Annotated in this window: 50 protein-coding genes and 1 tRNA gene (1 of these 51 running past the window's edge); 20 read left to right on the plus strand and 31 right to left on the minus strand. The window is 65.4% G+C overall.

The genetic code is table 11. From position 1 onward, the window contains the following. Positions 1-247: 247 nt before the first annotated feature. From GY791_00005 to GY791_00025, 5 genes are all read right to left on the minus strand, one after another. On the minus strand, positions 248-1141 hold the full coding sequence (locus tag GY791_00005) for a class I SAM-dependent methyltransferase (GenBank protein MCP4326810.1): 894 nt from the start codon (positions 1139-1141) through the stop codon (positions 248-250). A gap of 408 nt (positions 1142-1549) precedes the next feature. Next, positions 1550-3142: a methyltransferase domain-containing protein gene (locus GY791_00010; GenBank protein ID MCP4326811.1), complete on the minus strand. Its 1593-nt coding sequence runs from the start codon at positions 3140-3142 to the stop codon at positions 1550-1552. Then, entirely contained in the window at positions 3139-4743 is a 1605-nt protein-coding gene (locus GY791_00015; protein ID MCP4326812.1) for a methyltransferase domain-containing protein, read from the minus strand. The genes GY791_00010 and GY791_00015 overlap by 4 nt, the downstream gene beginning before the upstream one ends. Before the next feature lie 52 nt (positions 4744-4795). After that, the gene (locus GY791_00020) at positions 4796-5314 is read right to left on the minus strand and encodes a L,D-transpeptidase family protein (GenBank protein ID MCP4326813.1); all 519 of its coding nucleotides are present in this window, start codon (positions 5312-5314) and stop codon (positions 4796-4798) included. 1 nt (position 5315) lies between these two features. After that, positions 5316-7682 carry an AAA family ATPase gene (locus tag GY791_00025; GenBank protein MCP4326814.1) on the minus strand — a complete coding sequence of 789 codons (2367 nt, stop codon included), beginning with the start codon at positions 7680-7682 and terminating at the stop codon, positions 5316-5318. A 140-nt stretch (positions 7683-7822) separates the two neighbouring features. On the opposite strand from GY791_00025, the gene GY791_00030 reads away from it, so the two are divergent. From GY791_00030 to GY791_00050, 5 genes are all read left to right on the plus strand, one after another. Beyond that, a complete protein-coding gene (locus GY791_00030; protein MCP4326815.1) occupies positions 7823-8692 on the plus strand; it encodes an alpha/beta hydrolase in 870 nt (289 codons plus the stop codon). 92 nt (positions 8693-8784) lie between these two features. Further along, the gene (locus tag GY791_00035) at positions 8785-9477 is read left to right on the plus strand and encodes a response regulator transcription factor (GenBank protein MCP4326816.1); all 693 of its coding nucleotides are present in this window, start codon (positions 8785-8787) and stop codon (positions 9475-9477) included. A gap of 106 nt (positions 9478-9583) precedes the next feature. Next, on the plus strand, positions 9584-10432 hold the full coding sequence (locus GY791_00040; GenBank protein MCP4326817.1) for an MBL fold metallo-hydrolase: 849 nt from the start codon (positions 9584-9586) through the stop codon (positions 10430-10432). 112 nt (positions 10433-10544) lie between these two features. After that, positions 10545-11903, plus strand: a complete 1359-nt coding sequence (locus GY791_00045; GenBank protein ID MCP4326818.1) for an adenylate/guanylate cyclase domain-containing protein — start codon at positions 10545-10547, stop codon at positions 11901-11903. A 105-nt stretch (positions 11904-12008) separates the two neighbouring features. Beyond that, on the plus strand, positions 12009-13409 hold the full coding sequence (locus tag GY791_00050) for an amidase (GenBank protein ID MCP4326819.1): 1401 nt from the start codon (positions 12009-12011) through the stop codon (positions 13407-13409). Positions 13410-13499: 90 nt separating this feature from the next. Here GY791_00050 and GY791_00055 read toward each other — a convergent pair whose 3' ends face one another. The 11 genes from GY791_00055 to GY791_00105 all read right to left on the minus strand — a co-directional run bounded on the left by GY791_00055 (position 13500) and on the right by GY791_00105 (position 26100). Beyond that, a complete protein-coding gene (locus GY791_00055; protein ID MCP4326820.1) occupies positions 13500-14666 on the minus strand; it encodes an ABC transporter permease in 1167 nt (388 codons plus the stop codon). Then, entirely contained in the window at positions 14666-15661 is a 996-nt protein-coding gene (locus GY791_00060) for an ABC transporter permease (protein MCP4326821.1), read from the minus strand. The genes GY791_00055 and GY791_00060 overlap by 1 nt, the downstream gene beginning before the upstream one ends. 3 nt (positions 15662-15664) lie before the next feature. Further along, complete coding sequence (locus GY791_00065) at positions 15665-17599, minus strand: ABC transporter substrate-binding protein (protein MCP4326822.1); 1935 nt, start codon at positions 17597-17599, stop codon at positions 15665-15667. Further along, positions 17596-19485 carry an ABC transporter ATP-binding protein gene (locus GY791_00070; protein MCP4326823.1) on the minus strand — a complete coding sequence of 630 codons (1890 nt, stop codon included), beginning with the start codon at positions 19483-19485 and terminating at the stop codon, positions 17596-17598. The genes GY791_00065 and GY791_00070 overlap by 4 nt, the downstream gene beginning before the upstream one ends. Then, the gene (locus GY791_00075) at positions 19482-19886 is read right to left on the minus strand and encodes a hypothetical protein (GenBank protein ID MCP4326824.1); all 405 of its coding nucleotides are present in this window, start codon (positions 19884-19886) and stop codon (positions 19482-19484) included. The genes GY791_00070 and GY791_00075 overlap by 4 nt, the downstream gene beginning before the upstream one ends. An 86-nt stretch (positions 19887-19972) precedes the next feature. Continuing rightward, positions 19973-20767 (minus strand): hypothetical protein, encoded by a 795-nt coding sequence (locus GY791_00080; GenBank protein MCP4326825.1) that lies wholly within the window; start codon positions 20765-20767, stop codon positions 19973-19975. After that, complete coding sequence (locus tag GY791_00085) at positions 20764-21891, minus strand: glycosyl transferase family 28 (GenBank protein ID MCP4326826.1); 1128 nt, start codon at positions 21889-21891, stop codon at positions 20764-20766. Before GY791_00085 ends, GY791_00080 begins: the two co-directional genes overlap by 4 nt. Before the next feature lie 14 nt (positions 21892-21905). Continuing rightward, on the minus strand, positions 21906-22499 hold the full coding sequence (locus tag GY791_00090) for a histidine phosphatase family protein (protein MCP4326827.1): 594 nt from the start codon (positions 22497-22499) through the stop codon (positions 21906-21908). Next, a complete protein-coding gene (locus GY791_00095) occupies positions 22496-23641 on the minus strand; it encodes a glycosyltransferase family 4 protein (protein ID MCP4326828.1) in 1146 nt (381 codons plus the stop codon). Before GY791_00095 ends, GY791_00090 begins: the two co-directional genes overlap by 4 nt. Beyond that, positions 23614-24879 (minus strand): glycosyltransferase family 4 protein, encoded by a 1266-nt coding sequence (locus GY791_00100; GenBank protein MCP4326829.1) that lies wholly within the window; start codon positions 24877-24879, stop codon positions 23614-23616. The genes GY791_00095 and GY791_00100 overlap by 28 nt, the downstream gene beginning before the upstream one ends. A 9-nt stretch (positions 24880-24888) precedes the next feature. Next, positions 24889-26100, minus strand: coding sequence for a hypothetical protein (locus tag GY791_00105; GenBank protein ID MCP4326830.1), 1212 nt, complete (start codon positions 26098-26100; stop codon positions 24889-24891). Between the two features lie 161 nt (positions 26101-26261). Between GY791_00105 and GY791_00110 the strand changes: the two genes are divergently transcribed. From GY791_00110 to GY791_00125, 4 genes are read left to right on the plus strand one after another with little or no spacing between them, the layout of a single operon-like run. Further along, on the plus strand, positions 26262-28922 hold the full coding sequence (locus GY791_00110) for an ABC transporter ATP-binding protein (protein ID MCP4326831.1): 2661 nt from the start codon (positions 26262-26264) through the stop codon (positions 28920-28922). Positions 28923-28944: 22 nt separating this feature from the next. Next, on the plus strand, positions 28945-29400 hold the full coding sequence (locus GY791_00115) for a Crp/Fnr family transcriptional regulator (protein ID MCP4326832.1): 456 nt from the start codon (positions 28945-28947) through the stop codon (positions 29398-29400). Between the two features lie 12 nt (positions 29401-29412). Continuing rightward, positions 29413-29907, plus strand: a complete 495-nt coding sequence (locus GY791_00120) for a hypothetical protein (GenBank protein MCP4326833.1) — start codon at positions 29413-29415, stop codon at positions 29905-29907. Positions 29908-29921: 14 nt separating this feature from the next. After that, positions 29922-30395, plus strand: a complete 474-nt coding sequence (locus tag GY791_00125; GenBank protein MCP4326834.1) for a hypothetical protein — start codon at positions 29922-29924, stop codon at positions 30393-30395. A gap of 15 nt (positions 30396-30410) precedes the next feature. Here the strand turns inward: GY791_00125 and GY791_00130 are convergent, their stop codons facing one another. From GY791_00130 to GY791_00140, 3 genes are all read right to left on the minus strand, one after another. Beyond that, positions 30411-32195, minus strand: a complete 1785-nt coding sequence (locus tag GY791_00130) for a glycosyltransferase (protein ID MCP4326835.1) — start codon at positions 32193-32195, stop codon at positions 30411-30413. 478 nt (positions 32196-32673) lie between these two features. After that, complete coding sequence (xth, locus tag GY791_00135) at positions 32674-33465, minus strand: exodeoxyribonuclease III (protein ID MCP4326836.1); 792 nt, start codon at positions 33463-33465, stop codon at positions 32674-32676. Between the two features lie 10 nt (positions 33466-33475). Continuing rightward, positions 33476-34162: a fumarylacetoacetate hydrolase family protein gene (locus GY791_00140; GenBank protein ID MCP4326837.1), complete on the minus strand. Its 687-nt coding sequence runs from the start codon at positions 34160-34162 to the stop codon at positions 33476-33478. Between the two features lie 436 nt (positions 34163-34598). On the opposite strand from GY791_00140, the gene GY791_00145 reads away from it, so the two are divergent. Further along, a complete protein-coding gene (locus tag GY791_00145) occupies positions 34599-35780 on the plus strand; it encodes an aminotransferase class V-fold PLP-dependent enzyme (GenBank protein ID MCP4326838.1) in 1182 nt (393 codons plus the stop codon). 226 nt (positions 35781-36006) lie between these two features. On the opposite strand, the gene GY791_00150 is transcribed toward GY791_00145, so the two are convergent. Next, a complete protein-coding gene (locus GY791_00150) occupies positions 36007-36795 on the minus strand; it encodes a gamma-glutamyl-gamma-aminobutyrate hydrolase family protein (GenBank protein ID MCP4326839.1) in 789 nt (262 codons plus the stop codon). Positions 36796-36905: 110 nt separating this feature from the next. On the opposite strand from GY791_00150, the gene GY791_00155 reads away from it, so the two are divergent. After that, entirely contained in the window at positions 36906-37697 is a 792-nt protein-coding gene (locus GY791_00155) for a sterol desaturase family protein (protein MCP4326840.1), read from the plus strand. A 31-nt stretch (positions 37698-37728) separates the two neighbouring features. Here the strand turns inward: GY791_00155 and GY791_00160 are convergent, their stop codons facing one another. From GY791_00160 to GY791_00170, 3 genes are all read right to left on the minus strand, one after another. Then, entirely contained in the window at positions 37729-39375 is a 1647-nt protein-coding gene (locus tag GY791_00160) for a glycosyltransferase family 39 protein (GenBank protein MCP4326841.1), read from the minus strand. Positions 39376-39470: 95 nt separating this feature from the next. Then, positions 39471-40115 (minus strand): outer membrane lipoprotein carrier protein LolA, encoded by a 645-nt coding sequence (locus GY791_00165; protein ID MCP4326842.1) that lies wholly within the window; start codon positions 40113-40115, stop codon positions 39471-39473. A 64-nt stretch (positions 40116-40179) separates the two neighbouring features. Continuing rightward, complete coding sequence (locus GY791_00170; protein ID MCP4326843.1) at positions 40180-42519, minus strand: cell division protein FtsK; 2340 nt, start codon at positions 42517-42519, stop codon at positions 40180-40182. A gap of 316 nt (positions 42520-42835) precedes the next feature. Between GY791_00170 and GY791_00175 the strand changes: the two genes are divergently transcribed. Continuing rightward, positions 42836-44095: an MFS transporter gene (locus GY791_00175; GenBank protein ID MCP4326844.1), complete on the plus strand. Its 1260-nt coding sequence runs from the start codon at positions 42836-42838 to the stop codon at positions 44093-44095. Between the two features lie 269 nt (positions 44096-44364). On the opposite strand, the gene GY791_00180 is transcribed toward GY791_00175, so the two are convergent. The 3 genes from GY791_00180 to GY791_00190 form a co-directional block, all read right to left on the minus strand. Further along, a complete protein-coding gene (locus tag GY791_00180; GenBank protein ID MCP4326845.1) occupies positions 44365-45699 on the minus strand; it encodes an ammonium transporter in 1335 nt (444 codons plus the stop codon). A 13-nt stretch (positions 45700-45712) separates the two neighbouring features. Beyond that, positions 45713-46051 carry a P-II family nitrogen regulator gene (locus tag GY791_00185; GenBank protein ID MCP4326846.1) on the minus strand — a complete coding sequence of 113 codons (339 nt, stop codon included), beginning with the start codon at positions 46049-46051 and terminating at the stop codon, positions 45713-45715. Positions 46052-46355: 304 nt separating this feature from the next. Beyond that, positions 46356-46922 carry a hypothetical protein gene (locus GY791_00190; GenBank protein ID MCP4326847.1) on the minus strand — a complete coding sequence of 189 codons (567 nt, stop codon included), beginning with the start codon at positions 46920-46922 and terminating at the stop codon, positions 46356-46358. Between the two features lie 194 nt (positions 46923-47116). Between GY791_00190 and GY791_00195 the strand changes: the two genes are divergently transcribed. The 5 genes from GY791_00195 to GY791_00215 are packed head-to-tail and all read left to right on the plus strand — an operon-like array spanning position 47117 to position 50939. Beyond that, positions 47117-47836, plus strand: a complete 720-nt coding sequence (locus tag GY791_00195; protein MCP4326848.1) for a response regulator — start codon at positions 47117-47119, stop codon at positions 47834-47836. Further along, on the plus strand, positions 47833-49248 hold the full coding sequence (locus tag GY791_00200) for a HAMP domain-containing protein (protein ID MCP4326849.1): 1416 nt from the start codon (positions 47833-47835) through the stop codon (positions 49246-49248). The genes GY791_00195 and GY791_00200 overlap by 4 nt, the downstream gene beginning before the upstream one ends. Positions 49249-49289: 41 nt before the next feature. Next, positions 49290-50522: a UbiH/UbiF/VisC/COQ6 family ubiquinone biosynthesis hydroxylase gene (locus GY791_00205; protein ID MCP4326850.1), complete on the plus strand. Its 1233-nt coding sequence runs from the start codon at positions 49290-49292 to the stop codon at positions 50520-50522. 5 nt (positions 50523-50527) lie between these two features. Next, positions 50528-50746, plus strand: coding sequence for a mercury resistance system transport protein MerF (gene merF / locus GY791_00210; GenBank protein ID MCP4326851.1), 219 nt, complete (start codon positions 50528-50530; stop codon positions 50744-50746). After that, entirely contained in the window at positions 50739-50939 is a 201-nt protein-coding gene (locus tag GY791_00215; GenBank protein MCP4326852.1) for a hypothetical protein, read from the plus strand. Before merF ends, GY791_00215 begins: the two co-directional genes overlap by 8 nt. Here the strand turns inward: GY791_00215 and GY791_00220 are convergent. From GY791_00220 to GY791_00240, 5 genes are all read right to left on the minus strand, one after another. After that, positions 50936-51310 (minus strand): DUF971 domain-containing protein, encoded by a 375-nt coding sequence (locus tag GY791_00220; GenBank protein MCP4326853.1) that lies wholly within the window; start codon positions 51308-51310, stop codon positions 50936-50938. The two genes, GY791_00215 and GY791_00220, sit on opposite strands and share 4 nt — an antisense overlap. A gap of 1 nt (position 51311) precedes the next feature. Further along, entirely contained in the window at positions 51312-51527 is a 216-nt protein-coding gene (locus tag GY791_00225) for a Trm112 family protein (GenBank protein ID MCP4326854.1), read from the minus strand. 6 nt (positions 51528-51533) lie between these two features. Then, on the minus strand, positions 51534-52199 hold the full coding sequence (locus tag GY791_00230) for a peptidase S16 (protein MCP4326855.1): 666 nt from the start codon (positions 52197-52199) through the stop codon (positions 51534-51536). After that, entirely contained in the window at positions 52199-53113 is a 915-nt protein-coding gene (gene trxA, locus GY791_00235) for a thioredoxin (GenBank protein ID MCP4326856.1), read from the minus strand. Before trxA ends, GY791_00230 begins: the two co-directional genes overlap by 1 nt. 80 nt (positions 53114-53193) lie before the next feature. Further along, positions 53194-53697 carry a prolyl-tRNA synthetase associated domain-containing protein gene (locus tag GY791_00240; GenBank protein MCP4326857.1) on the minus strand — a complete coding sequence of 168 codons (504 nt, stop codon included), beginning with the start codon at positions 53695-53697 and terminating at the stop codon, positions 53194-53196. Between the two features lie 128 nt (positions 53698-53825). Between GY791_00240 and GY791_00245 the strand changes: the two genes are divergently transcribed. The 3 genes from GY791_00245 to GY791_00255 all read left to right on the plus strand — a co-directional run. After that, positions 53826-55112 (plus strand): colanic acid biosynthesis glycosyltransferase WcaL, encoded by a 1287-nt coding sequence (locus GY791_00245; GenBank protein MCP4326858.1) that lies wholly within the window; start codon positions 53826-53828, stop codon positions 55110-55112. Between the two features lie 64 nt (positions 55113-55176). Further along, positions 55177-55251: transfer RNA gene (locus GY791_00250), tRNA-Gly, on the plus strand. A gap of 198 nt (positions 55252-55449) precedes the next feature. Then, positions 55450-57671, plus strand: the beginning of a protein-coding gene (locus tag GY791_00255) for an NAD-glutamate dehydrogenase (protein MCP4326859.1). The gene runs 2620 nt beyond the window's last position; only the first 2222 of its 4842 coding nucleotides appear in the window; it begins with the start codon at positions 55450-55452; its stop codon lies off the right edge, out of view.

Genomic DNA, 57671 nt, shown 5'->3' on the forward strand with positions numbered 1-57671 from the left:
ACTATTTCCGGCACGGATTTGAGCAAGAATGATTCCTAAATGACCCGGGGGCGATTCTTTCTTTTCGCTAGTGGCACCGTGTCGATTCTTTTATTGCGAGCCCTGCCCATCTCACCGACTTTTTCAGCACCCTGCTAGAGCAGGTTCGGTTGTGTTTGAACTGGAGGGGATTCCCAAATCGGAGCATGCGATGCCGCAGCCGCCGTCGCGGCGTCACATCAATGGCTGGAAGTAGGGCCGGAGCGCGTCAAATCCGGCGGGCCAGAAAACTCAGATTGTAGTCGAAGGCGTGGCACAGGCGCTGATAGTCCGACAGCAGCCGTTCGCGGAACGCCGCTTCCGAACGGAAGCGGTGCACCAAGTGCGCCGGATCGCTCAGCATCTCGGTCTCTTCCGCCGACAGGATCGCCGAGCGGCCCGGGTCGAGGTCGAAGAAACGCTCGACGCGGAAGCCATGGCCGCCCATGATCGCGTCGATCTCGTCGACGGTGCCGAAATTCGGCGGGCCGGCCGCCGCCGCCCCGGTCTGCAGGGCGCGCGCGGCAAACGCGAAATCCGGGTCCTGCCAACCGCCGTCCTCGAACGCGTAGCACAGCAGCGCGATCATGCGCCCGACGGCGAAATACAGGCCGACGAACAGTCGCCCGTCCGCCCGCAGCACGCGCCGCAGTTCTTCCAGAGTCTGGCTGCGGTCGACGAAATGCAGGGCGCTGAAACACCAGGCGCCATCGAACTGCGCTTCGGTGAACGGCAACTCGTTGCTGGTGCCGCCGGCGAAGACCGTATTGTCGAAGGCCAGCCGCGCCGACAGATTGCGGGCGATGGTGAGGCGGCCGCCCATCGGATCGATCCCGGTGACCGACCGGTTGACCTCGGCCAGAAACACCGACCATCGGCCGAAGCCGCAGCCCAAATCGAGAATATCCTCGTCGTGATCGAAATTCGCGCCGGCGACGATGTCGCGGTAGAACGTGGCCTCATTGGTAAAGCCGCGTTCGACATAACCCGAATGGCCATAATTATGGCCCTCGGCGAGCGAGGAGAGGTCGAGGCCGGTGAGATCGGGTACCGCATCGATGGCGCCGCGGCGCGGGCGCTCAGAGCCCGGCCTCGACGGAACCGCGGTAAGACTTGCGGACACGGACAATTTTCGTCCGTTCGCTAGATGATCGAACATGAAGACCCCGCCACCCCTTTCAGCACGTAACGACCGTTCATTTTTTTGTTCTCCTGCCGCCTGCGATACAGCCCAACAGATCGAGCGGGTCGAAAAGCGGCCCAATCGAGGCATTGGAATGTGGCGATTCCGAGGAGACCCCGCATCTACGCCGTGCCTGCTCGGCATTCCAACCCGTCATTCGCCGCGCGTCAACCAACTTCGCAGCGCTGTTCCCGGCACAGATTCCGGTGGCAACGAGCCGTTATGGCCGATTTTGGCCATCTCTCCGCCTCTTCTCCGATGATCTGTCTTCGGATATGGCGGCGGTTGGCGACAATTCAACGAATAGTGAAGGATCGCCCGGTGGCGATTCGGCCCGATCCAGGAGCGTCATGCCGGTTTGAGGCTGTCGAGCGCGACAAGCAACGGAACAACGCCAGTGCGGACGTTTCGATAGGCCCCGACGATGTCGCTACGGCCAAGGGATGCGCCGGCGACCGGACCCTGACGGGATTGGAACGGCCCCGGCAGGCTTCGGATTCGGTCGACGATTTCGCGCGCCGATGAATCGTGGACCGCGCCGTCGGCGAGGAACGACAGGATACAGCCCTCGAGTGCCGGATGATGGGTGCAGCCGCCGATTACCGGCGATGCGAGATAGATGCCGGCGCCGCCTCGCGCGGCGGTCTCGAGGCTCAGCGCGTTGAATTCGCTGGTGGCGGTGAGCGGCGCATGTTCGCCGATCTCGCCGCCGCTCGGGCGGCGTTTGCAGACCGCCGCCAAATCCTCGGCCAACAGCCAGGTTACCGCCGTTGGCACGGCGTAGTCGCCGCCGCCCGGGCTGCCCGCATTCAGCTCCGCGATCGTCGCCGGACCCCCGATCAACTGGGCGATGACGCGTTCGGTGTCGGCCGCCATCGCGTCACTCGGCGGCCGCGCCAGCGCCCGCAGCCGCCGCCGGCATCGATCGCCATCGGCGATCAACGCGATCGGCAGCCGTTCGGTTACAAACGCCGTCGCGGTGGCGGCATCGAATACCGGCGCCTTGACATAGACGTCCATGCGCTGACGCCGGTTATGGTGGAAATCCTTGACCAGTTCGATAAGCGCGGGATCGTTCAGTTCACCGGCCATGGCCAGAAGATCGGGCGGCAGCGAGAGCGTGGGATCGTTGCTATCGACGGCAAGGTTGCCGGCATAGTGGAGGCCCATGGCGCGAAACCGGTCGCGCATGTCGGGAAAAAATTCCGCCTGCCGATACGGCGACAGGGCATTGTGGGCGATCCGTCGGACCCAGCTATCCTGGGTCTTGATCTGCTCCCGAAACGTCGTCAGGAGCTTATCGGCCGCCGGATTGCGCACCAGGTAACCGGCCTTCGCCGCCTGCAGCTGCGCCAGCATCGCCATGCCTGCGGTGACGCGGGCGCGGCTGCCATGCCCGTGGCCGGCGGACACCCGGCGCACGAATTCCATCAGCGGCGCGGTGTGCGCATGACCCGGCAACGCCATGTATTCGACATAGAATAAGCCGCCCGGCTTGAGAACGCGGGCGACGATATCGTGGACCGCCGTCTGCGCGTCGGGATCGAGCCAGGAATAGGTGCCTTGGATCGCGATGAAGTCCGTTTCGGGCAGCGCATCCGCGGCGACTTCGGGAAACGCCGACCGGATATAGCGGACGTTGCTCAAGTTCGCCGCCGTCGCCGTGGTGCCGGCGATTTCGATGTGCTCGCGGTTGAAGTCGATGCCGACGAACCGGGACTCCGGATTGGCCGCGGCAAGGCCGTTGAGGGTCACCCCGGTGCCGCAGCCAAGCTCCAGGTAAACGTAAGGCGATGCCGGGTCGGGCGGCACGATGCCGCGCGCAGCGACGACATGACAGAGCAGCGTCGGTTGCTGATGCCGGACATAGGCCGAGGGGTAGACAACATCGGAAATGTAACCTGGATCATCACTCCCGCCTTTGGTCCGTGGGCCGGTCATGGCGCCCTTCCGGCGCCCGGCGCGAGCACTTTCAAGGCCGCCAACAGGGGAACGATCATCGAATCGAACCGGGCGAGAAGGTCATCGACATCGCGCTCGTGCAGATCGGTGCCGGGTCTCGGCGTGCCGGCTAAATCCAACGGCAGGGAAAGTCCGTGCAACCCCGCCGCGACGGTGGCCCGGGACTCGCCGCCGCCGACCCGGAGTTTGAGGACGACCGCGTCCGCGGGCGATAGCGGGACACAGCCGCCGGTGACCGGGGACGCCAGGAAGGCGGTCTCGCCGCCCGCCATCGCCGCGGACAGCGCCCTGGTATTGAACGCGCCTGCGACCCCAGGCGGCCCGCCGCTGCTCTCGACCGGTTGCGGCGGTTCCTTGGCAATCGCCGCCAACCCCGCATCGAGCAGCCAGATCATGGCTTTGGGAATTGCCGGCACCGGCTCTGACGCTTGCGCCGCGCGCGCGAGAAGCCCGCCCATGGCCAGTCCGCTGCCCGGTCCGGCCGCCGCGATTTGCTCGGCCTCGGTGGCCAGCGGGTGATCCGGCGGCAGGTTGAGGGCGGCCAACCGCCGCCGGCACAGGTCGCGGTCTCCGGTGACAACGAGATGGAAGTGACTGCCGAGAAATGCGGCGGCGGCCTCCGGCTCGTAGGTAGGCGCCTTGACGAAGACGTCCTTGCGCTGCTGCTCGTCGAGGCAGAAGTCCTTGATCAACTCGACCAGGGCCGGATCGTCGACGGCGTCGACCAGCGGACGAACGGCGGCCGGCACGGCCAGATCGAGGTCGTTCTTGGCGAGGCGGGTGCTGCCGACGAATTCCACGCCCGCCGCGGCGAGGCGATCACGGATGTCGGGAAAATACGCCGGCGCCGCGTGGGCCGCCAGCGCCTGATGGGCCCATTGCCGCCGAGTCTTGTCGTCTTCGAGATGGGAAAGAAAGCCGTCCAGGATCTCTGCCGCCGGCGGGTTCTGGGTCAGATAACGCGACCTTGCGTCCTTAAGGCATGACAGCAGGCGCATGCCCTCGATCACGCGCGATTCGCCGTCGCCGCCTCGGGACTCGGTGGTCTTGCGCAAAAAGTACCACAGCGGCGCGATCGGCGCCTTGCCGGGCAAGGACAGGGTGTCCAGAAAGAGCAACCCGCCGGGGCGAAGACGGCGCTCGAGAATCCCGTGGAGCGCGGTAGCCGCCGCCGGGCCGAGCCAGGAATAGGTGTCGTTGGTCGCGATGTAATCCGATAGCGGCAGGGACTCGACGGCGAGGTCCTCGAACGCCGCCTCGATATAGTCGACGTTGTCCAGTTGCGCGTCCACAGCGGCGGTGCGGGCGAGCCGTATATGCGCCGGGTTGGAATCGACACCGACGAATGACGCCTGCGGGTTGGCGGCAGCCAAGCCGTTCAAAGTCGCACCCGGCCCGCAGCCCAGTTCGAGGTAGTGGAACGGTGCCGCCGGATCCGGCGGCAGGTAGCCTTGCGACGCCGCGACAAGGCTTAACAGGGCGGGCTGCTGATAACCGATGTAGCCACCGGGAAAGACCGTATCGCGGGTATCGGATGGCGGCGACGGCCGCGTATCGTTTGGGATGGGGGAAGACTGCATCAGGGCTCTTGGGCGGCTGAGCCGGGACATTTGCCCGTATCGTCTTGCCGTGTCAATCGGCGCCGCCGTCCGTCTCCTCCGCGACGATCAGGGTGCTGCCGGAATCGCAGAGCCGCAGGAGATCGATGAGCTCGCGGCGCGCGACCGCGAGGCAGCCGTCGGTCGGCGCATAGTCCGGCCGCGCGATGTGGAGAAATATTGCACTGCCCGCGCCGGCGACCACCGGGGCATCGTTATGGCCGAGGACGACGATGATGTCGTAGATCCGGTTGGCGCGCCACAGCAACTCGTGAGAGGCCGTGTAGGGGATCGAGACCGGCCGGTTGTAGCGTTGGTCCGTTGGGTCGTCGCACCAGCCGTCGTCACGGGCGATCCGCGCCACCGGTAGTGCGGTGACCGGGGCCTGGAGGCGGTCGCCGCGATAAAGGACCCGGCGCAGGGGAAAGCGGCCGACGGGGGTCGCACCGTCGCCCTCGCGCTTGTTCCGGCGCACGCCGCCGCGGCCCAAGGCGCAGCGTATCCGGTGTTCGTCGTAGTACAGCCAGCCCGCCGCGGTGACGCGGAGGTCCACGTCAGGTTCCGAATTCGCGGCCGGCGCGTTCGCTCAGGGCGCGGTCATAGGAAGTCAGTTTCGCCATGACGCGGCCATAGACGGTATCGGCCGGATAATGGCCGTCGCCGTCGCCCTCGCCGGCCGTCATTTCGGTGAGCAATTCGAGCGCCTCCTCCACCGTGGCGACGCTCCAGATATGGAACCGCTCGTCGGCCACCGCGGTCGCGACCGGAGGCCGCAGGGCGAGGTGGATCTCATTGGCGGCCGGAACGATAACACCCTGCGAGCCGGTCAGGCCGGCCTCCTCGCAGGAGCGGAAGAAGCCCTCGATCTTCTCGTTGGCGCCGCCGATGGCCTGGCTGCGGCCCCTCTGGTTGACCGAGCCGGTAATCGCGATGTCTTGACGAACCGGCACGTCGGCGAGCGAGGACAGGATGGCGATCAGTTCCGCGAGCGACGCGCTATCGCCTTCGACGCCGCCATAACTCTGCTCGAAGGTGATCGATGCCGAGAAGCTGATCGGAAATCGCTGGGCGAAACGGCCCTTGAGAAAGCCTTCGAGAACAAGGACGCCTTTTTGTTGGATCGGTCCGCCGAGTGCGATATCGCGTTCGATGTTCAGCACGCCGCGCGCGCCGGCATAGGTTCGCGCGGTGACCCGGGTCGGGCTGCCGAAGCTGTGGTCGCCGGTGCTGCGCACGGTGAGGCCATTGACCTGGCCGACCACGGCGCCCTCGGTATCGATCATCATCGTGCCGAGCGCGATCTGCTCCTGGGCCCGGTCCTCGAGCCGCGAATTGCGCTGCCGTCTTTGTTCGAGCGCGGCATCGATGTGGTCGGCGTCCAGGCAGTCGCTGTTTTCGCCGTCGGCGATGACCGCGGCCTCGCTGAGCACGTCCTCGACCAGTTCGAACCGGGAGGTCAGGCGGTCCCGCATCCCGGCCCAGCGCGCGCTTTGTCCGAGAAGCGCCTCGATCGCGCCGGCGGCGCAACTGCGGTTGGCGAGCCGCTGCGCGGATTTCCCGATCAGGGCGCGATAGGTCGCCAGATCGGAAACCTCGGCCGGGATGTCGGGGTCGATATCCGCCTTGATTCGAAAGTGGGACTGAAAAGACGGGTCGAGCGAAAAGAACGCGTAGAACCAATTGGGCGCGCCGACGAGCGCGACTTTGATGTCGAGCGGAATCGGTTTCGGCGACGGCGCTCCGATCAGCGGCAGAGCGCCGCGTCGGGGTCGCTCGACGATGCGCAGCAACCGGTCCCGCAAGGCACCCTTCAACGCTTCCCAGGCATCCGGTTCGCGCGCGATCGCCTCCGCCCGGAGCACCAGAATGCCGCCATTGGCGCGATGAACCGAGCCCGCACGAATCATCGAGAAGTTGGTTTCGAGAACGCCGTTGACCGATTGGTATTCGATGCAGCCGAACAGATTCTCGAAGGTCGGGTTGGGTTCGAGAACGACGCTCTGATGCGGCGTGTCGCCATTGTCGACCATCAAATTGACCGCGTAGCGGTCCTCGGCGCGGCGCCCCGGCGGCGGCTCCTGGCCGTCCTTGGGCAGGAACAGGTCGAGATGATCGAGGACGTCCTCCCGCAGCTCGACCAGCCATCGTTTGAGGCCGACCAGCGCGTCGAATTCCCCTTCGAGCTCGTCGATCAAAGGAGCGACCGCGAGATCGGCGGTTTGGCGGCGCAGCTCCAACACCTGCTCGGTCATGGCCGCCGCTTCGCGCGCGGTCTCGACGTTGAAGCCGCGTATCGGCTCGCGCAATTGATCAAGCGCCTCGTTGACCGCCCGGCGCTCGTCCTCGCCGAGGGCATCGGGCGGTTTCGCATTGCCGTCGGCATCGAGCGCCGCGATCGACAGGCCCTGGGGCGTCCGTTCGAGGTGCAGGTTGAGGGCGTGGGCCTGCGCGTTGAGCGCGTCGAAAAGTTTCTGAAGCCGCCCCTGCACGGCCGCCGATAGGCGTTGCATGTCGTTGGCGAAATCCGGCGATTCGAAGGCGTTCTTGAGCGCCTGTCGCATCGCCGGCAGCAGCGCTGCCATGCGGATTCGCAGCTTTCGACCCTGGCCCGGCGGCAACCGGTAGGGGTTGGGTTTGTGGGGATGCTTGAAATTGTTGAGATAGACCCAATCGCTCGGCGTCGGCTTAGTCCGTACGTGGTCCTCGAGATAGGCCAAGGTGGCCGTCATTCGCCCGCTGCGATCCTCGCCGAGGACAAATATGTTGAAGCCCGGATCGTCGATCGCGAGGCCGCGCGCGAGGGCGGCGCGGGCGCGGGCGTGCGACGACAGATCGAATAGTTCGACATCGTCGGCGCTCGTCTCGCCCAGGGGAAAGCGCGGCAGAGCGATCGATTCTGGCGCCAGTCGGCGAGCGGTCATGAGGGCGGCTCCGGATCGGTCAGGGTCCGGCGATGGTGCGCGTGCCTTCGGCACCCGTCAAGGCCGGGGCCGGCCGCTCGCGTAAAGGTGACAGCGGCGTCGTGATGGGCCACACTGACCGCCGATTGCGGAGCAGGGTGATGGCACTGTACCGGAATTACAATCAGGCCGGTCTGGACGCCCAGTACAACAACCGGGCGCGGGTCCCGGGCCACCAGACCCATATCGACCGTTGGGCCACGGACAGCGCCGCGGTCCGCGCGACCGCCGACGGCCGGCTCGATATCGCCTACGGGCCCGCCGAGCGCGAACGGTTGGACATCTTTTCCGCCGGCCCGTCGGCGCCGGTGCTGGCGTTTATCCATGGCGGCTATTGGAAGGCGCTGGACAAGGACCATTTCTCCTACCCCGCCCCGGCCTTCAAGGCGGCGGGGATCAGTTGGGTGACGATCGGCTACCCGTTGGCGCCGGCGGCGACGATGGACGACATCGTCGATGCCGTTCGGCGCGCGCTGGCCTGGCTGTGGCGCGAGGGCGCCGGACACGGTCTCGATCCGAACCGGCTCTTTGTCACGGGGCATTCGGCGGGCGGCCACCTGACGGCGGTCATGCTGTCGACCGACTGGCCCCGGTTCGACGCCGCGCTGCCCGGCGATCTCGTCAAAGGCGGGTGCGCGATCAGCGGCATCTACGACCTCGAGCCGATTCGGCTCAGCTTCATGAATGACGAGATCGGCCTCGATCCGGCCATGGTCGGCCGCCACAGTCCGATCCGTCATGTCGACGACGGCGGCGGTCGCTTGGTGGTCGCGGTCGGCGCCGAGGAGTCGCCGGAGTTCCTGCGCCAGCAAGACGATTTCGCCACCGCCCGGCGCGCCGCCGGTAAATCCGTGACCGTCGTCGACGCGCCGGGCGACGATCATTTTTCCGTCGTCGCCGCGTTGGCCCGACCGGACAGCGCCCTGTTCGGCGCCGTAAAGCAACTAGTCGAACGCCCCGATTACACTTAAAACCTTGAATTCATAATGCGTTACGACAAATTTCCGAATGGATCGCGGTGACGGGGTATGGCATGACTGCAGGAAGGAGGCACTAGATTGTGGTGAATTCGGGAAAACGCAGGGTCTTACTGGTCGATGACGAAGACGCATTGCGCGAATCGCTCGCCGAGCAGCTGACGCTTCACGAGGAGTTCGACATCGTCGAGGCCTCGACCGGTGCCGATGCGCTGGAGAAGAGCAAGGCCGATTATTACGATGCCATCATCCTCGATGTCGGGCTACCCGATATCGATGGCCGCGACGCCTGCCGCCTGATGCGGCGCAACGGTGTCAAATCGCCGATCATCATGCTCACCGCCGCCGGATCCGACGCCGACACCATCCTCGGCCTCGACGCCGGCGCCAACGATTACGTGACCAAGCCGTTCCGCCTCGGCGTCCTGTTGGCGCGGCTCCGCGCACAGTTGCGTCAGCACGAGCAAAGCGAGGACGCGGTCTTCTCGATCGGGCCCTACACCTTTCTGCCCAGCGCCAAGCAATTGGTCGACACCCAGACCGACCGCAAGGTGCGACTGACCGAGAAGGAGACCGCAATTCTCAAATACCTCTACCGCACCGGCGACAAGGTCGTCGGTCGCGAGACCCTGCTCAACGAGGTCTGGGGTTACAACGCCGGCGTCACCACCCACACCCTCGAGACCCATGTCTATCGCCTGCGCCAGAAAATAGAGGCCGATCCATCGCGGGCGAGGATTCTCGTGACCGAGCCGGGCGGCTACCGCCTGATCCCGTGACGTCCGGCCGCCGCCATGTGACCGAAGTCACAGCCTTGAACACGGGCGGTCCTTACGGTGCGGGAAAAACTTGACGGGGAGGAAACGATCGACGGAGCCAAGGCCTGTGGCTGGTCAGGATAGTTTCAGCGTCCGCTTCTGGGGCGTGCGCGGCAGCATACCCTGCCCCGGCCCGGAAACCGCGAGATACGGCGGTAACACGTCGTGCCTGGAGATCCGCTGTGGTGATTCGCTGCTGATCTTCGATTCGGGGACCGGCATCCGCGAGCTCGGCGCGGCGCTCGATTCGGAGGCAAAAGCGAAGGGGCAGCCGCTCGACGTCGACCTGTTCTTCACCCACACCCATCTCGACCACGTCTGCGGACTACCCTTTTTCAGTTCGCTCTATGTCGGCGAGAACCGGTTTCGGCTTGCCGCCGGCCATCTGGTATCGAAATATCGGCTGCGCGAAGTGCTCAACGACATGATGATGCCGCCGCTGTTTCCGGTACCTCTGGATATCTTTTCGGCCGATATGACCTATTCCGACTTCGTCGCCGGCGAATCGCTGAACCCGCTGCCGGGGGTGACCATAAGCACCGCCCCGCTCAACCATCCCAACGAGGCGACGGGATATCGCATCGAATACGGCGGGCGCTCCATTTGCTATGTCACCGACACCGAACACGTGCCCGGCCAGCCCGACAAAGATATTCTGGCGTTGATCGACGGCGCCGACGTCTTCATTTACGACGCGACCTATACCGACGACGAATTCCCGTCGCATGTCGGTTGGGGCCATTCGACTTGGCAAGAGGGGGTGCGCCTGGCCGACGCCGCCGGGGTCAAAACCTATGTTCCGTTCCACCACGATCCCGCCCACGACGACGATTTCATGGACCGCGTCGCCGCCGAGGCCGAGGCCGCACGGGCCGGCACGATCGTGGCCAAGGAGGGCCTTGTCCTGAGCCCGTGATCGTCTCTCACGGCGCGGTCACACACATATGAACGTGATTTGCGGCGCCGTCCGCTGATCGTCTGCCATATATCGTTGGCGGCAGGGTCAATAGGTTAGGAGTGGCCAGGCAATGGCGAGAAGCGGCATCGTGACCCGTTGGCAGGCGCAAAGCAGCGCCAGCCTCTATCGGTCGCTCCCGGCGCGGGTCAGAGACGCCATTCGTGCTCAACAGGATGCCAGCGAGGTTCTGATCGGCTGGATCCAGCTCGCCGTCGTGCTGATATTCGGCACCCTGTGGGCGATCTCTCCGAAGACGGTGTCGAGCGAGGCGGCGTTGCCGGTACCGATCACCTTGGCCGCGTACCTGTTGTTCACCGTGCTGCGGCTCTATCTCGCCTATCGCCATCGCTTGCCGCAGTGGATGCTGGCCCTGTCGGTGGTCATCGACATGGGCTTGCTGCTGGTCCTGATCTGGACCTTCCATCTGCAGTATGACCAACCGCCGTCGTTCTATCTGAAGGCGCCGACATTGCTCTACGTGTTTATCTTCATCGCCCTGCGGGCGCTGCGATTCGAAGCGCGCTTCGTCATTCTGGCCGGGCTGGTGGCGGCGGCCGGGTGGGGCATGATGATCATCTATGTCCTGTTCTCGAACCCCGAGGACACGATGATCACCCGCAACTACGTGACCTATCTAACCTCGAATTCGATTCTGCTCGGTGCCGAATTCGACAAGATCGTGTCGATCCTGGTGGTGACCACGATCATCGCCCTGGCCATCCATCGCGCCCGCACGCTGCTCGTGCGCTCGGTGGCGGAGGAGGCCGCGGCGCGCGAACTGTCGCGTTTCTTTTCGCCCGAAATCGCCGATCGCATCAAATCCTCCGAGGAGCGGATTACGGCGGGACACGGCCTGTTCCGCGAGGCCGCCATCTTGACCATCGACGTCCGCGGATTCACCGCGCTGGCGCAGAAGCATCCGGCCGACGAGGTGATCGCCTATCTCTGCGAGTACCAGCGCCGCGTCGTGCCGGTGGTCCAGGACAACCAGGGCACGATCGATAAATTTCTCGGCGATGGCATTCTGGCGACCTTCGGCGCCGCCGCGCCGAGCGAGGCGCCGGCGGCCGAAGCCTTGCGCTCCGTCGAGGGGATTCTGGCCACAATCGACGACTGGAATCGGGAACGGGTGGCGGCTGGCGACGAACCGGTCCGCATCGGCGCCGCCGTCGCCTACGGACGCGTCCTGTTCGGTGCCGTCGGCGACGCGACACGCCTCGAATACACGGTCATCGGCGATCCCGTGAACCTCGCCGCGAAGCTCGAAAAACACACCAAGGCCGAGCAGGTGCGCGCGCTGACCACGATCGACGCCTACGAGGCCGCGGCGGCGCAAGGCTATCGCTACCAGGGCAAGCTCGATATCCGCCGCCGCCGCGATGTCGCCGGGGTTGCCGATCCGGTCGATATCGTCGTGCTGGGGGCTTGAGGCGCCGCCCTAAGCCCTCTTGATTTTCGGCACCCGCTTTGCGCGTGATGGCGGCCGCCCCTCGATAGGAGGATACCGGTGCCGCAGTTTCCCGAATATGACACGCTGGATGCGACCGCGCTGGCAGCATTGATCCGCCGCGGTGAGATCGACGCCGCGGCGGTGCTCGACGCCGCCCTCGCGCGCATTGCCGAACGCAATCCCGCCCTCAACGCCGTCGTTCACGACATGGGCGAGGCGGCGCAGGCGGCGGTCGCCGGCGGACTGCCCGATGGTCCCTTCACCGGTATTCCGTTCCTGGTCAAGGATCTCTATGCGTTTTGCGCCGGCGCGCCGTGCGAAAACGGCAGCCGCCTGTATCGCGGTTTCGTCCCGCAACAGGACGCCGAAATCGTCCGCCGTCTGCGCGCCGCCGGAGTGGTCATCGCCGGCCGCACCGCGACCTCGGAATTCGGGCTCTCGGTGTCGACCGAGACCGTCGCCTTCGGCATCACCCGCAACCCGTGGCAGAGGGACCATTCGGCCGGCGGCTCGAGCGGCGGCAGCGCGGCCGCAGTGGCGGCGCGGATGGTGCCGATGGCTCACGCCAGCGACGGCGGCGGATCGATCCGCATCCCCGCCGCGTGTTGCGGCTTGTTCGGACTCAAGCCGACGCGCGCCCGGGTTCCCCTCGGGCCGGGCGTGGCCGAAGCATGGGCCGGTCTCGCGACCCAGCACGCGGTGACACGCTCGGTGCGGGACAGCGCCGCCTTGCTCGATGTCGTCGCCGGCGGGATGCTCGGCGACCCCGCTATTGCGCCGGTGCCGGCGCGCCCGTTTGGCGATGAAGTCGGCGCCGATCCCGGCCGGCTCCGCATCGGTTTCTCGAGGCGCGGGCCCGGCGGCGACGCGGTGGCCGATGAGTGCGCCGCCGCGGTCGACATGGCGGCGGCCCTAGCGGTGGATTTCGGCCACGGCGTGGAGGAAGCGGACCCGGACATCGACCTCGAGGAAATCAAGGCGATGGTGATTCCGGTCATCGCCGCCAACATGGCCCACGATCTGCCATCGCGACATCCGATGACGGGGGCGGTGACGACGCCCGAAGACGTCGAGCCTCTGACCTGGGCGATGGCCGAGCATGGGCGCGGTATCTCCGCGGTCGATTATGTGGCGGCGGTTCACGGATTGCATCGGATCGGCCGCGCCTTCGCCGTGTTTTTCGAGCGCTACGATGTTTGGCTGTCGCCGGCGTTGGCGTCGCCGCCGCCGCGGCACGGGTATTTCGCCACCGATACGACGGACATCTGGAACTTCAGCGACCGGGTTCTGGCCTTCACGCCGTTCACCGCGATCGCCAATATCAGCGGCCAGCCGGCGGCCACGATCCCGCTCCACTGGCCCGACTCGGGACTGCCGGCGGGGATCCAGATCACCGCGCGCTTTGGCGACGAAGCGACGCTGTTCGCGCTCGCCGCGCAATACGAGGCGGCCCGTCCCTGGCAGGGGCGCCTGCCGCTGGGTTGAGGCGCGGACGCTGGCGCGGAACCGATCAGATCAATCGGAGGCGTTTCTCGGGATGACGGAGTGGCCCGACCGAACGAACCGGGACACGCTCTATTTGTAGGGATCGGCCGCGTCGCGCAAGCCATCGCCGAGGAAGTTGAAGGCAAGGACGACGATGATCACCGGGACGACGGAGAACATCAGCCACGGATAGAGCGCGACCACGTTGATGTTCTGCGCCTCGTTGAGCAACACGCCCCACGACGTGATCGGCGGCCGCAAGCCGAGGCCGAGGAAGCTCAGCGCCGTCTCGCCGAGGATCATCGCCGGGATCGACAACGTCGCGCTGGCGATCAAATTGCTCATGAAACTCGGCATCAGGTGGCGGAAGATGACGCGCCGCGGGCTGGCCCCCATCAGGACCGCGGCGGTGCAGAAATCCTCCTCGCGCAGCGCCAGCAGCTTCGAGCGTACGCCGCGCGCGAGGCCGGTCCAATCGATCAGGCCGAGAATCAGCGTGATGCCGAAATAGATCAGTATCGGGCTCCAGGTCACCGGCAGGGCGGCCGACAGCGCCATCCACAGCGGCAGCTCGGGGAACGAACGTATGGTCTCGATGATGCGCTGGATGACCGAATCGACCCAGCCGCCGTAATAGCCCGCGAGCCCGCCGAGGATGATACCGAGGACGAAGCTGATGGTGATTCCGATCAGGCCGACGGTCAACGATATGCGGGCGCCATAGATGATTCGGGACAGCATGTCGCGGCCCAGCCGGTCGGTGCCGAGAAGGAAGAACGTGCCGTTTTCGCTCGGACAGATGAGGTGGACGTCGAGCGGGACCAGACCCAGCCACTTGTAGGCGTCGCCGCGGCAGAAGAATCGGATCGGTTCGACCTTGTCGAAATTTGGTGCGTATTCGCGCTGCAGATTGGTCATGTTCAGCTTGAAGTCGAAGCCGTAGACGAACGGCCCGACAAAGCGGCCGTCGTGGAACATGTGGACGCCCTGGGGCGGCGCATAGATGAAGCTCGTGTTGCGGGTATGGAGGTTGTACGGGGCGAGGAACTCACTGATCAGGATGCTGAAATAGAACAGCAGCAGAATGGCGCCCGAGATCACCGCCAGCCGGTGCTGCTTGAGCTTCCACCACATCAGCCACCACTGCGAGGCCATGTAGTAGCGTTCCTGTTCGGGCGTCAGGGCCTCGACCGAAAGCGCGTCGAACGGCGCTTCCGAGACGTAGTGCTTGAGGCGGTCGTGCGACGTATCGGCCATCAGCGGCTCCCGCCCTGGAACCGAATGCGCGGATCGAGCACCGCCAACAGGAGATCGGAAACCAGCACGCCGACCACGGTCAACAAGGCGAGGAACATGAGGAACGACCCGGCGAGATACATATCCTGGCTGCGCAGCGCGTCGAGCAGCATCGGGCCGGTGGTCGGCAGGTTGAGAACGACGGAAACGATGGCGGCGCCCGAGATCACCTGCGGCAGAATATTGCCGATATCGGAGATGAACGGATTGAGCGCCATGCGTAGCGGATATTTGAGCAACAGGCGGGTTGCCGGCAGGCCCTTGGCACGGCCGGTGGTAACATATTGCTTCTGCAGCTCGTCGAGCAGGTTGGCCCGCAACCGGCGAATCATGCTCGCCGTCCCCGAGGTGCCGATGACGATGACCGGGATCCATAGATGTTCGAGGATCGAGGCGATCTTGCCCCACGACCACGGCGCACCGATGTATTGGTCGTCCATCAGCCCGCCGATCGAAGTGCCGAAATAGACATTGCCGATGTAGAGCAGAACAAGGGCGAGCAGGAAGTTGGGCGTCGCCAAGCCGATGAAGCCGAGGAAGGTTAACCCATAGTCGCCCCAGCTGTATTGGTGGGTCGCTGAATAGACGCCGATCGGGAACGACACGATCCATGTGAAGACGATGGTCGCGAACGAGATGAAGAAGGTAAGCCAAAGACGGTCGCCGACGACGTCGCGAACGGGCAGGCTGTATTCGAACGAATAGCCGAAGTCGCCTTGAAGCATGCCGAAGACCCAGGTCGCGTATTGCGCCAGGAACGGCTCGTCGAACCCATATTGCTCGCGCAGAAACGCGATCTTTTGCGGGTCGACGTTTTCACCCTGGCTTTGGAGCTCGGCGACGTAGCTCTCAAGGTAGTCGCCCGGCGGCAGCTGAATGATGACGAACACGATGAAGCTGATCGCCAGCAACGTCGGGATCATGATCAGCAGCCGATGGGCGACGTAGTTGAACATCGGCTAGTCCTTCGCCTCCGGCGGCGGCGGGAGCGGTTTGTCGGTTCCGTCGAGCCAGAACGTGTCGGGCCGGAAAATACCGAAATGGGCCCCTGGATCCCAGTTCCACAAGCCGTCCGCGGGCACATTGTGCAAACGGTTGCTGACCACCACCGGCTGCAGCACGGCGCAAACGAGTCCGATCGTGTATTGCTGATCGGCGTGGGTGGTCAGCATCTTCTGCCAGATCTCCTCGCGCTTGGTGCTGTCGACGGTGCCCTCCCACTCATGCAGCAGGTCCGCGAGCTCGACGACCTCGGTCAGGTCCGGCTTTTCACCCGCCTTACCCTTGGTCTCGTAATATTGACCCCATTTCGGCCATTGCAGCTGCTGCTGCGTCGAGGGGGCCAATTCCGTCGGGCTCATGGCGGCCGTCGCGTTGCCGTTGTTGAGCCCCGACCAGATCGACATGATCGTGTCGCCGGCGAAAATACGATTGCGGAACACTTCGCGCTGCGACGGTTTGGTAAACAACTTGACGCCAATCTTGCTCCAGCCGTCGGCGATGAGTTCGAGCACGTCGGTCTGCTCGGTGCTTTCGCCGGCCGTCTCGACGACGATGAAGGCCGGTTTTCCGTTCGGCAACAGGCGGGTCCCTTCGCTGTCTCGTTTGGTCAGGCCCATCTCGTCGAGAAGCGCGTTGGCGCGGTCGGTGTCGAATTGCGCCCACTTGGTCTGATATTCGGGCTTGAACAACGGGCTTTGCGGCAGGACCGTGTTGTTGCTCGCCAGGGCGAGACCGAAATAGACGACTTGATTGATTTCGTCGCGGTCGATGGCCAGCGAAAGCGCGCGCCGGAAGCGGGAGTCGCGCAGCACCTCGCGCCACGCCGGATCGTTGGCGTTGAGATTGGGAAACAGCGCCAGTTGGGCGCCGACCATTTGCGGCCACAGCCGCACCGTGTAGTCGTTGCGCTCTTCGCCCTCCTTGAGGAAGGTGAAATTATCGAAACGGAGATAGCGCGCCTGCAGATCGCTTTCGCCGGCTCCGGTCTTGAGCGGCACCAGGGAGCTGCCGGCGATATCGACCACGACACGGTCGATGTAAGGCAGTTGTTGTCCGTCCGGATCGATCCGGTGGTAGAACGGATTGCGCATGAATTCGAACCGCTGCGAGGGCGGGGCCGTCGCCAGCACCCAAGGCTGAAGCGTCGGCAGATCGACATTCTGATTGCGGTATTGCCGCCCTTGTTTCTGGTGCAAAGCGGCCCAATTGCGCTGGCCCTGTTTTTTGATCATGGCGGCGAGCTTGTCCGCATCCTGATACTTGGCGTGGAATTGCTTCAAATAGTGGGCGGGGCGATAGATATAGAGCGGCGAGGCGCCGGCCAAGGCGGGCAGGAAGTAGGGATTGGGGCTCGACCACGAATAGCGCACGGTGGTCTCGTCGGGGAATTCGACCAATGGGCGTTCGCCATCGACCAACAGCGCCGGCGGCAGGCCGAACGGTGAAATCTCTTCGTTCTTCGCCATGTCCTCCCAGTAGTAACGGAAATCGGCGCTGGTGAAGGGGTGGCCGTCGGACCATTTGTGCCCGGGCCGGAGCTTGAGCGTGAACGCGCGGCCGTCCTCGATATCGACCGCTTCGAGGATATCGGGAACGATTTCCAATTCGGGGGTATAGGTGACCAGACGGGCATACCCGTAGACGGTCATGATCCGGGTATCCTTCGCCGCCCCCATCAGGGTGTGGAGCGTGCCGCCCTGACTCCCGATCGACTTGCCCTCCGCCGCCATGTCGACAACGGACGGCACCAAGGGCACCCGCTCGCTCACCGGCGGCACGCGGCCGTTGGCGATGTCGTCACGCAAACTGGGCGTCTCCTTGAGGTCGAGCGCGGCGGCCTGACCCGGCAACGCGAGCAACATGACGACGAGCCCGATGGTTATTCTTTTCATTCTGCGGCCTCCCTGAGTGAACCGTCATCGGCGGCACGGACCTGGTGGCCGTCGCCGAGATCGATCATTCCTGGCAAATGCGAGCTGTCAATCGTGAACGGCGGCGCCCACGCGGATGGGTCCGACGTTCGTCCTTCGACGACGGCCTCGAAGTCTAACGGATGATTGAGGTCAGGATCGGGCACGGCGGTAAGCAGCGCCTTGGTATAAGGATGAATCGCTTCGCGGAAGAAGCGATCTCGGGGCGCGACCTCGACCAGGTTGCCGGCACACATGACGGCGATGCGATCCGCGATGTATTCGACCACGGCCAGATTGTGCGAGATAAACAGATAGGTCAGGTCCAGCTTTTCCTGGAGGTCCTTCAACAGGTTGAGGATCTGCGCCTGAATCGAAACGTCGAGCGCGGAAACCGGCTCGTCGCAGATCAGTAGATCGGGCTGTAAAGCCAGCGCGCGGGCAATCCCGATCCGTTGGCGCTGGCCGCCCGAAAAGCTGTGCGGGTAGCGGTTGAGGAATCGCGGATCGAGCCCGACCAACTCCATCAATTCGCGAACCGTCGAGCGCCGGTGGCGTTCGTCGCCGGTGCGATGGATGATCAGCGGTTCGCTGACGATATCGTACACCGTCATCCGCGGATTGAGCGAACCGAAGGGATCCTGGAAAATGAACTGGATCTTTCGCCGGTAAGGCTGCCGCGACCCGCCGTCGAGGCGAAGCAGGTCGACCAGACTGCCGCGGTCGTTATAGATCGCCTCGCCGCTGTCCGCGCTGATCGCGCCCATGATCATCTTGCTGACCGTGGTCTTGCCGCTGCCGCTCTCGCCGACCAGGCCCAGGCATTCGCCGCGCTCGATTACGAACTCGACATCGTTGACGGCGCGGATCGCGTTGTCGGACTTGGACAGCACGCCGCCCTTGCGGATATGAAAGGTCTTGCCGAGTCCGGTCACCCGCAGCAGTGGCTCGGCCTTGTCGGCGGTCGCCGGCCATGGCTCCTTTGCGGCCAGCAGGTGGCCGGTTTCGACGACCTTGATTTCGCGCAAAGGCTGGAGCCGCTCCCCGGGCGCCATCTCGAATCGCGGAACCGCGTTGAGCAGCGCCTTGAGATAGGGGTGGCCGGGGTTCTCGAAAATGTCCTCGACCGTGCCCCGCTCCATGACCTCGCCGTGGTACATCACCACCACCTCCTCGGCGACATTGGCGACCACGCCGAGGTCGTGGGTGATGATCAGCACCGCCATGCCCAGTTCCTTCTGCAGGTCGCGCATGAGCTTCAGGATCTGGGCCTGGATGGTGACGTCGAGCGCGGTTGTCGGTTCGTCGGCGATCAACAGCGCCGGCCGGCATACCAGCGCCATCGCGATCATGGCGCGCTGGCGCAATCCGCCGGAGAGCTCGAAGGGATAGGTCTTGAGGGCGCGGACCGGATGAGGGAAGCCGACCAGGCGCAGCATGTCGACGACCATTTCATCGGCTTGTTTGCGGTCGCATTCGCGATGGAGCATCAGCGCCTCGCCGACCTGGTCGCCGACGGTGTGCAGCGGCGACAGCGAAGTCATCGGTTCCTGGAACACGATCGAAATGCGACCGCCGCGGATGTCGCGCATCGCGGCGCTCTCGGGATCGAGCTGCGCGATGTCGACGACGTCGCCGTGGCGCAGCGGGTCGCGGAACAGGATCTTACCGCCGCGGATGCGGCCATTGGTCGGCAGGATGCTCATGATGCACTGCGAGACCACGCTCTTGCCCGACCCGGATTCGCCGACCAGCGCGACCGTCGTCCCCGGCCGCACGCGGAGCGAAATGCCGCGGACCGCGTCGACCCAGCCGCCGTGGACGTTGAAGCCGACCTTGAGGTCGCGGATTTCGAGGAGCTCGGTCATCGGGCCTGATCTTCCGACATATCGATGCCGAGTTCACTGAAATTGCTGATCGTCGCCGGCGTCAAGACAATCCCGTTCTGCCGCGCCGCGCGCGCCGCTTGCTGCGCAATTTCATCAAACCCCTCGAGGGTCGACTCCACGCAAACTTGCCCTGCTCCCCCCTTCAGGACCAGCTGCATCCAGCCTCCCGCTTGGTCACGCCGCGTCGAAAAGTAACTCAGCCTGACCTCTTCGACATCTTTCCAGCGCAAATTAGCGCCTCTTGCGCCCGAGGTCGATATGCCTTCTTCGTCGACGGCAATCGTCGTTTTTACCCGCTGCAGGACGCGAAAGCCGAAGATCGCGAAGAAGACGAAGAGGCCGCCGAAGATAATGGCCCCCGCCGGATGGCCGCCCGCCATCGCCAAACCGATGCCGGCGATAACCAGCCCAAGCGCCGCTCGGGTCAGATCGCCGCGGACGACCGAAATGGGATAGCGAAACGTGCTCACGAAGCGAAAAGCTGCGACGCGCGGCGGAACCGCGCCGATTGATGGCGGTCGAGGAAACTCAGCAATTCGGCGAAGAATTGCCAGGCGTCGGCACCATGAACCAGATGATGGGTGAGCAATCCGGTCGGTTCGTCCGGATCGGCGCGGCCGGTGCGCCGGGCGGCCAAGTGAGCGATCACCTGCTGGATCGCCGCCGCCGCGCCGACGAACGGGCGGCTGTCGGTGAGGTCTCCGCGGCGGCCGTCGCCGGCGGGCCGTTTCCAGTCGACGACGTCGACGTGGGCATTGATCTCGCGGAGCCGCGCCACTGGTTCCGGACGGCGCCGTGCGGCAAACCGCGACAGACCGCGATAGCCGATCTCGGGCAGCAACGGCACCAGCGATGGCGCGATCCGGTTCCACGGCGGCACCAGGACCGGCAGCACACGATCGCCGAACCGGGCGCCAAGTTGCTCGTGGCCGGTGGCGAGGTCGGCGAGCAGATACGGCGTCGGCCGCGACAATCCCAATTCGCTGCGCTTTTCATGCGGCGCCGCCATATTCTGGTGGGCATAGCCGTGTTGCAGAATTTCGACATCGACCCCGTCCAGGGCGTCGGCGAGGCTGGAATCGATCTTCGCCGGAACCACCGCCAGCGCGACCGGCACCCCGGTCTTCGACGATAGCGACAACAATTGGTCGAGCGCCGGGCCGGCGAGGTGGGCATCGTCGTCGCGCCACCAGAACTCGGCGATGCGGCCATCGTCGCGCCACCGTTCGAGTTCGCTATCGAGATCGTGCCAATCGCTCACGGTCGCTCCGCCAGCCAACCTTTTACCAAACGCGCACTGGTCGGCATGCCGCTCAGATCGACCTTCGGCGGCTTGAGCGGCGGGGCGGCAAGCGCGCGATCGATCGCCGCCGCGAGATGTTCCGCGGTCAAGTCCGATTCGGCAACGATCTGCACCCTGCCGCGCTCGGCGAGGACGCGAGCACGGGTCGATTGCTCGGTCTCGCCGCACCCGGCAAAGGGCACGACAATGGCCGGCGTCTCGGTCGACAGGAGGTCCATCACCGTGTTGTATCCGGCCTGGGAGACCGATACCGCGGCACCGGCCAAGAGCCGGCGGAAATCCGGCCGCGCCCGTTCGACGATCGTTCCCGCGGCGGCGTGCGCACGCAATTCATCGACTTCCGTCTCGCTCATATTGTGGCCGGCGAGCAGACGCCATGTCTGGCCCCGTGCCGCCGACAGCGGCCGCGCGGCGATCGCCGCCTGGAGCAATGCCATACCCACCGCGCCTCCGCCGGCGGAGACGACGATCTCCCGACGAGCGGCCGGCCTGGGGCGGCGTTGGGTCGCCGCCATGTAACCAGTATAGAAGACCTTTTTCCCGATTCGATCCGCTTCCGGGAAGCTCGATTCGAGCGGAATGAGATCGGGGTCGCCGTGAACCAGGACGGCGTCGAACTGTTCCAGGACGCGGCGGACGGTATCCGCGTTGCGCTCGGCGGAGCGCTCCTGCTGCACGTCGCGTATCGACGAGATTATCAGCGGACGGGGCGCCCGCGCGGCGGCGGCGTCGAGCAGCGGATCGAGCTCGAATCTCATCATCCAGCGGCCGAACGGAAAGGTCTCGACGATCAACGCGTCGGGCTCGATATCGGCGAACAACGCCAGCAGGCTGTCGCGTCTGGCGGCGCGGAACCGGTCGTCGAGGGGCTGCCCGTCGCCATCGACCAAGGTGCGGAAGGTCATGTCGGCGGCCCGCAACGGTGCCAGTTGGTGAATCCGGACATTGCCGGTGCCGACCGCCACGACCGCCATCCCGCCGGTGATCAAATCGACCTCGATGCCGGCGCGGTCCAAGGCGAGGGCGAGCAACTCCGCCCGTTTGTAGTGTCCGATGCCCAGCAAGTGCTGGACATAGATCATGGCCCGCGCCGTGTTCATGTCTCGACCAAGGGCAGGTTGAGGTGGCCGATACGCGGCCGGCCGCCGTCGTCGATATCGAAGGCGTGCGCCGCCGCCCAGGCCATCTTGTGTGGCGGTTTGCCGCGCATATCCCACCCGCTGGCCAGGGCAAAGATGGCGCGAATGACCCCCTTGTGGGCGACGGCCAGGGTCGGCGTACCGGCAGCGGCGATATCGGCGAGCCAGGAGCCGACCCGGACCTGAACCTCGCGCGGGCTCTCCCCGCCATGCGGGCGGAAGTCGAGGCCGCGATCCTCGTTGGCGCGGGCGGTTTCCCCGCCGCGGCGCCGGATGTCGGCCAAGGTCAGGCCTTCCCACGCGCCCCAGTGCATTTCAGCGAGCCGCGCATCGGTCGCCAGCGGCTCGGGCGCGCCAAGGAGACGCGCCGTCTCGACGGCCCGCACCAGCGGGCTCGAGATCCAGGCGAAGTCGGCCAATTCCGCCGGCACCCGCCACCGGCCGACCTCGCCCCGGCCGCCGTCGCTGAGCGGCGTGTCGCGGCGCCCCTGAATCCGACCGGCCTCGTTCCACGCCGTCGGACCGTGACGAATCAGCGCGACCCGGGTCATGCCGCGTGCCTGACGAGACCGCGAAGATGCCGGTCGAGGATCTCGGCGGCGCGGCTTATGTCGTGGCGTGAGGCGACGTGGTCGCGGGCCGAACGGCTCATCCGGCGGCGGCGCGCCGGGTCCGCGACGAGGCTGGTGACGGCGTCGGCGAAGGCATCGGCGTCACCCACCGGGGTCAAGATCGCCGAACTCCCGGTGACGATATCGGGCACGCCGCGGGTGTCGCCGGCAACGACCGGAAGACCGGCGGCCTGGGCTTCCAGGATTGCCATCCCAAAGGCCTCGCCCACGGCCGGCCAGAGGAACATATCGCCGGCGGCATAGATCGCCGGCAGCGCGTCGGCGGCGAGGGCGCCGGCGAAATGGAGCCGGTCCTGTGGTAGGGCGCAGAACAGGTCGCGGACCGCGCCGCCCGCCGGACCGTCGCCGACAATCAGCGACTGCCAGGGCGTCTGCCGGCACTCGGCGAGCGCCGCCGCCAACAGCTCATAGGAGGCGAATTTGTCGCCGCCGCGCATCATGGCGACGGTCAGCAGCCATGGCAGCGCCGGGTCGATGCCGTAGCGCCCGGCAACAGCGGCACGGTGGCGGTCGCGGTCGCGCGACGCGGCGGCATAGGGGGCGGCATCGAGGAACGGCGGCAGCACGGCGACCTTTTCGATGTCGACGATATCGGGCAGGCAAATCAGGTCGTCGCGGTTCAAGGCGAACAAGACCGCGGCGCGGCGCATGGCCTCGATGGTCGCGCGATGACCGGGTTCCCAAGCGCCTCCGGCTCGCTTCGGCGAATGCGAGGCCTCGGCCGCGACATAGGGAATGCCGAGCCCGTCGGCGACCGCCGGGCCGATCCAATCGGGCGCCTTGTAATAGACGTGATAGGTGAACCACAAATGCGGTCTTTCGCCGGGCGGGCGGGCGCGGTAACGGCGGACCAGCCGCGCCGCCAGCGCCGCCCCGACCCGCTGCAAGCGGTGCTGGCGTTCGCCGTCGCCGCTCGGTTCCCAACTGCGATAGGCGGTCGCCAGTTCGACATCGTGGCCGGCCAAGGCGAGCGCGTCCATCAACAGCCGCGACATCCGCCGATCCCCCGACGGCACCGGGTGGCGGGGCGATTTCAGCGGCGCATAGAATGCGATGCGCATCCCGATTCTCCGCCGGGCAAGTTGAACTGCGCGGCCAATTGGTCGCATCCGGTTTCGCAGGAGAACCGGTCACGCAGCCGGCGCTGGGCTTTTGCCGCCAAGTGCTCGCGCAATGCGGGCTCGCGGATCAAACGGATGAGGCCGTTGGTCAGCGCCGCCACATCATCGGGCGCGACCAGCAAGCCGTCGCTGCCGTCCTCGATCAGTTCGGGGATCGCGGCGACGTCGCTGCCCAGGCAGGCGAGGTTTTGGCTTTGCGCTTCCATCAGGACGTTGGGCAAGCCGTCGCGGTCGCCGTCGTCGGCGATCCGGCTGGCGAGGACGAAGAGGTCGGCTTGGCGATAGGCATCAAGCACCGAATCCTGTGCCTGCGGGCCGCGCCAGTCGATGCGCGCGGCGATCCCGAGATCGGCCGCCTGCGCCTTGAGCGCAGCCAGCAATTCACCATCGCCGACATGGACGAAGCGCCAGGCGAGGTCCGCCGGCAACGCCGCCAGCGCCCGCAACAGGGTGTCGTACCCCTTTTTCGCCACCGCCCGGCCGACCGACAGCACCACCGCCGGATCGTCCGGGTTGCATCCGTCGCGGCCGCCGAAGCGGGCGGGCGGCGCCGGAAAGCGATCGAAATCGAGCCCGTGATAGACGAGCCGAACCTTGGCCGGGTCGGGGGCCAGCGCCGCCAGGTGGGTGGCGCCGAAACCGGTGCAGGTGACCAACCAGTCGAGATCGGCGAGCTTCTCTCGAATCTCCCAATCGGGCGTCGTCCAGATATCTTTGGCGTGGGCCGAGCAACTCCACGGCCGGCCGCTGAGGCGCGCCGCATAGCGGGCCACCGACGCCGGCGTATGCAGGAAATGGGCGTGCAGCCGCTCGATCTCGGGGGCCAGCTCATGGGCCAGGACCAGGGCCTGGCCGAACCGCCGCACGCGATTGCTCGAGCGGTCCCGGGCCAGGTCGGCGCGCCACATGCGGTGGGCGGCGCGATAACCGGGGCGACCGCGCAACGCCAGCCAGGCGCGCCATACCCGCGCCGGGTCGTCGCCCAGGTATTCCGGCAGATAGGTCACCGGGGCCGTGATCTCGTCATGGACCGGGTGGGTCGCCGGATCCGTGGGCCGGCGCAGCGAATAGATTTGGATGTCGAGGCCGCGGCGCTCGAGGCCTCTTATTTCCTGAGCGATGAACGACTCCGATAGCCGGGGATATCCCTTCAGAACGAAGGCGACAGGGCCACCCATCACGCCGTCTCAGGCCCGTTGCCGGGCGGGCGGAGTCTTGGTCCGGGCCCGCGATCCCAGGATACGGCCGACCTTTTCGCAAATGTCCGGGAGGCCATCGAGCAACCCGGGCGGCATCGCCTGCGCCGGCGGTTGCTGCTCGGAAAATCCGCGGATCGCGGCGGCCATGACATCGGGATCGACGCACCGCGCCTCGTCGAGCGTGCGGACAAGGCCGAGCGCCTCGGCGCGCGTGGCGCGCAGCGCCTGTTCGCGGCGGGGGACGACGCGCGGCACGATTATCGCCGGTTTGTTGAACGACATGATTTCACAGAACGTGTTGTAGCCGCCCATCGAAACGATGCCGGCGGCATTGGCCATGAGCACCTCGACATGCGAATCGAAGGTGAGCGTTGTGACCCGGTCGAGGCGCGCGCCGCGGCGGCGGAAATCGCTTTGCAGTTCCGGTGCCATGAAGGGTCCGAATACGATCATCGCGCCGTACGGAATATCGGCGTCCGATTCGTAGGCCGACAGCACCCAGTCGATCAACGGGCCGCCATCGCCACCGCCGCCCGGCGTCACCAGGATGTAGGGCGCCTCGGGTATCTCGGGCATCGCCGAGCGCGGCGGCGCGAGGGGGACCGAGCGCCTGAGGTAGCCGGTATAGGCGACCTTTTTGCGCACCGTGGCCGGCAGATCGAGGCCTTCCAACGGGTCGCAAATCTCGGGTGCGCCATAAATCCAGATCTCGTCATAGAGCCCGTCGAGGGCCGGCAGCACATTCTTCCCCTTCCATTCCGGGACCAGGCCGTCGGGATCGTCGAGAACGTCCCGCAGACCGAGCACCAGGTGGGTGCCGCGCTTCTTCAGGTCGTTGAGGGTCTCGGTGACTTCGCCGCGCAGGCCGAGCGGTTCCTTGTCCATGATCAACATGTCGGGATCGAAGATGCGCGCGGTGTGCGAAATGATCGACGCCCGCATGTCGAGGGTCTGATGGGTGTCGATGTGGAGGCTGAGCGAGGTGTATTCGCCGTTGCGCAACTTGATGATGCCGGGGATGCGGACGAAGTCGACGCGGGCACCGAAATCGAAGCTGCCGATGATCGGCGAACCCGAAAGGATCAATATGGACAAGCCCTTGTAACGCTCGACGAGGGCATGCGCGATGGCGCGACAACGACGCAGATGGCCGAGCCCGAAACTGTCGTGACTGTAGATCAGGATGCGCGCATCCTGCAGGCGGTCGGTCATCTCGGCCCCATTTCACGTGGCGCCCATCGTACTCGGGCGGCGGACCTATGCGAAACGCTTTTCGCACGGTGCGTTTACCTGTAATCGACGGTAATATAGTGTCGCGTAAGCCGAAAAGGGGTTCGGCCACCATTCGGGGACAGGGTCATATGCGCGATTCGGCTCTCGAGCCATCGATCTTCAAGTTCATCTTCCGTTACAGCAAGAAAGAGCAGATCTTCGTAACGCTGATGACGGGGCTCATGTTCCCGATCCTCTATTACGCCCTCGAACTGCCCAAGATCATCATCAACGAAGCCATCGGCGGCACCGATTTCCCGACCGATCTGCTCGGCGTCGAATTGACCCAGGTCCAGTTCCTGATGGTGCTGTGCTTTGGCTTCCTGGCCTTGGTGTTGATCAGCGGCGGGCTCAAATACTACGTCAACGTCTATCGCGGGCGACTCGGCGAACGCATGTTGCGGCGCCTCCGGTTCGAGCTTTACAGCCGCGTGCTGCGTTTCCCGCTGCCCCATTTCAAACGGCTGTCCTCGGGCGAAATTATTCCGATGGTCACGGCCGAGGTCGAGCCGCTCGGCGGCTTCATCGGCGATGCCCTGGCGCTGCCGATGATGCAAGGCGGCACCCTCGTCACCTACATGTTCTTCATCTTCATCCAGGATTTCTGGCTCGGATTGGCCGCGATCTCGCTCTATCCGTTCCAAGTTTATCTGATCCCGAGGCTGCAACGGAAAGTCAACCTGCTCGCCAAGGAGCGGGTGCGCAACGTGCGCAAGCTCTCCGATCGGATCGGCGAATCGGTGTCCGGGGTGACCGAGATCCACGCCAACGACGCCTCGCGTCTGTTGCGCGCGGACATCGCCAACCGTCTCAACACGATCTACGACATTCGCTACGAGCTGTTTCGGCGCAAGTTCTTCATCAAGTTCCTCAACAATTTCCTGGGTCAGCTGACGCCCTTTTTCTTCTATTCGATCGGCGGCTATTTCGTGATCGGCGGGGAATTGTCTTTCGGCGCCCTGGTCGCCGTTATCGCCGCTTACAAAGATCTCGCCGCACCCTGGAAAGAGCTGCTCCAGTTTTACCAGATCAAGGAAGACGTCCGCATCAAATACGAGCAGGTGGCCGAGCAGTTCGAACCGGAAGGAATGCTCGAAGGCGAGCTGCAGGATTTGGAACCGGATCCGTTGCCCAATCTTCATGGCAAATTCGAGGCGGCAAACGTTCAGCTTTCCGAAGACGGCCGCGTCTACCAGGTCGCCGGCGCGACCTTCGAGATCGATACCACCGATCACGTCGCCATCGTCGGCGGCGGGGGCTCGGGCAAGGAGGAGCTGACGATGTTGATCGCCCGCCTGTTGGCGCCGAGCGGCGGCGCGATACGGGTCGGCGACGAACGCCTGCAGGACCTGCCGGAATCGGTGACCGGCCGCCGCATCGGTTATGTCGGCCCCAATTCCTTCATGTTCGCGGCGACCGTTTTCGACAACCTGACCCTCGGTCTCAAGCACCGGCCATTGTTGCCGCCGACCTACGAGGGCGAAGCAGCCGCGGCGCGCCAGACCTACATTCGCGAGGCGCAGTTCTCGGCGAATATCGACGACGATCCAACGGCGGACTGGATCGACTACGGGTCCGCCGGCGCGGATGGTCGGGCGGAGCTTTACGCCCGTATCGGTGAGGTCCTCGAGATCGTCGATCTCAGTGGCGACATTTACAGCTTCGGTCTGCGCGGCACGGTCGACCCGGTTGTGCATCCGGAGCTGGCGGGCAAGTTTCTCGAGGCGCGGTCCGCCCTGCGCGATCACCTAGCCCAGCCGACGATGCGGCAGATGGTCGAACCGTTCGATGTCGAGGCCTACAACACCAATGCGACGTTGGCCGAAAACCTCCTGTTCGGGACCCCAACCGGCACCGCCTTCGATGTCACCAATTTGGCCGACAATGCCTACGTCAAATCGGTTCTCGACGCCGAGGACCTGACCCATGATCTGCTCAGGATCGGCTATCAGGTCGCCGAAACGATGGTCGAACTGTTCGCCGGCCTGCCGGCGGGCCATGAGTTTTTCGCCCAATACAGCTTCGTCGATTCCGACGAGCTGCCCGAGATTCAGGGGCTGCTGAACCGCGTTCCCGCCGATCGCCTCGACGAACTCAAGCCCGAGGAAAGGACGCGGCTGCTATCGTTGCCCTTCGTCCTCGTCGAACGGCGCCACCGCCTCGACCTTATCAACGACAGCATGAAGGCCCGCATCCTCAAGGCGCGGCATTACTTTGCCGAAAACCTGCCCGAAGACCTCCGCGGCGAGATCGAGTTCTTCGACGCCTCGGCCTACAACGCAGCGGCCACGATCCAGGACAACATTCTGTTCGGCAAATTGGTCTACGGACAAGCGCAGGCCGAAGCCAAGGTCGGTGAAATGATTCGCACGGTCGTTGACGAACTCGATCTTGGCGAGGAAGTTGTCTTCGTCGGACTCAATTTCGACGTCGGCATCGCCGGGTCACGCCTGTCCGCCGCGCAGCGCCAGAAACTGGCCATCGCGCGCAGCTTGCTGAAGCAGCCCGACCTATTGGTCGCCAACGAAGCCACCGCTTCGTTGGATGGGGCGGCGCAGACGCGTATCCTCGACGCAATTCTTAGGACCCGCGCCGGACAGGGCGTAATCTGGGGTCTTCACCGAGCGGGTCTCGCCCGCAGTTTCGATCGGGTCATCGTGATGGCCAATGGCCGGGTCGTAGAACAGGGGGCCGTCGCCGAATTGGACAAGCAAGGGACGGCATTCTTCAAACTCGTAGAGGCCGAATAAACCGACCGACGGAGCGCGAACGATGGGATTGTCGGAAGAGGTCGAACTGCTGCGGAACATTCCGCTGTTCTCGAAGATCGAGCCGGCCAAGCTAAAGCTGCTGGCCTTTACCAGCGAGCGCCTGGTCTTTGCCGATGGCGAAGAACTGTTTCACCAGGGCGATTCCGGCGACGCCGCCTATATCATCATCGCCGGGGCCGCCGATATCGTCGTCGACGGTGACGCCGGTCCGGTCGTTGTCGCCCAAGTTGGCCGCAACGACATCGTTGGTGAAATCGCCATCATTTGCGACGTGCCGCGCACGGCAACGGTAAAGGCGAACGCGGAGCTCGAGACGCTGAAGATCTCGAAGGATCTATTCTTCCGGCTGATCAAGGAATTTCCGGAAATGTCGATCGAGATCATGCGCGAGCTGGCCGAGCGGCTGGAGAAAACGACCAATCAGCTGCGCGACGCGCTGACCGCGGCGGACCGCTAGCCGGACCGCGGCATGAGCCGGCTCGACAGCGCCATCCGCCGCCTCGAGGCCCAGCGCCATTGCCTCAATCGGGCTGCCCGCATGATCGACGGCGTCAGCGGTCCGGTCCTCGAATTCGGTCTCGGCAACGGGCGCACCTTCGATCACCTGCGGGAGTTGTTTCCCGATCGGGAAATTTTCGTCTTCGACCGGCATGTCGAGGCGCACCGCGAATGCATCCCCGACGACCGCCACATTGTCGTCGGCGATTTCCGCGATACGCTTGCCGGCGCCGGCGCGCGCATCGGCGCGCCCGCCGCCCTGGTCCATTGCGACGTCGGCAGCGGCCGGGCGGAAGAAGACCGGCGCCTGGCCCGATACCTTGCCGGCGCGCTGTCCGGACTGGTCGCGCCGGGCTGCGTCGTGGTCGCCGATCAGGCCCTCGACAGTGACACGCTGGTTGCCATCGACCCGCCGTCGGAGGTCGAGCCGAGGCGCTATTTCATGTACCGCGCGGTGCCGACGTGAGCCGTCTGCAGCGAATGATCGACCGCTTGACCACGCAACGCGCCTGCTTGGAATTCGCCGCCGGGGACATCGCCGCCCGCGACGGACCGGTGCTCGAAATCGGGCTCGGCAAGGGCCGGACCTATAGCCATTTGCGAGCCCTCTTGCCGCGGCGGGAAATCTTCGCCTTCGACCGCGAAGTCCATGCCCCGGCCGATGCGCAACCGGACGCGGCGCATATCCTGCTCGGCGATTTTCGCGAGACCCTGCCGGCGGCGGCGGCGGTCATCGGCGCGCCGGCCGCGCTCATCCACGCCGATATCGGTTCCGAAAAACCGGCGCGCGATGCCAAGCTTGCCGCCGCTATCGCGCCTCACCTCGCGGTCTTGGCGGCGCCCGCCGCACTGGTTCTGTGCGACCGCGCCCTTCCGGTGCCGGCCTGGACCCGGCTGCCACTGCCCAAGGGCGCCGGTGACTGGGAGTATTTCGTTTACCGCGTGCCGCAATGACGCGGCGGTTTTCGATTAGGAGGGTGGCCGCGATTCAACGCCGAGATTGGCCAGCACGGTGTCCCAGCGATTGAAGTATTCGGCGCGCGAATAAGTATGCGTCGCCAGCTCGAGGCCGATCCGGGCGCGTTCCTTGCGCAGCACGGGGTCGGCGACGAGCGCCAGGATGTCCTCGCCGAAGGCGCGCGGGTCGTCGAATGTCGGGATCGGTTCGCAACCGTTCGCGGCGAGGCCGCGCACCGCCGCCGCGGTCGCCGTCACCGCACAGCCGAGGGTCAAGGCCTCGAGCGTCTTGATCGGGATGCCGGCGCCGCTGGTGACCGGCAGGGCGACGAGTTTGGCGGCGCTGTAATACGGGCCGATGTCTGGAACCTGCCCGGTACATCTCACGTTCGGGTGGTCGATGGTCAAGGCGTCGGAGATGCCGCCGACAATGGTCACGGTGACCGGGCGGCCGCTCAACACCGGCGCGAAGACCTCGTCGATGAACCACCGCATACTGATGATATTGGCGGCGTGACGCGAGGCGACAAGCAGGATGTCGAACGGCTCCGGAAAAAGGATCCGGTCCCGGGTCGCGAACAGCGCCGGGGCCGATCCGGGAGCCTCCTGTCCGTTGGGCCGCAAGCCCTTGCGATCGTTCAAATAGGGATGGATGGTGGTTATTCGCTCCAAGCCCCCCGACTCGGCAAAGAACCGGCTCTCGTCTTCGTTGAGCGAAACGACCCAGGCGGCGTCGCGCATCAGCGCGAACTCGTCGGCGAGGGCCGCGTCCATATCGAAGTTCGGCGCCGATTGCGACGCCACGACATTGCGCAGCCGCGACTGCTCGGCCTGGATGTCGTGGCTCTCGAGCACCAGCCGCGAGCCGGGAAAGAGACGCTTCGCCAGCTTCATGTTGAAGCAGTGATTGACGACGACGATGTCGGGCTTGCGACGTGAAAACACACGCCCGATCGAGGCCGGCAGTTCGGCCAGATCCAGGCATACGGCACGCATCGCGATGCTGCTGCTGAATAGCGTTCGCCCATTCCGCCGCAACGCCCGCGCCCACGGCAGAAGTCCCACCGTCATGTTGGTCAATAACGTGCGATGGGCATGCGAGCCGCGGTTGCGGGCCAGGATATAGGCGGTCAGGTCGTCGGGATTGTTGTGGCCGAGGAACAAATCGTTGGCGATGATTTCAATGACGTAGAACCCGCGCTCCACCAAATAGGAGATCTGGTTGGCGAACACCATGTTGCTGCCGCAGAACAGCCATTGCGGGCGAATGACGACGGCCAGCTTTTGCGCCGGTCGGTGGGCATCGGCGACGCTCGATGACGGCGCGAGGTCGTCAGCTTCAAGGCGATCGAGTTGTCCGACCTCGAGCGAAAGGAGATCCTCGAGCTCGACGCTTAGCGTTGGTGAATCGCAAAAGATGCGAAGGCGATCGGCGACGCGGGAGGTCGCCAACCGGCTGCCCAGGGTTTCGGGATCGATGGTCTCGGCGAAAGCGAGGCGCCCTTTCTCCGCGACCAGCAGGACGAAAACGATCTCTCCGCGCCACCCGTCGGCCAGCAATTCGAGATCGATCAGGGCGTCGAGGTCGGAAGGGTCGCGGGACAGGATCACGGCGACGTCGGGCGCGGCACGATCGCCGCCGCCGACCAGGCTGGACAGGCCGCGCGACAATTCCGCGAATGGTTCACAGGAAACCGCGGGGCCGGCGACGAGATTCTTGATCACGCGCGGCAGTCCGACCATGAAGACCACGATGTCGCGGAATGGCCGGCCGACAAGGCGTAGCCAGCCCAGCACGCGATCACCCCGTGCTCCTACACGGCCCGCCGAATCTTGATACCGAGTGGCCAACGACAGGCGGAACAATGCACGCAAGCCGTCGCCGACGTGTTTGCTCTTATTCTGCGTGAGATGAGAGAGCAGTCGCGAAGCTTTCCCTTTTGGTCCTCGCGGGGCGGCGTCGCCGTTCGGCCCAGTTGCCTCGCATATCTCTGCACATTCAAAATAGGGTGCCCATGACACCGAAGACTCATTACGCGGGTCAACAAAGTCCATATTGGCAATGCCGATTGCCGAAGAGCCGGCCTCCTCTGCGATGGCGGCGATCTTGCGCGCCGCCGCGAACACCGGTCCGACCGGGCCGCGCAACTGAGGGGCCACCAACATAACGTAATTAGCGATACCAACCTCGCGTTCGATTTCGTCCGCCGACGCCGATTCCCTGGCGACGTGTTCAATATCCATCTTTGCTTCGGTCGCCATCGCAACGGAGCCGCTAGATTGCGATATCGATCATGACCGGGACGTGGTCGGAGGGTTGCTGCCAGCTCCGCAGCTCACGCAGGATTTGGGCGCGCTTGAGCTTGGGCGCCAGCGCCGGTGTCACCCAGATATGATCGAGGCGGCGGCCGCGGTCGTTCTCGGTCCAGTCCGGCGAACGATAGCTCCACCAACTGAACAGCTTCTCCTCCTCGGGCACGAAATGGCGCACCGCGTCGACCCAATCGTGGGCGGCGGCGACGCGGCGATAATGCTCGACCTCGATCGGCGTGTGACTGACCACGCGGAGCAATTGCTTGTGCGACCAGACATCGGTTTCGAGCGGGGCGACGTTGAGGTCGCCGACCAGGATCGCCTTGCGCGCCGGGTCCTTGCGCGCCGCCCACCAATTGGCCATCTCGGTCATGAAATGGAGCTTGTGGGCGAACTTGGCGTTGGTCTCGGGGTCCGGCACGTCGCCGCCGGCGGGGACGTAGTAGTTGTGCAATTCGACGCCGCCGCGCAGCTCGACCCAGGCATGGCGGCTGTCATCCTTGCCGCACCAGCGCTCGCCGCCGGTGGCTTTGAACGGCAGCCGCGACAGCACGGCGACACCGTTGTAGCTCTTCATGCCGAGGACGTGCTGATGGCGGAAGCCGATCTCGCGCATCGCCGCGGCGGGGAACAAATCGGTTGTGACCTTGATCTCCTGCAGGCACAGGATGTCGGGGGCGAACTCGGCCGTGAAATGACCGATCTGCTCGACCCGCAACCGGACCGAGTTGATGTTCCAAGTGGCGATGCGGATCGCCATCGATTCAGATTATGGTGACGGTGAGGTCGTCGAGGCCGTCGATATGTCCATCGAGGCGATCGCCCGCTACCACCGGGCCGACCCCTTCGGGGGTGCCGGTATAGATCAGGTCGCCGGGTGCCAGGGTCACCAGGCCGGAGAGATAGGCGATGGTCTCGCTGACGCTCCAGATCAGATTGGCGATGTCCGATTCCTGACGGGTCTCGCCGTTCACGGTGAGGCGGATCAGGCCGCTCTCGAAATGGCCGACATCGGCGACCCGATGGACCGTGCCGCATGGTGCCGAATTGTCGAATCCCTTGCCCATGTCCCACGGGCGGCCGATCTCGCGGGCGGCGATCTGCACGTCGCGGCGGGTCATGTCGAGCCCCGGCGCATAGCCTAAGACATGGTCGAGCGCCCGGTCGGCCGCAATATCGGCACCGCCGGTACCGATCGCGGCGACCAGCTCGAATTCGAAGTGGTAGTTCGAGGTCGCCGGCGGATAGGGGATCGCGGCCCCGTTCTGGACGATGGCGTCTCCCGGCTTCATGAAGAAGAACGGCGGTTCGCGGTCGGGGTCGAAGCCCATTTCGCGGGCATGGGCGGCATAGTTGCGGCCGACGCAATAGATGCGCCGCACGGGAAACAGGTCGGCGCTGCCGGCGACCGGCACAGCGGGCGGATCCCACAGGGATATGGCGTAGGTCATCGATCGGCACCTCGATCCGGCATGGCGGGCGGCCCGGTTATCGGCCACGGCCCGCCGGTCCCTTGTTTAGAGCACTATGTGTCCATGTGGAACCATTCTGCCGGAGGCATATTTCGCCGTGACCAGGAAAGCGCCGAAGAGCGTATCCCGCATACGGTCGAGGCGGTTGACGCCGTCATGGCGAAAAAGGCCCCGGCCCGACAGGGTTGCGTTTGGGCGGGCATCCGCGTCGTTGCCGCCCTCACCCGATGCTTCGGCATCGCGTTTCGGACGGCGCCTTGCGGCCTGCCACGCCCAAACCGCACCAGAATTGTTTCCACATGGACACATAGCCCTCTAACGGCCCGGTCGCGGCGGCGCAATCGGGACGCATCCGTTGCAGTCGCGGGGCCCGGCCCTATAGTGCGGTCTCCAATACGAGGAGCGCCGAACCGAGATGACGATCGATGTGGCCCGGGCCCGGGCCGACACGCCGGGGACGGAACACGTCGTCCACCTCAACAACGCCGGCGCCGCGCTGATGCCGCGCCCGGTGATCGCCGCCCAGCGCGACCATCTCGACCTCGAATCGCGGATCGGCGGTTACGAGGCGGCGGCGCGCGAGGCCGCGCGCATCGACGCGGTCTATGACTCCCTCGCCCGGCTGATCAACGCGGCGCCGGACGAGATCGCCGTCGTCGAGAACGCGACCGTCGGCTGGGACATGGCGTTCTACGCGTTGCCCTTCGGCCGGGGTGACCGCATCCTCACCGCCGGCGCTGAATACGCCGCCAACTATCTCGCCTATCTGCAGGTCGCGCGGCGCACCGGCGCCGTCATCGAAATAATCCCCTCGATGGCCAGCGGCGAGACCTCGCCCGAGGCCCTTGAGGCAATGATCGACGACCGGGTCAAGCTGATTTCGGTGACCCACGTTCCGACCAATGGCGGCCTGGTCAATCCCGCCGCGGAGATCGGCGCTATTGCGCGCCGTCACGGCATCCCGTTCCTGCTCGATGCCTGCCAATCGGTCGGCCAGATGCCGATCGACGTCGCCGCGATCGGCTGCGATATGCTGACCGCGACCGGGCGGAAATTCCTCCGCGGTCCCCGCGGCATCGGCTTTCTCTATGTCCGGCGCGCGCTGCTCGACGATCTCGAGCCGCCGATGATAGACATGCACTCGGCGCGCTGGGTCGCGCCCGACCGCTACGAGCTGCGACCCGACGCCCGCCGGTTCGAGAACTGGGAGAACAACTACGCCGCCAAGCTGGGCCTCGGCGCCGCCGCCGACTACGCGCTCGATTGGGGCCTCGACGCCATCGCGGACCGCGTTTTCGCGCTCGGCGAAACGACACGTCGCCGCCTCGATGCGATCCCCGGCGTCACCGTCCGCGACATCGGACGCCGGCGCTGCGGCATCGTCAGCTTCACCGTCGACGGTATCGATGCCGATGAGGTCAAGGCGCGGCTCGGCGCGGTGGCGATCAACGTCTCGGTGTCGACACCCAGCAGCACGCTCCTCGATGCCACCGAACGCGGCCTGCCCGATGTCATCCGTGCCTCGGTCCACTATTACAACGACGAGGACGAGATCGACCGCTTCGCCGATGCGGTGACGGCGATTGCCCGCGGCTGAACCGCCGGCGGATTTCCGGTTTTCCCAACGCAGTCGTGGAAATTACCCCTCACCCCGACCCTCTCCCCAAAATTGGGGAGAGGGAGTTCGACTAAGGTCACGGCATTTTCCCTCGCCCCTCCGGGGAGAGGGCGGCAGAGGTCGAGCGCGGCGAAGCCGCGACCGGCCCGAGCCGGGTGAGGGGTTGTCTCGCAGAACTGGGATCCAGTGCCTTCGCGGCGCGAACCTAAGCCACACGGTGGACGGGATGCTTGTCGTGGCTCGCTGTGGCGTGGGCGCGGCAAGCGTCGCCGAAGGCGCCGAACAGGGCGCGGCCGAAGGCGTTGTCCTGGAACTTGAATTCCGGGTGCCACTGAATGCCGAGCGCGAAGGCGCGGGCCTGATCGACGCGCACCGCTTCGACGGTGCCGTCGGGCGCCGTGGCCTCGATCACAAGACCCTCGCCGGGCCGGTCGATGCCCTGGGAGTGGAGCGAATTGACGTCCATTTCAGTAGTCCCGGCGAGCTCGGCCGTCATGCCGCCCGGCGCCATCTCGATGGCGTGCGCCGGTCCGTACATGATGTCGTGGGGCTGGCCCTCCGGGGCGCGGTGATCGAGGCGGTCCGGCACCTCGTGCAGGTTCTGGTGCAGCGTGCCGCCGAGCGCGACGTTCAGTTCCTGGATACCGCGGCAGATCGCGAGCAGCGGCACGCCGGCATCGATCGCGGCGCGAATCAACGGCAGCGTCGTCTCGTCGCGGTCGCGATCGTGCAAGGTGCCCTCGCGGCTCGGCGGGCCGGCATAGCGGTGGGGCTCGACGTTCGACGGGCTGCCGGTGACCAGGAAGCCGTCGAACCGCTCGATCATCAGCGGAATGTCGTAGTGGGCACCAAGGGCGGGAATGATCACCGGCTGAGCGTCGGCGCCGAACGCGATGGCAGTGATGTATTTGTGCCCGGCGGCGTGGAACGGGTGCGTCTCGATGGTCTTGACGCAGGCCGGAACGCCGACCAGGGGATGCGGGGCGCTGGACATGGCTTTTCGCTACCATGGTCGGCGACCGACCGGCAAGGGGCGTTTCGACGGGGCAGCCATGTCCGAATTGCCGCATTGGCATGGCGCACGGGCGATGCCATATGTCGAGGATGGAAGACGCCGCCGCGGTATTCGTCGAAAACAAAGCCCTCGTGGTCACCGTCTGGTTCGTCCTCCTGTTTGTCGGCGAACGCGTTCACGCCGCGACCACGGCGATCCTCGAAGAGGGCGGCCGCGAGGTCGAATGGCGGCGCGATTGGCCGCGGTTCGGCCGCAATCTGGGTCTGTTCGTGGTCAACGCGCTGTTGTCGCCGTTGTTCGTGCTGCCGATCTCGGCCTGGGCCGGCGCTCACGGGCTCGGGCTTCGGCCCGATTGGTGGGTGCTGGTCCTCGACATCATCATCCTCGATTTGTGGATCTATTGGTGGCACCGGGCCAACCACGAGGTGCCGTTCCTGTGGCGCTTTCACTTGGTCCACCATCTCGACCGCTTTCTCGACACCACGTCGGCGGTGCGCTTCCACTTCGGCGAGGTCTTCCTGTCGGCGCTCGCCCGCGCACCGGTCATCATCGTGCTCGATATTCCATTCGCCTCGGTGGTCGTGTTCGAGACCCTGGTCCTGGCCGGCGCGGTGTTCCACCATTCCAATTTGCGCCTGCCGGCACTTGTCGAAACCGTGCTGTCGAAGGTCATCATCACGCCCGGCATCCACTGGGTCCATCACCACCGGGTGCGGCGCGACACGGATTCGAACTACGGCACGATCTTCAGCTTCTGGGACCCGCTGTTCCGCACCCGCAGCGGCCATCGACGGACGGCGGACATGGAAATCGGCGTCGAGGGCCAAGACGAGCAGCCGTTCCACGACCTATTCGTCACGCCGTTCCGCGCCGCGCCGTGAGTGACGGCGATTCGATCAAGCCGGTCGGGCTCTAATTGAATGTTGCCGGCGCCAATCGCCGGTAGATCGTGATGAAGGGGTTCGCGTTGGCGTGGATGACCGCGACCGAGTCATGCCAGCCGCGAGGCGCGAATTCCTTGACGCGCTCGTAGCCGTCGGGGGCGGGCGAGCGTTTCGGGTCGCCGACGACGATGTGGTAGCCGCAATCGGGGCCGTGCAGCCGATAGCGCGCGACATCGAGAGGCGGCATGCGGTAGGGGGACGGGCGCGCGGTGCCGGCGCAGACGCTGCTCCCCGCGGGAACCTCTGCGGACACCCAGGCGGCCGCGGCGAGGCGCGTTCCCCGTAGCGGGTCGTTTTCGTCGACATAGGCGATCTTGAGGGGAACGGTCTGCAGGACGGTCAGCACGAAGACTGCGGCAAGGACTGGCCGGCGATGCGGCCACGGCCGAGAAACGGTGACCAGCAACGCGATCGGCACCATGAAGCCTAAATACCGGTAGCTCAGAGCGCCGCCGTCGAGCCCCTGCGTGACATAGGCATAGAACAGGATAGGCCCCGCGAGGAGCGCGGCTGCCCACCACGTCACCGGTCCGCGGCCGGTGGCCAGGCGGTACAGCCATAGACCGAGCAACAGCAGCACGAACGCAAGCCCGAAGCCGAGCACCAGCGGAGTCGCGAAAAACCCCCAGATGCGTTCCGGGTCGATGGAATAGTCAACCCAGCCCGTCGATTGGCTCGTCTCGAGGCCGAGCCGGCCCAAGTCGATGACAAAATAGGGGCTGGTCGCGAAGAAGGCGAGGAACGCGGCAAGCGGAATGCGGAAAAGCGCGCGGGGATTCATCGATCCGTCGCGCACCGCCGCGAGCACGGCGAAGCCCAGCAGCAAGGCGGGGCCGGGATTGAGCGGAACGGAAGCGAGAGCGAGACCGCCCAGCACACCCAACGCCAGTTCGTCTCCTACGCGGAAGTCGTGCCGCTGCCAGGCGCGGACCAGGACGTAGAGGCCGCCGCAGACCCACAGCAAGGCATACCAATGGGGCTTCGTCACCACGCTAAACACGATGGTCGCGGGAACGAAGAGATAAATGCCGAGCGCCCAGGTCGCCGACCACGGGTCGCCGACAATTCGGAAGGTTCTATAAAGGACCAAAGCGGAGAGAAGAAACGCGATCAGGACGAAGACCCGCCCCGCAACATACACTTCGTCGAGCCCGTCGGGCGATTTCAGGACCTCTTCGAGCGACCCCACCTCGATGATGCCGGCCTTCGAGAGGACGAAGTACCAGAGCCCGAGGGGATAAAGGAAGGCGCCGCCATACTGGTAGTAATCGGGATTGAAATCGAATTCGCGCGGCTTCATCCGGCTCAGCGCCATGATCGCCATATGCTCGTCCGGATTGACGCTATAGAGCTTGAACCGCATCGCGGCCTTGCCCGCGGATTCGGGAATCTCGGGAGCCACCGCGATGACGGTCACCTGCCGCTCGAAGGCCCCGGACAGCGCCGCGCCATCGAAAACGAAATTCCGGATGTGAGCGACGTCGTTGAAACGCGTGCCGTAATCGATGGTCCAGGCCTGGACCAAGGCGAAGACCAATGCCAGGGCAAGCGCCCCGAACTCGGCGACCGGTGTCGGGTTCTTGCTCGCCGTCACGCCGAGGCCAAGGTCATGCAAAGCCCTCGCTGAAAAGCGTCCATGCGCCCTCGGGTTCAGTCATAGGGGCCGACCTTGCCGATGACAAGCGTCCTCCGGCTGCCGGGGCGCCGTCGCTATTTGTTGGGTCCGGTGATGTCGGGGGAAATGTAGAGGAACAGCCGTTCCTCGAGTTCGGCGCCGAACACGGAATCGAGTAGCGCCACGCGGGTCTCCTGGCCGTCGGGATCGAAGATGCTCCAGCGGCTGAGCTCGAGCGGCTCGCGTTTGAAGATCAGTTCGACCGTGCCGGAGTCCGGCTGCTCGGCCTGGACCAAGGTCACCTTGAGGGTGTCATCGGCGCGTTCGAGGCGGCGCACCAGAACGTTCTTGCCGAATTCCGTATGTTCCTCGACGAGGAAATAGGCCGGCGTGTCGTCGATCGACATTTCGACCGTCTGCTTGACCGAGCCGTCGTAGAAGAAAAACGCGCGCCCGGTGGCGACCATCAGGATCTTGACCGGCGGGTCGTATTCGACCCGCATCTTGCCGGGGCGCGAAAGGAAGAAGGATCCGGTCGCGATGCCGCCGTCGGGCGACATCTGCATGAAGCGGGCGGCGACGGTGGTGAGACCGTTGAGGTATTCCTCGACGCGGTCGAGGTCGGCCTGGTCGCGCTCGGATAGCGCCTGGGCCGGCAGCGCCAGCGACAGTGATAGCGCCACCACCAGCGCCATCAGACCGCCGCCGCCGCGCGGCCATTTCGCGAATCTCGAAACCATGGTCTCTATGTAAGTCGAAACGGGGCCGTTCGCCACCGCGAAGTTTGGGCGATTTCGTGGCGCTTTAGATATCCCCCTCGCCGCCCATCAGGATTTCGCGCTTGCCGACATGGTTGGCCGGGCTGACGATGCCCGCGCTTTCCATCTGCTCGACGATGCGCGCGGCGCGGTTGTAGCCGATCTGCAGGTGGCGCTGGACGAAGCTGGTCGAGGCCTTGCGCTCGCGCAGCACCAGCTGCACCGCCTGCTCGTAGAGCTCGTCGCCGCCGTCGCCGTCGAGGCCGCCGAGCAGCCCCGGCTCGTCGGGCTCCTCGGTGATCGCCTCGACATAATCGGGCGCGCCCTGGCTGCGCAGGAAGCGGACCACCTGCTCGACCTCCTCGTCGCTGACGAAGGGGCCGTGGACCCGCGAAATGCGGCCGCCGCCGGCCATGAACAGCATGTCGCCCTGGCCCAGGAGCTGCTCCGCCCCCTGTTCGCCGAGGATGGTGCGGCTATCGATCTTGGAGGTCACCTGGAAGCTGATGCGGGTCGGGAAGTTGGCCTTGATGGTGCCGGTGATGACGTCGACCGACGGCCGCTGGGTGGCCATCAGGATGTGGATGCCGGCGGCCCGCGCCATTTGCGCCAGGCGTTGCACGGCGGCCTCGATATCCTTGCCGGCGACCAGCATCAGGTCGGCCATCTCGTCGACGACGACGACGATGTAGGGCAGCGGATCGAGCGGCAGCGGCTGCTCCTCGAAAACCGGCTTGCCGGTATCGGGGTCGAAGCCGGTCTGCACCTTGCGCATCAGCACTTCGCCCTTGCGCCGGGCGTCGGCGACGCGGGTGTTGTAGCCGTGGATGTTGCGGACGCCGAGCTTCGACATCGCCTGGTAACGGCCTTCCATCTCGCGCACCACCCATTTGAGCGCGACCACCGCCTTCTTGGGCTCGGTCACGACCGGCGAGATCAGGTGCGGGATGCCGTCATAGACCGACAACTCGAGCATCTTGGGATCGATCATGATGAACTTGCATTGGTCGGGCGGCAGCCGGTAGAGCAGCGACAGGATCATCGTGTTGATGGCCACCGATTTGCCCGAACCGGTGGTGCCGGCGATCAGCAGGTGGGGCATGCGGGCGAGGTCGGAGATCACCGGCGCGCCGCCGATCTCCTTGCCGAGGACGAGGGTGAGCTGGGCCGAGGTCTTCTCGTAGATTTCGGAGCCGAGAATTTCGCGCAGGTAGACGACCTCGCGGCGGCGGTTCGGCAGCTCGATGCCGATCACGTTGCGGCCGGGTATGACGGCGATGCGGACCGAGACCGCGCTCATCGAGCGGGCAATATCGTCGGCCAACCCGACGACCCGGGAGGCCTTGGTACCGGGGGCGGGTTCCAATTCGTAGAGGGTGATGACAGGTCCCGGACGGACCTTGACGATCTCGCCCTTGACGCCGAAATCCTGCAACACCGATTCGAGATAGCGCGCGTTCTGCGCCAGCGCCTCATCGTCGACCTTGTCGGTGGCCGCGCTGCGCGCCGGCAATTCGAGCAGGTCGAGCGGCGGCAGGTGATATTCCTCCTGCGGCAGCAGGTCGAGGGTCGGCTGGCGGTCGCGTTCCGCACGCCGGCCGGGCTTGGCCTTTTTCTTCTTGGGCGCGACGATCGAGCGCTTTTTCTTCTCCGCCTTGGGCGCCGGCTCCGGCGGCGGCGCCGGGGCCGGGCGCACCGGACCCATGCCGTCATCGATCGAGCGCGCCGGCGCGGTGGCCGCCTCGACGGCCAGCCGGCCGCCGCTCCTGAAGGTCGTGAACAACCAGCCGATGCCGCGCGCCAGCTCACGCCATTCGCGGGCCGGCACGGCGATCAGGTAGAGCAACAGCATGACCACCGCGAGGCCGACGATTGCGGCGATCCAACCGGCCGAGACCGGCGCGATGGCGCCAATCAGGGTGGTCAGTCGGCCCAGCATCAGGGTGCCGACGAAGCCGCCCATCGTGCTGCTGAGTTGCCATTCCGCGGGCGGCGGGAAATCGGCCACGGCGGTCGCGGTCAGGATCAGGGTAAACGGCACCAGCAGGAGCCGGAGCCAGATCTGTTCGATGCGGCCGTCGCGCATCAGACGCCAGCCCCAGCCGACGAGCACGACGACGACCGCCATCGCACCCAGACCGAGGGTTTGGACCAGCAAGTCGGCGGTGTAGGCGCCGGGGGCGCCAAGCAGATTGCGGACCGGTCCCTCGGCGGCGCGATTGAATGATGGATCGGTCGGCCAATAGCTGGCGACCAGGGCCAGCGCGGCCAGTCCCAATGCGGTCAGCGCGATGCCGAACAGCTGCAGGATCCGTCGCCGCAACAACGCGCTCAACGCGGGCGGCAACAGGGTCGCGCGGTCGGCGCGGGTCGAGGTTATCGCCATCGGCTTATCACCAATGGCGGACGACCATCGCCATCGGATCCTTCGGCAGCCGAAATGGAAGGAAATCGATATTTATTCACGGCGGGCAGCTCCGGGACATTACGGTCCCCTTAAGCTCGCCCCAACCACAACCCGCCGCCATCATAATGGCAAAGCGCGAACAGGACAAGAACGGGAGCCGCGCCCCGCGCCATGCCGTTGACACGCAGGCGCCATGCGATTTTTTCGCTGGATCGCGGGTCAAATCTCAGGCAGAAGCGCGAAACGGGCCACGTTATTCCTCATCCGGATCACACGAGCCCCAAGAAGGGTGCCGATGTACGCTACGATCGTCTCCTGCTGGACACTCCTTCTGGGCATGAGCCTGTTGATGCTGGGTAACGGTCTGCAGGGGTCGTTGCTGGGCATTCGCGCGACCATCGAAGGATTTCCGACCGCGGTCACCGGTTTCGTCATGTCGGGCTATTATCTCGGCTTTCTCGCCGGCTCGACGGTGGCGCCGGTGGTGGTCAAAAGGGTCGGGCATGTCCGCGTCTTCGCCGCCCTGGCATCGATCGCCTCGGCTTCGGCTCTGGTCCACGCCGTATTCGTCGATCCGGCGGTGTGGACCGCCATGCGCATTGTCACCGGTTTCGCCTATGCCGGCCTCTATGTCGTCGCCGAGAGCTGGCTCAATGCCACCGGCACCAACCAGAACCGCGGGCAATTGCTGTCGATCTACATGGTGTGCATGCTCGGTGGGCTGGCCTGCGGCCAATTCCTGCTTACCGTCGCCGATCCCGGCGGCTTCGTGCTGTTCATCCTGGTCTCGGTGCTGGTGTCGCTGTCCATGGTGCCGATCTCGCTGACCGCGGTCACCGCCCCGTCCTACGATGCGCCCGACCCGGTCGGCCTCATCGGGCTCTATCGCATCTCGCCGCTGGGCGTGATCGGCTGCCTCGGCGTCGGCGTGGGGCAAGGCGCGTTCTACGGCATGGGCGCGGTCTATGGCGAAGAAATGAATTTTCCGGTTTCCGCCATCGCCCTGTTCATGGGTCTGTTCACCGTCGGCGGCGTGGTGCTGCAATGGCCGATCGGCCGCCTGTCGGACCAATTCGACCGTCGCATCGTGCTCACCGTCGCGACCTTTCTGGCCGCCGCCGCGGCACTCGGCGCGATGGCGCTGGCCGCGCGCGACGGCCTGCCGTTCTTTACCCTGGTCTTTCTGTTCGGCGGCATGTCGCTGCCGATGTATTCGCTCTGTATCGCGCATACCAACGACTATCTGGACGCCAAGCAGATCGTCGCCGCCAGCGGTTCGCTGGTCCTGGTCACCGGCGCCGGCGCCGTGCTGGGGCCGTTGACGGTGTCGGCGATGATGTCGGTGGCGGGCGCGCCGGCGTTCCTGTGGTCGATCGCCGTGGTGCACGTGCTGATCGGGCTGTTCGCCCTATACCGCATGACGCGGCGGCCGTCGGTCGCGTTGGAAGACAGACTGCCGGGGCTGGACCTGCCGATGCGCACCACCGCGCTTGCCGCCGCCATGGCCATGGAAGCCAGCCAGGACGAAGCCGACGAGCAGCGGGACGCGACCTAGAACGCCGCGATGCCTCCTTCGGGCGGCGGCAGGTTGCCGCGCCGACCCTGGCGGATGCTGTCCGGGCTGACGGCAAAGGCTTGGCACAAACGCGCCAAAAGCCCGATCAAAACTTTCGAAATTGCAATCATCGCAGTGCCCTCCTTTCAGGTATCACGTAAGCATGATGAGCGGCTTCGCGCAGCCGGTGTCGGCGCATGGCTGCCATGCCGCCGACGCGGCCCGCCACCGGGTCGCCGCACCAGTCTCCGCCCGGTGCCGCACGAGCGCTACAGGCTTTGGCCTTGGCGGGCGAACTCGGGGTAGGCCTCCATGCCGAGCTCCGACATGTCGAGCCCGGCGTCTTCCTGCTCCTCGCTGACGCGGATGCCGACGACGGCCTTGAGCAGCAACCAGGTCAGGGAGCTGGCGGCGATGACGAACAACCCGACGGCGACGACACCGAGACCCTGGGCGGCGAACGTCGTGTCCGGGTTGGTCAGCGGCACCGCCATGGTGCCCCATATGCCGGCGAACAGATGGGCCGGGATGGCGCCGACGACGTCGTCGATCCTGAGGCGATCGAGCAACGGCACGAAGAACACGACGAGCGCGCCACCGACGCCGCCGACTACGATGGCCATGCCCATCGACGGCGTATCGGGGCCGGCGGTGATGCTGACCAGCCCGGCGATCGCTCCGTTGAGCGCCATGGTGAGGTCGACCTTGCGGTACAGCAGCTGGGTCAGGACCATCGCCGCCACCACGCCGCCGGCGGCGGCCAGGTTGGTGTTGACGTAGATCGTCGAAATGGCGATGGCATCCGCGGCCGAGCCCATGGCGAGCTGGGAGCCCCCGTTGAAGCCGAACCAGCCGAGCCACAGGATGAAGGTGCCGAGCGTGGCGAGTGGCAGGTTGGCCCCGGGCATGACGTTGATCTTGCCGCTCTTGGTGTATTTGCCGCGGCGGGCGCCGAGGATGACGGCGCCGGTCAGCGCGGCCCAGCCGCCCGTCGAATGAACGATGGTCGACCCGGCGAAATCGGCGAAGCCCATTTCGGAGAGCCAGCCGCCGCCCCACTGCCAGGCGCCCTCGATGGGGTAGATGACGGCGCTGAGGATGACGACGAAGGCGAGGAACGGCCACAGCTTGATGCGTTCGGCCAGGGTGCCGGAGACGATCGAGGCGGCGGTGGCGACGAACACCATCTGGAAGAACCAGTCCGACGCCGCCGCGTAGCCGCCGGCTTCGAACTCGCCGGCCAGCGCCGCGCTGTCGTCGGCCGACCACCAGGTGAAGGTGCCGATGAAGCCGCCGTCGACGCCGTCATACATGAGGTTGTACCCGACCAGGTAGAAGGCGATCCCGGCGATCGAATAGAGCGCGATGTTCTTGAGGCAGATGGTCGCCGTGTTCTTGGTGCGCACGAGGCCCGATTCGAGCATGGCGAAGCCGGCCGCCATCCACATCACGAGGAAGCCGTGCATGAGGAACGACAGGGTGTTGAAAATGTACTGCGATTCGAGCGGAACGGCGGCGGGCTCGGCCGCGGCCGGCCCCGTCGTGGCGAGGGCGGCTACGGTGGCGAGGGCGGCGACGATCAGGCGGCGGCATCCGGTGGTCATGGTCTGTCCTCTCCTACAAGGCTTCGGCGTTGATTTCGCCGGTACGGATACGCAGGGCGGAATCGAGGTCGGTGACGAAGATCTTGCCGTCGCCGATGCGCTCGGTCCGTGCCGCATCGCGAATCACCTCGACGACGCGGACGCTCCGATCGTCGGCGACGGCGATTTCGATCTTGAGCTTGGGTACGAAGCTGACCGCGTATTCGGTGCCGCGGTAGATTTCGGTGTGCCCCTTCTGGCGGCCGAAGCCGCGGACCTCGGTGACGGTGACGCCGTCGACCCCGTTCTCGGTCAAGGCATCACGCACCGCGTCCAATTTGAAGGGCTTGATGATCGCCGTGATGAGTTTCATGGCCGCCGCCTCCGATTGTTGTGCCCCGTCCCGACGGGCGGGGCTCACGGTACAATCATCAAGAAGCGTGCCAACTCGGCACGGCGGCGAATAACGGTTATGGTTCAGGATATTAAGAAGAAAGTCGCGAACTTGGACGAAGGCCGGCGCGATGCCCAATTGCCTACAAATTAGGCGTTTGAAAAATGTGGTTATTAATTAGGCAGTTTTGCACGGCTGCGGGCGAGACGCGGCGGGCCCGGCGCGGTGCGCCGCAGCCCGCCTTGACCGAAAGGAGCCGAATGGGAGAATCGGCCCGGGTCGGCTAGTCGTCGTTCTTGCCGGCTTTGTCGTCGTCGTCGTTATCGTGATCGCCATCGTCGTCGCGATCATGGTGACGATCGCCTTTGTGACGCCGCCCGTCGTCGCGGCCGAGCGCGCCGTCGTCGTTACGATCCTTGTCGGCGACGATGGTCGCCATCGGGGCCTGGAACTCGATTATGGTGACGATGGCGTCGCCGTCGGCGTCGAGGTGTTGGAAGCGGTCGACCATCCGATCGCGCATGGCGTCGAGCCACAGCGCCTCGTATTCGCCGAGGGTCAGTTGCCGGTCCTGGTCGGCGTCGAACTTGGTGACCAGGCCCTGGCGGCCCTCGTCGATCTCGGCCTGGGTCACCTTGCCATCCTGGTTGGTGTCGAATTCCTCGACCAACATCATCGTCCGGCCGCCGTGACGGTCGGCGCGCTGATGTTTCTTGCCGTGAAAGCCGCGGCACTCTTCCTTGCCGTCGCGATACCCGCCACGCTCGGCGTAGGAGGCTCCGGCGAGCGCCATGCTGCCGGCGGCGGCGATCATGCCGGCGGCCAGAAGTGTCTTCGTCGTGCGTTTCATGATGGTCCTCGTTGCGGTCAATTTACGATGACCCACATATGGCGGGGCAATGTCGCGAAAGTACGTCCGAAAACGGGAGAATCGTCGCAAATGACCGCAAATGGCGGCGTTGCGACAATTTGATACACTTTTCCGCTGCCCTCGCGGGCCGCCGCACCCATAGTGGGACCGACAGCGTGGAAGAGACCGAGTGAATGGAAGCGTCGCCCCACATCCTGGTCGTTGACGACCATCGCGACATCCGCGACCTGCTCGCCAAGTACCTGACCAAGCATGGGTTCCGGGTCACGGTCGCGGAGAGCGGCGCGGCGGCGCGCCGCGTTTTGCAGGGGAGCGCCATCGATCTGGTCGTGCTCGACGTCATGATGCCCGGCGAGGACGGCCTGTCGCTGTGCCGCTTTCTGCGCGAGAGCACCGACCTGCCGGTGATCCTGCTGACCGCGATGGCCGAGGAAACCGACCGCGTCGTCGGTCTCGAAATCGGTGCCGACGACTATGTGACCAAGCCGTTCAATCCGCGCGAGCTGCTGGCCCGCATCAAGGCGGTCTTGCGCCGGGCCCACAGCCTGCCACCTCAGCGTGCGCCGCTGGCGACCAACGAGATTCGCTTCGACCGCTGGACCTTGGATGTCGACCAGCGCCATCTGGTCGGCGCCGACGGCGTGGTGACGCCGCTCAGCAATGGCGAATTCCTCCTGCTCAGCACCTTCCTCGCCCGGCCCAACATGGTGTTGAGCCGCGATCAGCTGCTCGATCTCACCCGCGGCCGGGCGGCCAACGCTTTCGACCGCAGCATCGACAACCAGGTCAGCCGGCTGCGCCGCAAGATCGAGGCCGATCCGAAGAACCCGGCGCTGGTCAAGACCGTATGGGGCGGCGGCTACCGGTTCACCGCGACGGTCGAACGATCATGAGGTCACTGCTGCCGCGAAGCCTGGCCGGGCGGCTGATCGCCTTGTTGCTGCTGGCATTGGTGGTATCGCAGGCGGTCAGCATCGTCATCTTTCTCGACGAGCGCCGTCACGCCGTCCGCGCCGCCGGACGTGAGGCGGTGCTGGTGCGGACGGCGGCCCTCTTCCGTTTGCTCCAGGACACGCCGGCCGAGATCCATGGCCGTATCGTCGAGACGATGACGACGCCGCGACTGCGCGCCTGGCTCGACGATGAAAGCGCGGTCGATAGCGAACGTGCCCGGTTCCGCAATAACCGTCTTGCCCGGCGCCTCGACGAGCTTCTCGGCGGTGCCGCCGAAATCGTTCTGGTCGAGGCGTCGCGCGCCGACGACCGCTGGTTCGACTGGGACGACGACGATGACGACGACCACAAATGGCGCGACGACCGGCGGTCGAAGGACGGAAGGCGGTGGCGCGAGGGTCGGAAGCCGCTCGAGCTGACGATCTCCGTACGGCCGCGCGGCGGCCATTGGCTCAACGTCGAGACCGTGCTGCCGCCGGCGGCCCCGGCGTGGGCCTGGCCGTCGCTGGTTTCGATGGCGGTGATGGCGCTAGCGATCGCGGTCATCGTCGTTTTCGTCGTGCGCCGCATTACCCGGCCGATGCAGCGCCTGGCGGAAGCCGCCGACGGCCTCGGCCGCGGCGAAAACCTGCCAGCGGTGGTCGAGGACGGTCCGCTGGAGGTGGGCCGCACGACCCGTGCCTTCAACCGCATGCGGGAACGGCTCGAGCGCTTCGTCCGCGACCGCACGCTCATGCTGGCGGCGATTTCCCACGACCTGCGCACGCCGATCACGTCGTTGCGGTTGCGCGCCGAATTGCTCGACGACGAGGACGCGCGCGACAAGTTCCTGGCCACCCTCGACGAGATGCAAAGGATGACCGAAGCGGTCCTCGCCTTCGTCCGCGAGGAGGCGGCCGCGGAGGACACCCGCCGGGTCGACCTGTCGGCGCTGGTCCAAAGTCTGTGCGACGATCTCGCCGACATGGGAATGGATGTCACCGGCAACGTTACCGCGTCGTCGTCGTATGCCTGCCGGCCGGTGAGCCTGAAGCGCGCGATCCGCAACCTGATCGAGAACGCGGTCGCCTACGGCCACCGGGCCCGGGTCGGACTGCGCGAAACCCCCGCCGAATTCGTCATCGTCATCGACGACGACGGGCCGGGCATCGCCGACGCCGACCGCGAACGCGTGTTCGGCCCCTTCGTCCGTCTCGAGGAGTCACGAAGCCGCGACACCGGCGGCATCGGTCTCGGCATGGCGATCGCGCGCTCGATCGTGCGCAGCCATGGCGGTGACGTAACCCTGGCCAACCGGGACGGCGGCGGGCTGCGGGCGACCATCACGTTACCGCGCGACGCGCGAGCATGATGCTCTAGACAAATCCCCGCCTCCGGTTCAAACAGGATGTCATGGCGGGGATCGAAACGCGCGCGGACAGTGAAACCGATCTGATCATCGTCGGCGGCGGCATGGTCGGTCTGACCCTGGCCGTCGCGGCGGCGGCGGGCGGCCTGCGTACGGCGGTCGTCGACCGTGCCGATCCGGCGGCCCAGGTCGATGCCGGCTTCGACGGCCGCACCTCGGCGATCGCCTACGGCAGCCAGCGACTGCTCGACGCCATCGGGGTCTGGCCGGCGATGGCGGCGGAGGCCGAGCCGATCGTCGACATCCGCGTGTCCGATGGCGATTCGCGTCTGTTTCTCCACTATGACGGCGCGATGGTCGACGGCGAACCGCTCGGCTTCATCGTTGAAAATCGCGTAACCCGGACCGCGCTTCACGCCGCCGCCCGCGGTACCGACCGGATTCGATTGCTGGCCCCGGCGGCGGTCGCCGACTTTGCTTGCGACGGTGCCGCGGCAATAGTGCGGCTCGAAGGCGGAACCGTTCTCCGCGCCCCTCTCCTCGTCGGCGCCGATGGCCGCAATTCCTTCATTCGCCGGCGCGCCGGCATCGCGGCGACCGAATGGTCCTATCCCCAAACCGGTATCGTCTGCACCATCGCCCACGCGCGGTCCCATCGCGGGGTCGCCCATGAGCGGTTTCTGCCGGCCGGGCCGTTCGCGATCCTGCCGATGACCGGAAACCGTTCGTCGCTGGTGTGGACCGAGCGCGCCGACCTCGCGCCGGCGATGATGGCGCTGCCCGATGACGAATTCCTGGCCGAGATCGAGCGCCGGGTCGGCGGTTTTCTCGGGGCGTTGTCGCTGACCGGGCCGCGCTGGTCCTATCCGCTCGCGCTGCTCCACGCCAACCGCTACGCCGACCGCCGGCTGGCGCTGATCGGCGACGCCGCCCACGCCGTTCACCCGATCGCCGGCCAGGGCCTCAATCTCGGCCTCAAGGACGTCGCCGCCCTGGCCGAGGTGATGATCGACGCCCGCCGTCTCGGGCTCGATATGGGTGCCGACGACGTCCTCGAACGCTATGCGCGCTGGCGCCGGTTCGACAATCTCGCCTTGATCGCCGCCACCGATTCGCTCAACCGCCTGTTCTCGAACGATATCGCGCCGGTCAAGCTGGCCCGCGACCTCGGCCTCGCCGCCGTCAACCGCCTGCCGCCGCTGAAGCGCCTGTTTATGCGCCATGCCATGGGCGTGGTCGGGGACCTGCCGCGCCTGATGCGCGGCGAAGCGCTCTAGATCGGATGCCGTCGCCGAACGATCGCCTGCTCAGGACCGGCGTCATCGGAACGCTGCTGACGGCGATCTGCTGCTTCACGCCGGTGCTGGTCCTCATTCTCGGCGCTATCGGCCTCGGGGCCGCCGTTGGCTGGCTCGATTATGTGCTGTTTCCGCTACTCGCCGTCTTTGTCGTCATCACCGTGATGGCCGTGTTGCGGCGCCAAAGGGAAGGCGATGGTTGACCTCGATTCCGTCGTGACGTGCCCCGAATGCGGTCACCGTGCGACCGAAATCATGCCGACCGATTGCTGCCTCTATTTTTACGACTGCACGGGCTGCGGCAAACTGATCAAGCCCAAGCCGGGCGATTGTTGCGTCTTTTGCTCCTATGGCACGCGGCCCTGCCCGCCGAAGCAAACCGGCGCCTGCGACTAGGGATCGCGGCTGAGGCCGCGCTTGTCGAGCTCGGTGATATAGGTCGCCCAGATTTCGTCCTGGCGCGCGCCGAGATCGTAGAGATAACCCCATGAAAAGATGCCGGTGTCGTGAAGGTCGTCGAACTTGATGCGGATGGCATAATTTCCCACCGGCTCGATCTCCATGATGCCGACATGGCGGCGCCCGGGCAGAATCTTCTTCTGGCTCGGTCCGTGACCCTGGACTTCCGCCGACGGGCTCTCGACCCGCAACAACTCGGCCGGCAACGAAAAGTTGGCGCCGTCGTCGAAATCGACTTCGAGCCGTTTTTCGTCCTTGCGCAGGCGGATTTCCGTCGGCCAAACCTTGCCGTCGCCGCCGTCGTCCATGCTATTTCTTGACCTCGTGATCCTCGAGGACACGCGCTTCGTCGGGCAGCATGATCGGGATGCCGTCCCGGATGGGAAACGCCAGGCCGGCACCGTCGCTGATCAGTTCCTGGTGTGTGGCGTCATACCTCAGGCTCTTCTTGGTCAGCGGGCAGACCAGGATCTCCAGAAGTTTGGGGTCGATCTTATGACCATGTTCTGACATCGGCTTCTCCATGACGGCTCAATGGCGCGCGGCGGGTGCATCCAGCCCATTGAGCCCGCCCATCTCCAATAAGGTAATTATGGTCTCGGCCCGGGCCGGCAGGTCGGGGGCCTCGAGGATCGCTTGTTTTTCCTGCGGCTCGAACGGGCACACCATGGCAAGCGCGGTGACCAGATAGGCGTTGCTGGCCTCGTCGATCGATTCCCAGTCGGCCTCGATATCCTGGCTTTCGAGAAACCGGCGCAGGGCATTCGTCAATCGCTTGCGGTCGACGGGGAGGTCGGGCGGCGGCTCGAGGTCGTCCTGGTAGCGGTCGAACAGCGCCTCGACGCGACGGTAGCCGTTCATCAACGGCAATTCGCGTCCGACCCGAAACCTGCAGACACCGGTCAAGGTGATCAGGAAGCGGCCGTCGTCGGTCTCGCTGAACGCGGTGATGCGTCCGAGGCAGCCCACCGGATAGACCGGCGGGCGGTCGTCTTCCGTCAGTTCTTCTTTTTCGGTCGGCTGAATCATTCCGATCATGCGATCGCCGCCGAGCGCGTCGCGGGTCATGTTGAGATAGCGCGGCTCGAAAATGTTGAGCGGCAATTGGCCGCCCGGCAGCAGCAACGCACCGGTCAGCGGAAAGATGGGGGCCGTCCGCGGCAGGTCGTCGAAGTTCGGGTGAAACGGTCCGGACATTACGAAAAGAGCAGCGAGGACAGGCGGCGCCGGCCGTCGATCGTCAGCTCATGGGTCGGGCCCAAGGCCTCGAAGTATTTCAGCAGCTGCTTGCGCGCGGCTTCCTCGTTCCAGCCACGGTTCCGTTCGACGATCTCGAGCAATTGGTCGATCGCGCCGCCGCCGTCTCCGGACGCGTGCAGGGCGTTGGCCAGGTCGAAGCGGGCCTCGTGGTCGTTGGGATCGGCCACGATCTTGGCCTGCAGCTCGGCGAGGTTGCCCGACGCTCCAGCCGCTTGCTCGGCCAGCTCGAGGGCCGATCTCGCCGCTCCCAGATCGGCATCGTCGGCGCCCTCGGGCGCGGTGTCGAGGATCTGCCGCGCGCGCTCCGTGTCGCCGGCGGCGAGATAGGCGCGCACCATTCCGGCGACCGCCCTGACGTTGTCGGGCTCTTGACCGAGGACCTGGCCGTAGAGGGCGCTGGCTTCGCCGAGTTGGCCGCTTTCCAAGGCCTCGGCGGCCTGTTTCAAGACCGCCTCGACCGGCGAATCGCTGCCGTCACCGCCGAGATCGAGTAGCCGCTGGACGAATTCCTTGATGTGGCTTTCCGGCAGCGCGCCGGCGAAGCCGTCGACGGGCTGGCCTTGAAAAAACGCATAGACCGCCGGTATCGACTGAATCCGCATCTGCTGCGACAACGCCTGGTTTTCATCGACGTTGATCTTGACCAGCTTGACCTTGCCCTTTGCCTCGCGGACGACTTTTTCGATCGTCGGCCCCAGTTGCTTGCATGGTTCACACCACGGCGCCCAGAAATCGACGATAATCGGGACCTCGCGCGACGCCTCGATGACGTCGGCCATGAAGTTGTTGGTGTCGGAATCCTTGACGACGTCCGCGCCCGGCGCTGACGCCATGTTCAAGATCGGTTCCATCGTTCTAAATCCCAAACCGGTATCGCGATTGGCCCCAACATGGCGATTCGTCAGGGCGGAAGCAAGGGTCGGCGATAGCTTCAGTCGAGCGCATCCATATCGACGATGCGGGCCTGATGACCGGTGGAGGCGATGAATTTGATCAAGTCGCCGGGCGCGATCGCGGTCGTCGCGCCGTTTGTCAGCGGGTGGTAATTCAGCGGGTCATGTTCGAGCATCGCCTTGTCGAGGACGACATCGACCCGTCCGGCGCCGTCGCTAAGAAGCGCGAACGGCGTCACCGAACCCGGCTCGATGCCGAGCACCTCCATCAGCAGTTCGGGTTTGCCGAAAGACAAATTGCCGGCGCCGATCGATTTGCGCAGCTTCTTGAGGTCGACCGGCCGGTCCTCGAGCGCGACGACCAGGAACAGGCGTCCCTTCTTGTCCTTGAGGAACAGGCTTTTGCAATGGCCGCCCGGCAGGTCGCCGCGCAGGCGCTTGCTCTCTTCGACCGTGAACAGGGGGGCGTGATAATGGGTCGTGGTGTCGATGCCCAGCGCCTCGAGGCGGGCGAACAGGTCGTCGGTCGTCGCGGCCATGATCGTTCCTTCCGGGCGCGCCCTTAACATAGCCGCCGTCCGACCTCAAGCCTGCCGCGCGGCCGGTTGCGCGGCCGCCGCCATTGGCACATAGTCGCCCCGATTTCGGTCGCTGGCACTCGGCTTCGCGCATGACCAACTCCATCGGCATCGTCACCGGATCGTTCCCGAGTCCGTCGGAAACGTTTGTCGTCAATCTGGTGACCGGCCTCCTCGACAACGGCGTCGATGTGCGCGTCTTCGCCTTGAGCGAAGGGCCGCGGGAGACCGGTGGCCCGCATCCCGCGATGGCGACCCATGACCTCGCGGCGCGGACCTTTGCCGCGCCGGAATTGTCGTCGAGCCGGCTCCGCCGCTTGTTGAGCGTTCCGCCCATCGTCGCCGCGAACTGGGCCCACCGGGCGGCGCTCGGCCGGGTCTACGCACTGATGCGGCAAGGACGATTGGCGATGTCGGCGCGCACGGTGCAGGCCGCGGGGTTGTTTCTCGGCGCCGACGTGCCGCCCCTGCTCCACTGCCAGTTCGGGCAATATGGGCGACTGGTCCTGGGCCTGCGCGCGGCCGGCATCGTCAATGCCAAGATCATCACCCATTTCCGCGGCAGCGATATCTCACGCGAGCTGCGAAAGCGTGGCGACGCGGTCTATGCCGATTTGTTTCGTGACGGCGACTTTTTCCTGACCAACTGCGAGTTTTTCAAGCGGCGGTTGATCGAGATCGGGTGCCCGCCGGACCGTCTCGCGGTGTCGCGGTCGGGCATCGACCTCGATGTGTTCCGCCCGCGCGCACCGCGCCCGGTCGCGACCTCCCCGTGCCGCCTGCTCACCGTCGGTCGCCTGGTCGAAAAGAAAGGCACCGAATTCGCCATACGGGCGGCGGCGGAACTCAAGCGCGACGGGCTCGACATCCGACTCGACGTCATCGGACAGGGCGCGTTGCGCGACTCGCTCGAACGGCTGATCGCGGAACTCGATGGTCACGGCTACATCACGCTTCACGGCGTCAGGCGGCCGACCGAGATCCGCGACTTCCTAGACGAGGCCGATATTTTCATGGCGACCAGCGTGACGGCGAGGAACGGCGACCAGGACGCGACCGTCAATACGGTCAAGGAGGCGATGGCCGTCGGCGTACCGGTGGTCGCGAGCGACCACGGCGGCATTCCGGAATTGGTCGAGGACGGCGTCACCGGGCGCTTGGTGCCGGAACGCGACGTCGCGGCGCTGGCCGTCGCCGCGCGCTGGATGATCGACAACGCGGCGGCGCGCGAGACCATTGTCGGCGCGGCCCGCGCCCGGGTTCGGGCCGACTACGACAATCGCCGTATCGTCAATGGGTTGGCCGCGCTGTATCGCCGCCTGTTGGACGACCCGGGGCCGTCATCGGCGGCGACCGATGGCGCACGAATCCTCGCTTGAAATGCCAAGCTCTTTGCGACATAGTCCCCGCCCTCACGGTCGGGCACCGGTCCGGCCGCATGGTGCGGGAGTAGCTCAGGGGTAGAGCATCACGTTGCCAACGTGAGGGTCGCGAGTTCAAATCTCGTCTCCCGCTCCATTCTTTCTCGACCAACAATATGCCATGTCGCCCGATTGTCGCGGCGGGTGGTTTCCGAGTGGCTGGACGACGGCCCCCACCGGTCCGCTGTTGCGATGTCGAACCGTTGCCCAAATAGGTCGCTGCGCCGCTTGCCAAGCGCGCGCAATCAGGTAGCCTGCTTCAACGAGATGGACTCACGGTTCGAAGGAGGCGGGAATGACCACGGCGGGTCAGGCAAAAAAAGAAATTCTCGTCGAAAAGGTCGCGGCGGAAACGCGCAAGCGGGCCAAGGGTACCGGCGTAAAGAACGCGGTCATGTTCGCGCAGGAATTCTATCGTTTTGTGCCTCCCGACGACATCGTTGAGACGCCGCCGCGCGACCTCGCCGGTTCGGCGTTCAGCCTGTGGAGTTTTGGTCAGAAACACAGGCCAGGCCAGACGGCGGTGCGCGCCTACGCGCCAAACCTGAAAAAAAATGGTTGGTCGCTACCCTTTTCGATCGTCGAGATCGTCAACGACGACATGCCGTTTCTGGTCGATTCGGTCGCCAATGAATTGACCCGCCTCGGGCTCTCCGTCCATCTCATCATTCATCCGATCGTCAGCGTGGTCCGGGACGCCAAGGGCCGGATCGTTCGCGTGGTCAACCCGGAGGACCGCGAACCCAGCGCGTCAAACGAATCGTTCATGCATGTTGAAATCGACCAGATAGTCGATTCCGAAATGGCGAAACGGATCGTCGACGGCATCAAGAACGTTCTCTCGGACGTCAGTGCGGCGGTCGAGGATTGGCCCCGAATGCGGGCCGAGGTGGCCAGCGTCCTGGCCGAACTCGATGCCTCGCCGCCCAGTCTGCCGATGGAGGAGCTCGAAGAGGGCAAACAGTTTCTGCGCTGGCTCGATGACGGCCATTTCACCTTTCTCGGCTATCGCGAATACACTTTCCCCCATGAAAAGCGGGGCACCCGGCTGGGTGTCGTTCCGGGCTCCGGCCTCGGCGTGCTGCGGAAGGACGAAGCGCAGGTCTTCGAAGGCATACGCGACATGGACCACCTGCCGCCGGAGGTGACGAATTTCGTCCAGCAGCCGAAATTGCTGCTGGCGACCAAGGGCAACCGCCGCGCCACGGTCCACCGTACGGTCTACCTCGATGCCATCGGCATCAAACTGTTCGACAGCGCCGGCCGGGTGACCGGCGCCAGGCTGTTCGTCGGCCTGTTCACGTCGGCCGCCTACAACCGCAGCCCCCGCTACATCCCGATGCTGCGGCGGAAGATCAATCAAACGCTCGAGGCGGCGGGGCTCCACCCGGCCAGTCACGACGGCAAGGCGATGCTCCACATCCTCGAGACCTTTCCGCGCGACGAGTTGTTCCAGATCGGGGGCCAGGATCTGCTCGATATCGGCATCGGAATCCTCAATCTGCAGGAACGGCAACGCACGGCGTTGTTCGTTCGCCGCGACCCGTTCGAGCGCTCGATCTCATGCATGGTATTCGTGCCGCGGGATCGCCACGACACCAACCTGCGGAAACGATTTCAGCGCATTCTCGAAAAAGCCTTCGAGGGCGAATGCATAGCGTTCGATACGTTGCTCGATCAGCAATCGGTGCTGGCCCGGATCCATTTCATCATCCGCACCCGGCCGGGTCATATCCCGGCTTACGATGCCCACCAAATCGAGCAGCGGATCATCGCGGCCGCGCGGTCATGGAACGACAGGTTGCGCGCCGCCCTGACCAAGACCGACGGCGAAAAGCGGGCGACCGAGTTGCTGGCGCGCTATAGCGATGCGTTCGGCATCGCCTATCAAGAAAGCTACAACGTCGTCTCCTGCGTACAGGACATCAAGAAAATCGAGGAGATTATTTCGGGCGGCCGGATCGGACTGAATCTGCATCGCCGCGACGATCAGGCCGAGACCCGGGTTCGCTTCAAGATCTATCACCTGATCGACCAAGTGCCGCTTTCGGACGCCCTTCCCGTGCTCGAAAACTTGGGCTTCAAAGTCATCTCCGAGCAGCCGTTTCGGATCGATCCCTCGGACCGGGACGCGGTATGGATCCACGATTTCAACCTGGTCCGGCGCGACGGGCTGGAGATCGACATCGATGAGATTCACGACGCCTTTCACGAGGCATTCGCCCGTGTCTGGACCGGCCACATGGAAAGCGACGGGTTCAACCGCCTGGTCGTGACGTCGGGCCTGAGCTGGCGCGAGGTCGTCGTGCTGCGCTCCTACAGCAAGTATCTGCGCCAGGCGCAGATCCCGTTCAGCCAGGAATATATGGAAACCACCCTGGCCAAGAACGCCGACCTGACCCGCCTCATCGTCGATCTGTTCGAGGCCCGCTTCAACCCGGCTGGCGGCAAGGCGGCGGCCCAGAAGGAACGCCGCATCGCCAAGGCGATCGCGAAAGGCCTCGATGCCGTCGTCAA

The sequence above is a fragment of the Alphaproteobacteria bacterium genome (assembly GCA_024244705.1).
Lineage (GTDB): Bacteria > Pseudomonadota > Alphaproteobacteria > JAAEOK01 > JAAEOK01 > JAAEOK01.

Bases quoted from the DNA above. Each gene is read 5' to 3' on its own strand.
- trxA (MCP4326856.1), bottom strand. From the start codon at position 53,113: ATGGAACCGATCTTGAACATGGCGTCAGCGCCGGGCGCGGACGTCGTC.
- GY791_00070 (MCP4326823.1), bottom strand. From the start codon at position 19,485: ATGACCGAGCTCCTCGAAATCCGCGACCTCAAGGTCGGCTTCAACGTC.
- GY791_00045 (MCP4326818.1), top strand. From the start codon at position 10,545: ATGGCGAGAAGCGGCATCGTGACCCGTTGGCAGGCGCAAAGCAGCGCC.
- GY791_00010 (MCP4326811.1), bottom strand. From the start codon at position 3,142: ATGACCGGCCCACGGACCAAAGGCGGGAGTGATGATCCAGGTTACATT.
- GY791_00055 (MCP4326820.1), bottom strand. From the start codon at position 14,666: ATGGCCGATACGTCGCACGACCGCCTCAAGCACTACGTCTCGGAAGCG.
- GY791_00175 (MCP4326844.1), top strand. From the start codon at position 42,836: ATGTACGCTACGATCGTCTCCTGCTGGACACTCCTTCTGGGCATGAGC.
- GY791_00185 (MCP4326846.1), bottom strand. From the start codon at position 46,051: ATGAAACTCATCACGGCGATCATCAAGCCCTTCAAATTGGACGCGGTG.
- merF (MCP4326851.1), top strand. From the start codon at position 50,528: ATGCCGTCGCCGAACGATCGCCTGCTCAGGACCGGCGTCATCGGAACG.
- GY791_00025 (MCP4326814.1), bottom strand. From the start codon at position 7,682: ATGACCGCTCGCCGACTGGCGCCAGAATCGATCGCTCTGCCGCGCTTT.
- GY791_00115 (MCP4326832.1), top strand. From the start codon at position 28,945: ATGGGATTGTCGGAAGAGGTCGAACTGCTGCGGAACATTCCGCTGTTC.
- GY791_00215 (MCP4326852.1), top strand. From the start codon at position 50,739: ATGGTTGACCTCGATTCCGTCGTGACGTGCCCCGAATGCGGTCACCGT.
- GY791_00015 (MCP4326812.1), bottom strand. From the start codon at position 4,743: ATGCAGTCTTCCCCCATCCCAAACGATACGCGGCCGTCGCCGCCATCC.
- GY791_00190 (MCP4326847.1), bottom strand. From the start codon at position 46,922: ATGAAACGCACGACGAAGACACTTCTGGCCGCCGGCATGATCGCCGCC.
- GY791_00095 (MCP4326828.1), bottom strand. From the start codon at position 23,641: ATGCGCATCGCATTCTATGCGCCGCTGAAATCGCCCCGCCACCCGGTG.
- GY791_00100 (MCP4326829.1), bottom strand. From the start codon at position 24,879: ATGGGTGGCCCTGTCGCCTTCGTTCTGAAGGGATATCCCCGGCTATCG.
- GY791_00150 (MCP4326839.1), bottom strand. From the start codon at position 36,795: ATGTCCAGCGCCCCGCATCCCCTGGTCGGCGTTCCGGCCTGCGTCAAG.
- GY791_00155 (MCP4326840.1), top strand. From the start codon at position 36,906: ATGGAAGACGCCGCCGCGGTATTCGTCGAAAACAAAGCCCTCGTGGTC.
- GY791_00075 (MCP4326824.1), bottom strand. From the start codon at position 19,886: ATGGCGGGCGGCCATCCGGCGGGGGCCATTATCTTCGGCGGCCTCTTC.
- GY791_00120 (MCP4326833.1), top strand. From the start codon at position 29,413: ATGAGCCGGCTCGACAGCGCCATCCGCCGCCTCGAGGCCCAGCGCCAT.
- GY791_00230 (MCP4326855.1), bottom strand. From the start codon at position 52,199: ATGTCCGGACCGTTTCACCCGAACTTCGACGACCTGCCGCGGACGGCC.
- GY791_00060 (MCP4326821.1), bottom strand. From the start codon at position 15,661: ATGTTCAACTACGTCGCCCATCGGCTGCTGATCATGATCCCGACGTTG.
- GY791_00170 (MCP4326843.1), bottom strand. From the start codon at position 42,519: ATGGCGATAACCTCGACCCGCGCCGACCGCGCGACCCTGTTGCCGCCC.
- GY791_00065 (MCP4326822.1), bottom strand. From the start codon at position 17,599: ATGAAAAGAATAACCATCGGGCTCGTCGTCATGTTGCTCGCGTTGCCG.
- GY791_00085 (MCP4326826.1), bottom strand. From the start codon at position 21,891: ATGATCTATGTCCAGCACTTGCTGGGCATCGGACACTACAAACGGGCG.
- GY791_00140 (MCP4326837.1), bottom strand. From the start codon at position 34,162: ATGACCTACGCCATATCCCTGTGGGATCCGCCCGCTGTGCCGGTCGCC.
- GY791_00200 (MCP4326849.1), top strand. From the start codon at position 47,833: ATGAGGTCACTGCTGCCGCGAAGCCTGGCCGGGCGGCTGATCGCCTTG.
- GY791_00165 (MCP4326842.1), bottom strand. From the start codon at position 40,115: ATGGTTTCGAGATTCGCGAAATGGCCGCGCGGCGGCGGCGGTCTGATG.
- GY791_00110 (MCP4326831.1), top strand. From the start codon at position 26,262: ATGCGCGATTCGGCTCTCGAGCCATCGATCTTCAAGTTCATCTTCCGT.
- GY791_00180 (MCP4326845.1), bottom strand. From the start codon at position 45,699: ATGACCACCGGATGCCGCCGCCTGATCGTCGCCGCCCTCGCCACCGTA.
- GY791_00145 (MCP4326838.1), top strand. From the start codon at position 34,599: ATGACGATCGATGTGGCCCGGGCCCGGGCCGACACGCCGGGGACGGAA.
- GY791_00125 (MCP4326834.1), top strand. From the start codon at position 29,922: ATGATCGACCGCTTGACCACGCAACGCGCCTGCTTGGAATTCGCCGCC.
- GY791_00030 (MCP4326815.1), top strand. From the start codon at position 7,823: ATGGCACTGTACCGGAATTACAATCAGGCCGGTCTGGACGCCCAGTAC.
- GY791_00225 (MCP4326854.1), bottom strand. From the start codon at position 51,527: ATGGAGAAGCCGATGTCAGAACATGGTCATAAGATCGACCCCAAACTT.
- GY791_00245 (MCP4326858.1), top strand. From the start codon at position 53,826: ATGACCAACTCCATCGGCATCGTCACCGGATCGTTCCCGAGTCCGTCG.
- GY791_00220 (MCP4326853.1), bottom strand. From the start codon at position 51,310: ATGGACGACGGCGGCGACGGCAAGGTTTGGCCGACGGAAATCCGCCTG.
- GY791_00205 (MCP4326850.1), top strand. From the start codon at position 49,290: ATGGCGGGGATCGAAACGCGCGCGGACAGTGAAACCGATCTGATCATC.
- GY791_00090 (MCP4326827.1), bottom strand. From the start codon at position 22,499: ATGACCCGGGTCGCGCTGATTCGTCACGGTCCGACGGCGTGGAACGAG.
- GY791_00195 (MCP4326848.1), top strand. From the start codon at position 47,117: ATGGAAGCGTCGCCCCACATCCTGGTCGTTGACGACCATCGCGACATC.